The 57671-nt window shown below is 61.6% G+C and carries 45 protein-coding genes and 1 pseudogene (1 of these 46 cut by a window edge); 14 read left to right on the top strand and 32 right to left on the bottom strand.

Annotation, left to right across the window (positions count from 1 at the left end):
- Positions 1-293: 293 nt before the first annotated feature.
- Entirely contained in the window at positions 294-1496 is a 1203-nt protein-coding gene (locus AB4N84_RS24040) for an MFS transporter (protein ID WP_074751328.1), read from the top strand.
- A gap of 281 nt (positions 1497-1777) precedes the next feature.
- Here AB4N84_RS24040 and AB4N84_RS24035 read toward each other — a convergent pair whose 3' ends face one another.
- From AB4N84_RS24035 to AB4N84_RS24015, 5 genes are all read right to left on the bottom strand, one after another.
- Complete coding sequence (locus tag AB4N84_RS24035) at positions 1778-4027, bottom strand: xanthine dehydrogenase family protein molybdopterin-binding subunit (RefSeq protein WP_460043531.1); 2250 nt, start codon at positions 4025-4027, stop codon at positions 1778-1780.
- Complete coding sequence (locus AB4N84_RS24030; RefSeq protein WP_074750163.1) at positions 4024-4488, bottom strand: (2Fe-2S)-binding protein; 465 nt, start codon at positions 4486-4488, stop codon at positions 4024-4026. The genes AB4N84_RS24035 and AB4N84_RS24030 overlap by 4 nt, the downstream gene beginning before the upstream one ends.
- A complete protein-coding gene (locus AB4N84_RS24025) occupies positions 4485-5759 on the bottom strand; it encodes a c-type cytochrome (protein ID WP_460043530.1) in 1275 nt (424 codons plus the stop codon). The genes AB4N84_RS24030 and AB4N84_RS24025 overlap by 4 nt, the downstream gene beginning before the upstream one ends.
- 80 nt (positions 5760-5839) lie before the next feature.
- Positions 5840-6724, bottom strand: a complete 885-nt coding sequence (locus AB4N84_RS24020; protein WP_460043529.1) for a helix-turn-helix domain-containing protein — start codon at positions 6722-6724, stop codon at positions 5840-5842.
- A gap of 84 nt (positions 6725-6808) precedes the next feature.
- On the bottom strand, positions 6809-7756 hold the full coding sequence (locus tag AB4N84_RS24015; RefSeq protein ID WP_460047115.1) for an MBL fold metallo-hydrolase: 948 nt from the start codon (positions 7754-7756) through the stop codon (positions 6809-6811).
- A gap of 307 nt (positions 7757-8063) precedes the next feature.
- On the opposite strand from AB4N84_RS24015, the gene AB4N84_RS24010 reads away from it, so the two are divergent.
- Entirely contained in the window at positions 8064-9494 is a 1431-nt protein-coding gene (locus AB4N84_RS24010; protein WP_460043528.1) for a cyclic nucleotide-binding domain-containing protein, read from the top strand.
- Between the two features lie 216 nt (positions 9495-9710).
- On the opposite strand, the gene AB4N84_RS24005 is transcribed toward AB4N84_RS24010, so the two are convergent.
- From AB4N84_RS24005 to AB4N84_RS23995, 3 genes are all read right to left on the bottom strand, one after another.
- Positions 9711-10184, bottom strand: coding sequence for a Dps family protein (locus AB4N84_RS24005; protein WP_346831109.1), 474 nt, complete (start codon positions 10182-10184; stop codon positions 9711-9713).
- Positions 10185-10285: 101 nt separating this feature from the next.
- The gene (locus AB4N84_RS24000) at positions 10286-11782 is read right to left on the bottom strand and encodes a sigma-54-dependent transcriptional regulator (RefSeq protein WP_460043527.1); all 1497 of its coding nucleotides are present in this window, start codon (positions 11780-11782) and stop codon (positions 10286-10288) included.
- The gene (locus AB4N84_RS23995; RefSeq protein WP_460043526.1) at positions 11757-13226 is read right to left on the bottom strand and encodes a sensor histidine kinase; all 1470 of its coding nucleotides are present in this window, start codon (positions 13224-13226) and stop codon (positions 11757-11759) included. The genes AB4N84_RS24000 and AB4N84_RS23995 overlap by 26 nt, the downstream gene beginning before the upstream one ends.
- Positions 13227-13704: 478 nt before the next feature.
- On the opposite strand from AB4N84_RS23995, the gene AB4N84_RS23990 reads away from it, so the two are divergent.
- The 4 genes from AB4N84_RS23990 (at position 13705) to AB4N84_RS23975 (ending at position 19403) form a co-directional block, all read left to right on the top strand.
- Positions 13705-15063: a hypothetical protein gene (locus AB4N84_RS23990; RefSeq protein ID WP_460043524.1), complete on the top strand. Its 1359-nt coding sequence runs from the start codon at positions 13705-13707 to the stop codon at positions 15061-15063.
- A gap of 36 nt (positions 15064-15099) precedes the next feature.
- Positions 15100-17340 (top strand): Ig-like domain-containing protein, encoded by a 2241-nt coding sequence (locus tag AB4N84_RS23985; RefSeq protein WP_460043522.1) that lies wholly within the window; start codon positions 15100-15102, stop codon positions 17338-17340.
- A 79-nt stretch (positions 17341-17419) separates the two neighbouring features.
- Positions 17420-17914, top strand: a complete 495-nt coding sequence (locus tag AB4N84_RS23980) for a curlin (RefSeq protein ID WP_460043521.1) — start codon at positions 17420-17422, stop codon at positions 17912-17914.
- Positions 17915-17957: 43 nt separating this feature from the next.
- Positions 17958-19403 (top strand): curlin, encoded by a 1446-nt coding sequence (locus AB4N84_RS23975; protein ID WP_460043520.1) that lies wholly within the window; start codon positions 17958-17960, stop codon positions 19401-19403.
- A gap of 2561 nt (positions 19404-21964) precedes the next feature.
- Here AB4N84_RS23975 and AB4N84_RS23970 read toward each other — a convergent pair.
- The 20 genes and pseudogenes from AB4N84_RS23970 to AB4N84_RS23875 form a co-directional block, all read right to left on the bottom strand.
- Positions 21965-22846 (bottom strand): CsgG/HfaB family protein, encoded by an 882-nt coding sequence (locus tag AB4N84_RS23970; RefSeq protein ID WP_074750143.1) that lies wholly within the window; start codon positions 22844-22846, stop codon positions 21965-21967.
- 32 nt (positions 22847-22878) lie between these two features.
- Positions 22879-23292, bottom strand: coding sequence for a curli assembly protein CsgF (locus AB4N84_RS23965; RefSeq protein ID WP_460043518.1), 414 nt, complete (start codon positions 23290-23292; stop codon positions 22879-22881).
- Entirely contained in the window at positions 23289-23723 is a 435-nt protein-coding gene (gene csgE, locus AB4N84_RS23960) for a curli production assembly/transport protein CsgE (RefSeq protein ID WP_074750139.1), read from the bottom strand. The genes AB4N84_RS23965 and csgE overlap by 4 nt, the downstream gene beginning before the upstream one ends.
- The gene (locus AB4N84_RS23955; RefSeq protein WP_460043517.1) at positions 23720-24334 is read right to left on the bottom strand and encodes a type II secretion system protein; all 615 of its coding nucleotides are present in this window, start codon (positions 24332-24334) and stop codon (positions 23720-23722) included. The genes csgE and AB4N84_RS23955 overlap by 4 nt, the downstream gene beginning before the upstream one ends.
- Positions 24309-24683, bottom strand: a complete 375-nt coding sequence (locus AB4N84_RS23950; protein WP_074750135.1) for a type II secretion system protein — start codon at positions 24681-24683, stop codon at positions 24309-24311. The genes AB4N84_RS23955 and AB4N84_RS23950 overlap by 26 nt, the downstream gene beginning before the upstream one ends.
- A gap of 3 nt (positions 24684-24686) precedes the next feature.
- Positions 24687-25165: pseudogene (locus AB4N84_RS23945) on the bottom strand (type II secretion system protein).
- A 2-nt stretch (positions 25166-25167) separates the two neighbouring features.
- A complete protein-coding gene (locus AB4N84_RS23940) occupies positions 25168-27033 on the bottom strand; it encodes a secretin N-terminal domain-containing protein (RefSeq protein ID WP_460043516.1) in 1866 nt (621 codons plus the stop codon).
- On the bottom strand, positions 27030-27557 hold the full coding sequence (locus AB4N84_RS23935) for a hypothetical protein (RefSeq protein WP_460043515.1): 528 nt from the start codon (positions 27555-27557) through the stop codon (positions 27030-27032). The genes AB4N84_RS23940 and AB4N84_RS23935 overlap by 4 nt, the downstream gene beginning before the upstream one ends.
- Entirely contained in the window at positions 27557-28105 is a 549-nt protein-coding gene (locus AB4N84_RS23930) for a GspMb/PilO family protein (protein ID WP_460043514.1), read from the bottom strand. The genes AB4N84_RS23935 and AB4N84_RS23930 overlap by 1 nt, the downstream gene beginning before the upstream one ends.
- Positions 28092-28637, bottom strand: coding sequence for a PilN domain-containing protein (locus tag AB4N84_RS23925; protein ID WP_460043513.1), 546 nt, complete (start codon positions 28635-28637; stop codon positions 28092-28094). Before AB4N84_RS23925 ends, AB4N84_RS23930 begins: the two co-directional genes overlap by 14 nt.
- 1 nt (position 28638) lies before the next feature.
- Complete coding sequence (locus AB4N84_RS23920) at positions 28639-29442, bottom strand: hypothetical protein (RefSeq protein ID WP_460043511.1); 804 nt, start codon at positions 29440-29442, stop codon at positions 28639-28641.
- Entirely contained in the window at positions 29423-31138 is a 1716-nt protein-coding gene (locus AB4N84_RS23915; protein WP_460043510.1) for a GspE/PulE family protein, read from the bottom strand. Before AB4N84_RS23915 ends, AB4N84_RS23920 begins: the two co-directional genes overlap by 20 nt.
- Before the next feature lie 118 nt (positions 31139-31256).
- Positions 31257-31799 (bottom strand): response regulator, encoded by a 543-nt coding sequence (locus AB4N84_RS23910; RefSeq protein WP_074750121.1) that lies wholly within the window; start codon positions 31797-31799, stop codon positions 31257-31259.
- A 229-nt stretch (positions 31800-32028) separates the two neighbouring features.
- Complete coding sequence (locus AB4N84_RS23905; protein WP_460043508.1) at positions 32029-33000, bottom strand: peptidylprolyl isomerase; 972 nt, start codon at positions 32998-33000, stop codon at positions 32029-32031.
- Between the two features lie 14 nt (positions 33001-33014).
- Positions 33015-34595, bottom strand: a complete 1581-nt coding sequence (locus tag AB4N84_RS23900; protein WP_460043507.1) for an ABC transporter substrate-binding protein — start codon at positions 34593-34595, stop codon at positions 33015-33017.
- 10 nt (positions 34596-34605) lie between these two features.
- Positions 34606-35217: an SCO family protein gene (locus AB4N84_RS23895; RefSeq protein ID WP_460043506.1), complete on the bottom strand. Its 612-nt coding sequence runs from the start codon at positions 35215-35217 to the stop codon at positions 34606-34608.
- 47 nt (positions 35218-35264) lie between these two features.
- Positions 35265-35924, bottom strand: a complete 660-nt coding sequence (locus tag AB4N84_RS23890) for an SCO family protein (protein WP_460047114.1) — start codon at positions 35922-35924, stop codon at positions 35265-35267.
- A gap of 20 nt (positions 35925-35944) precedes the next feature.
- Positions 35945-37966: a cytochrome D1 domain-containing protein gene (locus AB4N84_RS23885; RefSeq protein ID WP_460043505.1), complete on the bottom strand. Its 2022-nt coding sequence runs from the start codon at positions 37964-37966 to the stop codon at positions 35945-35947.
- 106 nt (positions 37967-38072) lie between these two features.
- Positions 38073-43928, bottom strand: a complete 5856-nt coding sequence (gene mnxG, locus AB4N84_RS23880) for a manganese-oxidizing multicopper oxidase MnxG (protein ID WP_460043504.1) — start codon at positions 43926-43928, stop codon at positions 38073-38075.
- A gap of 267 nt (positions 43929-44195) precedes the next feature.
- Positions 44196-44843, bottom strand: a complete 648-nt coding sequence (locus AB4N84_RS23875) for a lytic transglycosylase domain-containing protein (RefSeq protein WP_460043503.1) — start codon at positions 44841-44843, stop codon at positions 44196-44198.
- Between the two features lie 208 nt (positions 44844-45051).
- On the opposite strand from AB4N84_RS23875, the gene gspG reads away from it, so the two are divergent.
- Together gspG and AB4N84_RS23865 are read left to right on the top strand one after the other, a co-directional pair.
- Positions 45052-45498 carry a type II secretion system major pseudopilin GspG gene (gspG, locus tag AB4N84_RS23870; protein WP_460043502.1) on the top strand — a complete coding sequence of 149 codons (447 nt, stop codon included), beginning with the start codon at positions 45052-45054 and terminating at the stop codon, positions 45496-45498.
- A gap of 5 nt (positions 45499-45503) precedes the next feature.
- Positions 45504-46694 (top strand): type II secretion system F family protein, encoded by a 1191-nt coding sequence (locus tag AB4N84_RS23865; protein WP_460043501.1) that lies wholly within the window; start codon positions 45504-45506, stop codon positions 46692-46694.
- 108 nt (positions 46695-46802) lie between these two features.
- On the opposite strand, the gene AB4N84_RS23860 is transcribed toward AB4N84_RS23865, so the two are convergent.
- Both AB4N84_RS23860 and AB4N84_RS23855 read right to left on the bottom strand, forming a co-directional pair.
- Positions 46803-47000, bottom strand: coding sequence for a YbdD/YjiX family protein (locus AB4N84_RS23860; RefSeq protein ID WP_074750103.1), 198 nt, complete (start codon positions 46998-47000; stop codon positions 46803-46805).
- On the bottom strand, positions 47000-49060 hold the full coding sequence (locus AB4N84_RS23855) for a carbon starvation CstA family protein (RefSeq protein ID WP_460043499.1): 2061 nt from the start codon (positions 49058-49060) through the stop codon (positions 47000-47002). The genes AB4N84_RS23860 and AB4N84_RS23855 overlap by 1 nt, the downstream gene beginning before the upstream one ends.
- 288 nt (positions 49061-49348) lie before the next feature.
- On the opposite strand from AB4N84_RS23855, the gene AB4N84_RS23850 reads away from it, so the two are divergent.
- Together AB4N84_RS23850 and AB4N84_RS23845 are read left to right on the top strand one after the other, a co-directional pair.
- Positions 49349-50707, top strand: coding sequence for a cache domain-containing protein (locus AB4N84_RS23850; protein WP_460043498.1), 1359 nt, complete (start codon positions 49349-49351; stop codon positions 50705-50707).
- A gap of 34 nt (positions 50708-50741) precedes the next feature.
- Positions 50742-51374 carry a response regulator gene (locus tag AB4N84_RS23845; RefSeq protein WP_074750097.1) on the top strand — a complete coding sequence of 211 codons (633 nt, stop codon included), beginning with the start codon at positions 50742-50744 and terminating at the stop codon, positions 51372-51374.
- Between the two features lie 34 nt (positions 51375-51408).
- Here AB4N84_RS23845 and AB4N84_RS23840 read toward each other — a convergent pair whose 3' ends face one another.
- Together AB4N84_RS23840 and AB4N84_RS23835 are read right to left on the bottom strand one after the other, a co-directional pair.
- Entirely contained in the window at positions 51409-52902 is a 1494-nt protein-coding gene (locus AB4N84_RS23840) for a sensor histidine kinase (protein WP_074750095.1), read from the bottom strand.
- Positions 52899-53627 (bottom strand): response regulator transcription factor, encoded by a 729-nt coding sequence (locus AB4N84_RS23835; RefSeq protein ID WP_074750093.1) that lies wholly within the window; start codon positions 53625-53627, stop codon positions 52899-52901. Before AB4N84_RS23835 ends, AB4N84_RS23840 begins: the two co-directional genes overlap by 4 nt.
- 186 nt (positions 53628-53813) lie before the next feature.
- On the opposite strand from AB4N84_RS23835, the gene msrB reads away from it, so the two are divergent.
- The 4 genes from msrB to AB4N84_RS23815 all read left to right on the top strand — a co-directional run.
- Positions 53814-54347 carry a peptide-methionine (R)-S-oxide reductase MsrB gene (gene msrB, locus AB4N84_RS23830; RefSeq protein ID WP_460043496.1) on the top strand — a complete coding sequence of 178 codons (534 nt, stop codon included), beginning with the start codon at positions 53814-53816 and terminating at the stop codon, positions 54345-54347.
- A gap of 66 nt (positions 54348-54413) precedes the next feature.
- Complete coding sequence (locus tag AB4N84_RS23825) at positions 54414-56237, top strand: cytochrome c biogenesis protein DipZ (RefSeq protein WP_460043494.1); 1824 nt, start codon at positions 54414-54416, stop codon at positions 56235-56237.
- Positions 56238-56264: 27 nt separating this feature from the next.
- Positions 56265-57002: a peptide-methionine (S)-S-oxide reductase MsrA gene (gene msrA, locus AB4N84_RS23820; RefSeq protein ID WP_460043493.1), complete on the top strand. Its 738-nt coding sequence runs from the start codon at positions 56265-56267 to the stop codon at positions 57000-57002.
- Between the two features lie 236 nt (positions 57003-57238).
- Positions 57239-57671: the 5' portion of a hypothetical protein gene (locus AB4N84_RS23815; protein WP_460043491.1), read on the top strand. 218 nt of this gene lie beyond the right edge of the window; only the first 433 of its 651 coding nucleotides appear in the window; its start codon is at positions 57239-57241; its stop codon lies beyond the right edge, outside the window.

The raw sequence follows: 57671 nt of genomic DNA, 5'->3' as shown, positions 1-57671 counted from the left end.
GCAGCTGATCCATTTTTAGTCAGCATTCATCTAATCAGTAAACGACAATGATCGATATTACCCGTAGGGGTAGTGACTACGAAGTAATTGATCTAACACCTGATCACCCGCCAAAAACGGTAGACCATTATTGGCCGATCATTAGTTGTTAATACAGCGATCTGTCGTTGCATAACGAGCAATACGGCTTTGCGCAGCCGTCCCATTCTCCAGTTTCAACGACTGCTTTAACGTCTCAGCCAATCGTCGATGACCGATCGACTCATCTCTCGCAACTGACTGAGCAGACAGACATGACCACTCCCCTGACCTCCACGCTCAAAGCACCCGCGCAAGGGCTGTCCCGCGCCATGGTGCTGCTTTTTGCTTTTTGCTGCGGCGCCATCGTCGCCAATCTTTACTACGCCCAGCCCATCGTTGAGCTGATTGCGCCGGACCTTGGCCTCTCGTCCAGCAATGCCAGTCTCATCGTGTCGCTGACCCAGATCGGGTATGCATTGGGCTTGCTGTTTCTGGTGCCGCTGTCCGACCTTGTCGAAAACCGCAAACTGATGATCGCCACCGCCGTGGTGGCCGGCGCCAGCCTGTTGGCGGCCGCGACGCTGCAACACGCCAACGGGTTCCTCCTGGTTTCGCTGGTCATCGGCTTCAGCTCGGTATCGGTGCAAATGCTGATTCCGCTGGCAGCCCACCTGGCGCCCGAGCAGTCTCGCGGCCAGGTCGTGGGCAACATCATGAGTGGCCTGTTATTGGGCATCCTGCTCGCCCGTCCGCTGTCGAGCCTGGTGGCCGACCATTTCGGCTGGCGCGCGGTGTTCCTGTACGCCGCCGGGGTGATGCTGGCGATCGTCGCCGTGCTGGCGCTGACCATCCCGAAACGGGTGCCTGACCACAAAGCGTCTTACGGTGAATTGTTGAAATCGCTGATGACTCTGATGCGTCGGCATGCGGTACTGCGCCAGCGGGCGCTGTATCAGGGGCTGCTGTTCGCGGCATTCAGCTTGTTCTGGACCGCAGTGCCGATGGAATTGGCGCGTCGTTTCGGCTTGTCGCAGACCCAGATCGCCGTATTCGCGCTGGTGGGTGCGATGGGCGCAATCGCCGCACCGATTGCGGGTCGGTTGGCCGACAAGGGCCTTACGCAACGGGCTTCGCTGGTGGCACTGGTGCTTGCCCCCGTCGCGTTTCTGTTGGGTCTCAAAGACCCGGGCTACAGTGTGATCGGCCTGGCGGTGACCGGCGTCTTGCTGGACTTTGCGGTGCAGATGAGCATGGTGCTGGGTCAACGGGCGATCTATGCGCTGGATCCGGCGAGCCGAGGGCGTTTGAACGCGTTGTACATGACGAGCATTTTTGTCGGTGGCGCAATCGGTTCGGCGCTGGCCAGCGGGCTGTATGAGCATCATGGTTGGCAGGGCGTGATCGCGCTGGGGACGGGGCTGCCGGTGCTGGCGCTGGTGGTGTTTTTGATCGTTGGTTTTAAGCAGCGGGCGTAGCAGCTGAATGGCGTCATCGCGAACTTCAACACCTCGGGGGCTTGTGCGTTCGGGGTGTTTTTTTGGGTGACGCTGGGTGGTGCGTGGATCGATTGGCTTGGTGGTGCAGACCTGCTTACCCGATCGTTCCCACGCTCCGCGTGGTAACGCAGCGACTGACGCTCTGCGTCAACGTGGACGCGGAGCGTCCTGGCAGGCATGCCCACGCGGAGCGTGGGTACGATCAATAAGGCGGAACAGTTTGGCCGTTAGGCCAAACCAAAACGGGCGTCAGGCAACGCTCACACCTGACGATGCCAGCCCCGTCGCGCCAGTGGCAAGTCCACCAATCGCCGCCCGACCGCCTGGCTCAACGCATTCCCCAGCGCCGCTGCCATCGGCCCCTGCACAATCTCCGCCGCGCCCAGAAACGGCTGGCCCGGCTGATCGATCAACGCCACCTCCACCTGACGCGGCAACGCCGGAAAGCGGATGATCGGGTATCCGCTCCAGTCATAACTGCGCACGCCCAGCGGGTCATAATCGACCTGCTCGTACAACGTCCAACTGGCTGATTGAACAATTCCACCCTCAACCTGATTGCGCAAACCATCCGGCGTCACAATCTGCCCGACGTCCACCGCTGTCACCACCCGGTCGATCACCACCTCACCCGTCTGCCGCTGGACATGCACCTGAACCGCAATCGCGCAGTAGCCCATGATGTTCTTGTAACGGGCGAAGGCAAAACCAATGCCGCTGCCGGGCCCCGGCGCTTTTTGCGGCCAGCCAAACGCTTTGGCCGTGTGTTCGATAACGGCTCGGGCGCGGGGGTCACTGAGGTTCTGCAAGCGAAACTGGACCGGATCGACATCCGCCTGTGCCGCTAACTCGTCCATCGCGCTTTCGATGCTGAAGACATTGATGTGCGCCCCCAGCGAACGCATCGCTGACGTCCGGAACGGCATCTGCGTGACGAACGTCATGTTGATCCGGCTGCTGGCAACGTCGTACAGCGGCACGACGTTTCGGTCACCGTCGCCTTCGGGCTGAGCGATGGGGACCGAAGGAGCCGGTGTGAAAGGTCGGGCCAGTAACCAGGAGGGCATCAAGCGCCCCGCATTGACGATTCGCTCATTGTGCGGCGTGGTCCACAGTTCAGTGTTCCAGTGTTGCAAGCGCCCGGAATCGTCCATCCCTACGTCCAGGTCGACACGCATCGCGGAGCTGTAGGGCTCCCAGAGGTTTTCCTGCTCGCGCATCCATTGCAGCCGCACCGGCTGGCCGGGCATCGCCATCGCGATCAGCGCCGCGTCGGCGGCGGCATCGTCAGCGCCGTTATGGCCATAACACCCTGATCCCTCGACATGGATGCAACGCACCTGCTGCACCGGCAGCCCGACCATTTCCGCGATACCCGCACGCAACGGGTAAACACCCTGGGTGTGCGTCCAGACAGTCAACACGCCGTCCTTGAACCAGGCAACCGAGCACGACGGGCCGATAGAGCCATGCATCAGGTATTGCTTGGTGACCCTGGTTTTCCAGCCGTGGGGCGCAGGGTCATCCGGCGTGCCTTTGCGGGTGATGGGGTAACGCCGAGAAGGCAGCTCGGTGAGCAATTGATGAATGTTTCCGGCGTCAGGCAACGGGTTGCCATCGGACCAACGCGCCACTTCATAACCTTTGCGCATGGCCTTGATGGCCTGCCATTCATCCTTGGCGACCACCGCCAGATAGCTGCCGTCGCGCACCAGCTTGAGCACGCCGTTCATGTGCTCAATGACCGCCTGATCAATCTTCAGCAACTGGCTGCCACGTCTGGGTGGACGGATGACCCGCGCATGCAGCATGCCGGGCAGGCGCATGTCCTGTACGTAGCTGGCGCCTCCACTGACTTTGCCCGGGATGTCGAGACGCGGCATTGATCGGCCGATCAACGTGAAATGTTCAGGCGGTTTCGGCGGCGAATCAACACTCGCATAGCGGTGCAGTTGCACGCCTGCTACGGCCTGAACATACGTCATGGATCGACCGTCACGCCCCAGCACGTTTCCGTCTCGGGTACTCAGGGCGTTGACCGGCTGTGCCCACTGCCGCGCAGCGGATTCCAGCAGCAACTGCCGAACCTGCGCGGCCGCGTTGAACAATGCCGTGCCGCTGTCGAACATCGTGTGGCTGCCCGCTGTGTAGCCTTCATTGGGTGTCAGCGCGGTGTCGGCCGTCAGAAACCGGATGGACTGCGGCGGAACCTCAAGGCGCTCGGCAGCGACCTGCAATAGCGCCGTCTTGACCCCCGTCCCCAGTTCGACCTTGCCGGTGTACACGGTAATGCCGTCCTGCTCGTCGATGCGAATCCACGCATCCAGAAACGGGTTGGTGCGCAGGCTGCCCGGTAAATCCGGCGCCAGCACCTGAGTCCCGAGTGTGTCGACTTCCGTGTCGGCAAACGCCCGACCGGCGCCGGGAACCATGGCAAAGCCGACCACCAGCGCGCCATTGATCAGGAAGGCACGGCGGCCCTGATCGACCTCCTCATGACGACTCTTCATGGTTTCACCCCGCTGGCGACCACGGCCTTGATCGCCGAGAAAATCCGCATGTGAGTCCCGCAGCGGCACAGGTTGGGCGCCATGTGTTCGCGTATCTGCTCATCAGAGGGGTGCGGCACCGTCTCGATCAAGGCTTGGGCGCGCATGATCATCCCGGCGATGCAGTAACCGCATTGCGCGGCCTGCGCGTCGATGAAGGCGGCCTGCAACGGTCCCGGCTTGTCGGCGCTACCGAGGCCTTCCACCGTTCGGACCGTTTTGCCCGACGCCGCAGCCGCCGGCACCAGGCAAGAAAACACCGGCTTGTCGCCGACCATTACCGTGCACGCACCGCACTGACCCAGGCCACAGCCGTATTTGGCACCGTTGAGCGCCAGGTGATTACGCAGGGCATATAACAGGGGCATGTCGGGATCGATGTCCAGCTGATGATCCTTGCCGTTGACGTTCAAGGTGATCATTTCGGCTCCCCCTCATGACGAATCGTGGTGACGGTTTTTTCAAGGTCGGCCCAGGGTTTTGCGGCACACGCCTGACCGCGCAGGTAACCGGCCAGTGCGGCGATATGGGTGTCGTCGAGGGCGTCGGCGAACGGCGGCATGTAATGACTGGGCGCGCGGGTCGACAACGGAATGCCTTCGAGGATCGTCTTGATCAGGTTGCGCGGACTGTCCGACGTTGCCGCAGACACCACGCTCAGGCCTGGCCGACCGTCAATCGTGCGCATCGGCGCGCCGCCGCCGTGGCAACCCGCACAGGCGCCTGCGAACAGCGCCGCGCCCTCGCGTTGATCGGGTTTGATCGGTTCAGGGGATGCCGCAACGCAACTCGACGCCGGCGGGGTTATGTCGGCCTTCAGGCTGAGGATGTACTCAGCCACGGCTTCGGCATCCTCCTGCGGCAGCTGCGCCATGCTCAGGCTGACCGGCAGCATCGGCCCGGCGGCACCTCCATGGCCCTGCGCGACTTCACCGCGCAGGTAAGCGACCAGTTGCTCCGGCGTCCACGGATTGGCCGCCTGCGTCATGCCGGTCAGGGCCGGCGCGTGCCAGCCATCCACCAGGCCACCTCCCAGATGCTCGCTGGATTTTTCGCCGCCGATGAAGTTGAGTGGCGTATGACAAGACGAACAATGCCCTGCGCCCTCGACCAGATACCGGCCCCGGTTCCAACGTTCCGACTGGCCTGCGACCGGCACCAACGGGTCGTCGCGAAGGAACAACAGGTTCCAGAACGTCACCAGCGGCCGGAAGTTCATCGGGAACATCATGTGGTTTTCCGGCGCACGGGCCTGCACCGGGTCAACGCTCATCAGGTACGCGTATGCATCGCTGATGTCGGCGTCCGACATCCGGCTGTAATGCACGTACGGGAACGCCGGGTAAAGGAAATGCCCGTCACGGGAGACGCCTTTGCGCATCGCACGGACAAAGGCTTCTTCCGGCCAATTGCCGATGCCGGTGTCCCGGTCAGGGGTGATGTTGGTGGTGTAGAGCGTGCCGAAGGGCGTCACCAGTGGCAGCCCGCCCGCCATGTAGGCACCGCCGGGACGCGTGTGACAGACGGCACAGTCGCCCTGCTCCACCACCCTGGCACCCCGTTCTATCTTCGTGGCATCCGCCGTCACCGGCGTGTCGAGCGGCTGGATGGATGGGCGCCACATCATCGCGGCGCACACGATGACGCCGATCAATGCGATCAGCAGCACTGCCCAGAGCGTCATTCGCTTCATGGTCGGGCCTTCCTCGGATTCACGGCTTGTTGAGCAGAAAATCTATCGGTCGGCTCGCGGCTCGGCTTGTACCGCTGTGCTCATTCCTGTGCCTGACTCAAGAAAAACCCCATTGCTCGTTGCCGATTGCGCCAGGCGCTGGGGGTTTCACCGGTCAGACGCGTAAACACCCGGGTCAAGTGCGGCTGATCGGCAAAACCGCAGTCCTGGGCGATCTGCGCCATGGGGATAGGCGGCACGGCGCGCAATAATTCCCTCGCTCGCTCGACGCGCATTTTCAGCAGCCAGGCATGAGGCGCGATACCTGTGGCCTGTTTGAAGGCCCGGGAAAAGTGGCTGCGGGTCAATGCGCATTCCTGGGCAATGCGCTCGACCGATAACTCGCCATCCAGTTGACTGGCGATCATGTCCTTGGCGATAGCCAACTGAACCGAAGTCAGTGCCGCGTGAGGCTTGCCGGACAGCGGTGCCACTCGCCCGTAACGGTCGATCGCATGGCTGCACATCGCCAATAAAAGATGATCGAGAAACAGCCGGTTAGCCGTCTCGGGTTGCTGTAAGGCGGGCAACATCGCCTGGGCCAAGTGATACAGCACGGCATCCTGGGCACCGCCCTGATCGTACCGAAAGACGCCCATTTTCTTGGCGCCACGCTCGGCCTGCAGCTCGTCCAGTGTCTGGCGGGAGATCGTCAGTCGAAGGTTGTCGTAAGGCGAGCGGTGCTGGCAGCGAAGCTCGTTACCCATGAAGGGCAAGGACACGCTGCCCGCACGATAGCCGCCTGAATAATTAAGGCGTCGACCGTGCCACAAGCGATGGGCGGCGAAATCCTGCAGTTGGACGATGATCGAGAAGGCATCGAGACAGGGTATATCGATGACTTTTTCAGGATCGGGCGTCATCTGACGGATGCGCACGGCGGTGAATCTGTCGTGGCTCAGCTGTGTGATCAGGGGCGCATTCAAGGATGCCTCCTCGTCTGGAATCCTGTTTGATAGGGTCAGCCAACCGACCACTCCCTGTATATGGACGGCTGGCTTGCGGCAATGTTAGTCCACCAGCGGCACGTGCGCTGCACGCTGGTACGGACCGTACTCAACGGGCACCCACTGGAAATGCTTGCCAACGGTTTCGATGTGGCCGGTGCCAGGGAACGGCAGATGGGCGGCCGCGACCCAGACTTTGCGCTTGGCCGCATCGCTGAACACGGCATCGCGACTGGCGATCGCGTTTTTGCTGTTTTCATCGAAGGCGATGCTGACCTCCGGGTGTTCGAACTGCACAGCGAGGTTATGCACCAGGTCGCCGATGAACACGATGCTTTGTCCGTTAGAGGTGAACTGATAGGTCGTGCTGCCTGGCGTGTGCCCCGCCTCCAGCGTGGTATGCACTTCAGCGACCGGCGACTGACCCGGATTAAAGGTTTTGAAGCGGCCGGCCGCGACGTAAGGTGCTGTCGAATCCTGGGCGATCTTGAAATACGCCTTGGCTTGTTCCGGCACGCGGTTCAGTGCGGTGGGGTCCAGCCAGTAATCGGCTTCGGGCTTGGCGGCATAGACCGTGGCATTGGCAAATACCGGCTGCTTGTTGGCGTCGACCAGGCCGCACACGTGATCCAGGTGCAGGTGCGTCAGCAGGATGGTATCGACCTGATCCGGCTGATACCCGGCGGCCTTGATGTTCTGCGGCAGCATGCCGGCGGTTTCGCCGATGCACTGCCCGGCGCCGGTGTCGACCAGGATCAGGTTTTTCCCCGTGTTGATCAGAAAGGCATTGAACGCGGTCTGTACACCGGGGGTTTCGATGGCATGCCGGGCCAGGAGCGCACGAATCTCTTCGGGCTTCATGCCTTTGAGCAATTTGGGTGACAGGTCGTTGTAGCCATCGAACAGCGCGGTGACTTCGTAATCGCCCACGGCAAGGCGGAAGTAACCCGGCACCTGGGTTTTCTGCTGGGCAGGGGGTTGAGCAGCGGCAAACGGGATGGACAAGGCCATACCCAGTCCCGCAATGATGGCCAGAGGAAACAGGGAAGCGCGCATGGGAAGCCTCAATCGATGTGTGTAGAGGCGCTCGATGGTGAGGCTCGCGTCCGCCGCGCGATTGAAGCAATGTGCTTGTTTTCCGACCGCGCCGCGCGCTCGGCCCTCCTTGCGCCCGCATGAACGCGTTTGAAGGACGTCAAGCTGACCACAGACTTTCGGCGGTGCCCCAAGCACCATCGGTTATAGACATCCCGCCACCTCTGTCCCTACCATCCGCGCGTGCCACAGCGACCTGCAACTTTCTAGCGGATATCCCTCAATGTCTACAGCCGTCCCCCATTACTCGCTCGCCTGGAGCCTGCTTCTGCTGTTGGCCGACGTGATCGCCTGGCATCTCCTCGCCGAGCGCAACCGCCTGGCGCGGATTGCCACCCGCCTGGTGGGATTCGTGGCCTACAGCCTGGTGATCATCAATGCCGGCGTCAGCCCGTTGGAAGCGCCGGCCTGGCCGGACGACAGCGCGCTTCAGTTCGGCGCGACGGCGCTGGCGATTGTCTGGTGGATGTACGCGGCCCGTACATTGACCGTGTTGCTGGGGCTGTTGCTGACCGGGCGCGTCGGCCACAGCGGGCGACTGTTGCAGGAGGTCATCGGCGCCGTGATCTTCCTGATCGCCATCGTTGCGGCCGCCGGTTATGTGTTGCAGTTGCCGGTGAAGGGGTTGCTCGCGACCTCTGGCGCCATGGCGATCATCGTCGGCCTCGCGTTGCAGAGCACGTTAAGCGACGTGTTCTCCGGGATCATCCTCAACACCACCAAGCCCTATCAGGTGGATGACTCGATCGCCATCGACGGCATGGAAGGCAAGGTCATGGACATTGACTGGCGCGCCACGCACCTGCTGACCGGGGTCGGCACGATGGTGGTGATTCCCAACTCGGTGGCGGCCAAGGCGAAAATCGTGAATTTGAGCCGACCGGTCAATATTCATGGGGTATCGATCAACATCATGATGTCGCCCCACATCCGCCCGCGTCGGGTACTCGATGCGCTTGAGCGTGCGTTGCAAGGTTGCAGCGCGCTGTTACCGACACCCCGCCCCCGCGCGGTTGTCAAAGACACCAGCCCTACGACCATTGAATACTCCGTCACCGGTTTCATCAGCGACCTGGCGAACAAAAGCGACGTGCGCAATTTGCTGTTCGACCTGGCGTATCGTCACCTGGAAGCTGCCGGTATTGCCTGGCAGTCGGAAACCACGGCCGAAGCCGTGTCGCGACCAAGGGCCTTACTGGACGAAGTGAAGGTCTTCCGCACCAGCACAGCCGATGAGAAAGCGCAGTTGGCGCAGACCATGGTGGCGCGCGAATACGCGACCGGACAGACCATCGTCGAACTGGGGGACATCACCGACGGGCTGTTGGTCATCGCCACCGGCGTGGTCTCCGCCAACGTTCCGGATGGCAGCAACATGGTTGAAGTCGGGCGCATGGGACCGGGTGAAGTGATGGGCGAACAGAGCGTGCTCACCGACACGCCGTCGGAGGCCCGCTTCATCGCCCTCACCTCCTGTGTCGTCTACCGCATCGACAAAGCCGCCACCCGCCAATGCATGGAACACCGCGCCGACATCACCACCGCGCTGAACAAACTCCAGGCCATTCGTCAGCAAAGCACCCAGCATGTGCTGCTGCGCAAACCGGTTGCGATCAAGAAAAACAATTTCCTGGGCTGGTTGCAGAAGCGTTGATCAACAGGTTCGATGCCTGCTCCAGGTTTCGTCTGCGCTGCGATACCTGTGGGAGACGTCCGAGGTTACGAGGGTATGGGCCGCAATTCGGACGAATGCGGCGTGTCAGCCGAATTGATGTTGCAGACCCACCGAATTCGCCAGCAAGCTGGCCCACCGATCTGAGGTGCACCACAGATCCGGTAGGCGCGGGGGCCGGTTGAAGCGCTTCTCAGATCATTCGTCTTCCAGCAGCGAGCGCAACATCCAGGCGGCTTTTTCGTGCACCTGCATACGCTGGGTCAGCAGGTCGGCCGTGGGTTCGTCGCTGACTTTCTCCAGCAGCGGGAACAGTCCGCGCGCGGTTCGGGTCACGGCTTCCTGGCCTTCCACGAGCTGTTTGATCATGTCGGTTGCAGCGGGCACACCCGGTTCTTCCTTGATCGACGACAGGCGTGCGTAGGTGGAGTAAGTGCCAGGGGCCGGAAAGCCCAGCGCCCGGATCCGTTCGGCAATGGCGTCAACGGCGGTGGCGAGTTCCGTGTATTGCTCTTCGAACAGCAGGTGCAGAGTACGGAACATCGGACCTGTGACGTTCCAGTGGAAGTTGTGGGTTTTGAGGTACAGCACGTAGGTGTCGGAGATCAGCCGCGACAACCCCTCGACGATCTCTGCGCGATCCTGTTCGTTGATGCCGATTTCAATAGCCATGTGTTGCTCCCTAATGGTCTGTTTTCTCGTGATGGGACCATTGTAGGGAGCCGTTCACCGGGCCGGAAATCAGCCGTGGCAATCGCGGCCATCGACAATCGCTATGACTGCGTGCGGTCTGGCCGGGTGAGTCCGAGCTTGTCGATGCGGTAACGCAGCATGTCGCGGGTCAGCCCCAGCAGACGTGCCGATTTGGTGACGTTCCAGTCGGTCTTGTCGAGCACCTTGCGCACCATTTCGTTTTCCACTTCAGGCAAGTTCATGTTGCCCATGCCCTCGTCTGCCGAGGGCGAGTGAGGGTGCGGTTGATAGGGTGACTGCGACTGCGTCTGACCTTGCAGATGCGAGTGTGCCGGAGGAGTGAACTGCTGCATGAACCCGTGAGGCGTCATCGGCTCATCCATCAGGCTCATGCATAACCCCAACTGATGAGGGGCGATGCAGCTGTTCTGGGTCAGCAGGACGGTCTGCTCCAGCATGTTGCGCAGTTCGCGGACGTTCCCCGGCCAGCTGTAACTGCGCAGCAGGTTTTCGGACTCGACGCTGAAATACAGGTCTGTCTTGCCATAGCGCTTGCCGTGCAACTGCAGGAAATGCCGCGCCAGGCGGATGACATCGTCGCCCCGTGCCTGCAGGCGTGGCACCTTGATGGAGATGATGCGCAGGCGGAAAAACAGATCACGGCGGAATTTACCCTGCTGCACCATCTGTTCGAGGTTGCAGTTCGTCGCGCTGATGATCCGCAGGTCCACCTTGCGCTCCTTCACCGACCCGATCCTGCGCACCGTCCGGTCTTCGAGCAATTTGAGCAACTTGGCCTGCAGCAACAGGTCCATTTCCCCCACTTCGTCGAGGAACAGCGTGCCGCCGTCCGCGGCTTCCACCAGGCCCGTGCGGCGGTCCTTGGCGTCGGTAAAGGCGCCTTTCTCATGACCGAACAGCTCGGCTTCGATCAAATGCGCCGGAATCGACGCACAGTTGAACTCCACGAACGGTCCTTTGGCACGAGGCCCGTCGAAATGCAGGGCCCGGGCAATCAGCTCCTTGCCGGTGCCGGTGTCGCCCTCGACGAGCACCGGTGGCAGGTCGCTGCTGGTCATGCGCCGCTCGGCGTCGAGCAACTGGGTGACCACGCCCTTGACGTGCATCATGGCCGGTGAGTCGCCGATCAAGGCTTGCAGGCCGGAATGCTTGGCGTCCCGGTCCTGATAGAAGGACAGCGTTCGCTCCAGACGCTCTGCCGCCAGCGCCTTGTCCAGCAGCAGCTTCAGTTCAGGCAGCGCGACCGGTTTGGTCAGGTAATGAAACGCGCCCTCTTTCATCGCCGTGACCGCGTCTTCGATGTTGCCGTAGCCGGTCATCATGATGAGTTTGAGGTCTGGCGCGCTTTCTTTGAGCGCATTGATCAACTCATGGCCGCTCATGCCCGGCAAGGAGTTGTCGGTCAGCACGACGTCAGGGCGCCAGTTCTGCAGCAGTTTCAGCGCGTCTTCGGCCGAATGACACACCCTGGCCTCGAAATCCCTGCGTTCCAGATAGGTCTGAATGTTGCTGGCCAGGAGCTCGTCATCTTCAACCACCAGTATGCTGTGTTCCATCGAGTCTCCCTCCTGCCGCAATTTTGAAGGTCAGTTTCACACGGGTGCCTTCCTGTTCACGGCTGGTCAACGAGACCTTGCCGGAAAACCGCTCCATGATCCGCTTGACCAGAACCAGCCCTACACCGAGCCCTCCCTGCTTGGTCGTAAAGAACGGTTTGAACACCATCGCCTCTTGCTGCCGGGACATGCCCTTGCCATTGTCAGAAACGGTCAGGTAAACCCGGCCTCTGGCCGGCTCGGAAACGACGTCGATCTTCAACTTGCCGTCCGTGGTCATGGCTTCCAGTGCGTTGGCCATCAAGCTATTCAGGATCTGTGCCAACAAGATTCGCTGACTGATGACCAGAGGGACTTCGACCGGATTGAACGCCACGTCGATATTGGCGCGACGAATCTGCTGCTCGTACGACTGCAGCACATCCTGCATGCACGACACCACATCCACCGCCTCGGACTCGCCGCTGATGGGGCGCAGCGAGAGCAGCAGTTCGCGCACCCATTTCGACATGCGGTCCACTTGGTTAATGATGTCGTTAATGTTCTTCTGCGCGGCCGGATCGACCACTTCCAGCGCCAGCTCGGCGCTGGACCGGATCGTCGCCAGCGGATTGCGCAGGCTGTGCGCCACAGCCGAAGACATCTCGCCCAAGGCGGCGAATTTCTCGCTGTTGATCAGCTGCCGTTGCTGGAACTCCAGAAGCCGGGATGCCCGACGTACGATCCAGAACAGGCCCAGATAAATAAGCAGGCCGCCGATACCGGTCGAGACCCAGATCACTACATAACCGCGCTGGATGCTGGCGATCAGATCCTTGGGCTCCTTATAGATCTCGACGATCGCCAACACGTCTTTCTCTTCGGCATCGAACAACGGAACGTAATTCTCGATGAACAGGTAATCCGGCGGGTTCAGGAACTTCTGTTCGTTCTGATGGTGCTGAGTTTCATGATGCGCGCTGCCCGTGCGCTGCCGAGAGCGGAATGCAGCCTCCAAGTCGTCATTGCCCAGAATGGCCTTGCCGATCAGTGCAGGGTTGGTTGACCAGATAATGACCCTGTCCTGAGCGTAGACGTTGACCAACAAGGCATCGGGCAGCGACGAAATATGGTCAAGGAATTCGTCACGCGATCGGCGGCGAAGCTCTTGATCGACATCGGCAAGCGGTAAATCACGTCGGATGTCCAGCAGTTCGGCCATGGTTCGGCTATAGGGAATCTGGGCGTGACGGATTTCGGCGGAGGCAATGGCGTGGACGAATTGTGAGGTCAGCAGTGAGTCTCGCTGGACCGCTTCGCTGACGACGAAACGGGTGGAAATCAGCCCTAATCCAATGGCTACCGAGGCGATGACCAACAAGCTGACAATTGAAAACCAGCGCAGCAGGTTAAAGCGAGGCCGTGGTTTTTTTTCGAGTTCTTTGATGCTGGCTTGAGTCAGCATTTCAGTGCGCCCTATAGATCCCATGACAGCCGTCCTGGTCACTTTTTAAAGTCGGTATAGCGTAAGGCGTTGCTTTGCGATAGCTGATTTTTAGCGGCTTCCATGGCAATTGATATCATCATGACAGCATTTCGAATGACCGTTCGGCGCTTAGTCCCTGATAGCCAAGGCACTTTTCAAAAAAGCACTGAACTTTTTTTAATACTCGCCGTCCGTCCGACTTTCTTAACAGCTTTCCCGGGGCTCTTCCCCAGCGGTTCCCCAACAGTGGGGAGAGCGCCCCACTCCCCGTAGTGTTTCACCTGCGCAACGCTGCGTCCCACTCTCGGGACCTGAACCGCCCGCCCCTCTAGATCAAGGCTTGCAGGCGACTTTCAGCATTCTGGTACAGATGTTGCGCTGCCCCTCCCAGCCTCCTGGAACCGACGCCTTCGTCCGACTCACGCCAGAGGCAGGTTCATTGCGAGAGGGAAGACAAATGCCCAGCAAATTGACCCCCGCCGTAACGTTGCTGTCATTGATCGCAGCGATTCACGGTTCCGCCCAGGCCGCGTTGTTCGCGGTCGATCAGGGCCCCTACAGTCCGCAAAACGGTAACTTCGCCCAGTGGTATCAGGACACGCATGGAAGAACGATGGACTTGTGTCTTAGCAAGGCATTGAGCTCTCGCGTTCCCTCCGTGCCGGGCACTCCATCGTACATGTGCGTACTCAACCCCAATCCCGGAATATTCGACGATACCCAGCCGGTGGTATTCCCCAGCAACTTCCCCGATGAAGCGTTCTGGTTTACGGCAGATGCAGCGATCACCGACGTGGCAACCGGGATTGATCTGGGATACGTCGCTGCAGTGGAAGCAGCGTTCTCAGCTGAAGACCCTGTCGAAGGGGATCAAGTCAGCTTTGCCCGAATACGCATCCGGGTCGATGTGCCGGTCGCCGGTACTTACACCGTCACTCACCCGTACGGCGTGGATGTCTTCAACATCGACACCCCGGGGCGTCGCGCCATCAACATGACCCGCGACATCGGCATCGGCGAACCAAAAACTTACACCGGCGCACTGGGCGGTGACATCGGCCCGTTCCTGCGCAGCGTCAACGGTCCGTACACCGAGACCAACCCCGTGACCGGGGGGCAGGAAAGCTTCGTAGGCGACCCCAACCTCAATGAGGCGGTAACCGGCAGTCCATTCAACACCAACTTTGTCCGCGTGGAAGGCCCCAACGGCATCGACGTGCGAACCACGGCATTTGCGATCTCCGGAAAACTCTCCACGGTCAATCGTCCTACGCCAATGATCGTCCAGCGCGCAACGTACTCGCGCAGGACTGGCGGCCCCGGCAACACCGGTGTAACGGCACAACAGGACGTGTTTGCCTTGGCCCCGCCACAACCGGGAACGGCTAAATTCGTCGACACTGCAAACAGCGACGTGGCCATGACCGAAGCCAACGGCACCGGCAGTTGGTACGGTCAGTCCACGGCCAACCCGACCTTGCCGGCCAACCTCAGTCTGACAGCTGATAACAGTGCCGCCATTCCTCAGAGCACTCCGACCACCCTGCCTCGCGCACTGGTGGACGTGGTGACCATCGAAAACGCCACTTACAGCATGTCCTCCGGTCAGATCAGCCTCGCCGCCAGCACCAGCGATGCCGCCTCACCCGGAACCCTGACCGCGGTCGGTAGTAGCGGCGGGACGATTGGCACCCTCAATGGTGACGGTCCCACAAAGACCTTGACGACCGGCGTTTCGCCGATTCCACCAGCCAAAGTGCAGGTGATTTCAGCCAATGGCGGCAGCGATACCGAAGAAGTGGTGATCGTTCCCTGATCGCTCCCACTTTTTGCACTCGAATCTGGAGGCAACATGAACAATTGGCCAAGTCTGATTTTCAGCGCCGTGGGTCTGATCGCAGCCAGTGAGGCAGCCTATGCTGGTCTCACAGCGGTTGACCCGGGACCTTACACCGCCGCCACCGGGCATTTCCCGCTGTGGTACAAGGACCAGAATGAATTGTCGCTGGAGCTGTGTCAGTCCAGAGCCGTCAGTGCCCGGGTCGCTCCGACGGTGCCACCTTCCTATATGTGTTTGCTCAACGCTTCGCCGGGCGTTTACGACGATGCGCTGCCCATGGTGTTCCCGGATAACTTCCCTGACGAAGCATTCTGGTTCACCGCCGAGACGGCCATCCCTGCTGTTGGCAACAGTGGGTATGAGCTGGAGGTCTATGTAGCAGCCCTTGAAGCTGCCTTTGCCGCCGAAGTACCACGCGAAGGCGACCAGCAAAGCTTCGCGAGGATTCGAATCCGCGCGGCGGTTCCCACCGCAGGCACCTACACCGTTACTCACCCTTATGGCGTGGATACCTTTGTCGTGCCTGCCGGCAGTACCGGTCGCAGGGCGATCAACATCACCCGCGATATCGGCATAGGCTCGCCAGGCAACTTCAACGGTGCCCTCAGTGGGGCCATCGGACCGTTCTTGCGCAGCCTGAACGGCCCATACACCGCGATTAACCCTGACACGGGAATCACCGAGACCTTCATCGGTGACCCTAATGTCGCCGAGCCCGTCACCGGCAGCCCGAACGGTACCAACTTCGTGCGCATCCAGGGCCCCGCAGGCACGATAGAGTCCAATCTGTTCAACGTCTCCGGCAAAGTGCTGGACGCTCGCGTGCAGACACCGGTGTCAGTCAACCGTAGCACTTACAGCCGCAATGCCTCGGGGACAAGGATCGAGCTGTTCGCCTCTTCACCTAACTCCTCAAGTCTGTGCTACCGCGAAACCCTGGCGTTAGTGCCGGGCACCCCGCCCTCCGCCTGCCAGTTCAATCTGCAGACCGACAACAACGGCCACTTCTTCAGTCAGCGCCCGGCGACCGCTGCGCTGCCACCGTTCGTTGTGTTGACCGCTAGCAGCCAGACCAACACCACCAAGCCGACCCCGGTCTCGGCCAAGCTGTTGGACGTGGTGAAAATCCGCACTGCCCGCTACTCGTGGGACAACCAAACACTGGTGCTGGAGGCCACGTCTAGCGACGAAACCTCTCCACCGGATCTGGTTGCTCAGGGTTACGGACGTCTGGCGAAATCCGGACTTGTCCAGCAATTGAGCGTCCCCGACCTCACCCAGCCACCGGCTTACGTGACCATCAAATCCGCTGCGGGAGGATCGGATACCGAGCCAGTCAGCGTCGTCGGCACCGCGCCCAACACCGGCGCCAATCAGCCTCCTGTGGTGGTCAACGACACCGGCAGCACTGGTTTCGGCGTCCCTGTGACGCTTTCTGTACTGACCAACGACAGCGACCCGGATGGCGACGTTCCGCTGACCATCAGCGACTTGACCCAACCGGCCAATGGCCTTGGCACCGTGGCCCTCAACGGCACCACCTCGATTGTCTACACACCGCCAGCGGTCGTGAACGCTCCCATCCAGGCGATATTCACCTATAAGGCCGTGGACAAAAAAGGCTTGAAATCGACCAGTGCGGGCACCGTGACTGTCAGCGTCACGCCTAACCGTCCACCGGTTGCCGGTGCCGACACAGGCGCAACGCTGGCGGGCGCTCCCCTGACCCTGAACGTGCTGGCCAACGACACCGATCCGGAAGGCAACACGCCGTTGAGCGTGACCAACCTGACTCAACCCGCCGTTAACCGCGGCACAGTGACCACCAACGGCACCAGCGTGGTGTACACCCCGCCAGCGACCGTCACCGCTCCGTTTACCGCGACATTCACCTATCAGGCGGCGGATTCGTTCGGGGCCCTGTCGACACCGGCCACCGTCAACGTGCAGGTCAGTGCGCCACCGGCCAATCAGGAAACCCTGACCATTACCACCGCAACGGTTCAGGTTCGTACCGGTAACCGATTCAGTTGGGATCTTTCCGGTACCAGCTCGGTGATAACCGGCAACACCATTACCGTCTCGGTCACGACGCCTACGGGCACAGTGGTTCTGGACAGTGTGGCGGTGCCTGTCACAGGGCGCTGGAGGGTTTCGGTGGTCAACGCGATTGCGCCGTCCGGAACCAATCCGACCGCAACAGCCCGTTCCGCGGTCGGGACCGTACGGACACTGCCGATCACCGTTCGTTGATGAAACCGGCCCGCCTGTGTGCAAACGCAGGCGGGCCAACGTCGCTGGCCGCACACGCGGCTTTAGACAGGAGAACACCATGTCAGCCCATCGTTGCCGTTTCCTGTATCGCGCCGCCCTGGTTGTGGCGTTGGGCATGGTTTGCCTGTCAGCGCAGGCGGACGAGTTCACGGGTGGCGACGAGCTGGGCGGTGGTTCTGAACTGGGCGATGCGCCGATCAACTTTCCCGGAAGTTCGATCATCGGACAGCACGCGACGATCCTGCAGCAAGGCTCGTCGAACATCGCCAGCCTGTCGCAAAGCGGCAGCTCGTTGTTGGGCAACATCGTTCAGGTCGGCAGTGCGCAAGAAGCCTACATCCTGCAACAGGGCTCCAATCTTTCGGCGTCCATCAACCAGCAGGGTTATGGCAACCAGGCGGACATCACGCAGACCGGTTCGAACAATCAGGCAGCAATCACGCAGAACGGCGCCAACAACAGCGCCAGCATCAAACAGGCCGGCACAGGGCTGCAGAGCAGCATCAGTCAGTCTGGAAATGGCCAGAGCGTAGAGGTTCGTCAGCTGCATTGACGCGCTCGACACCTCGGCAACCAACCATCAGGAGGTCTACATCATGCTTTTTAAACTCACCCCTGTCGCTGCGGCTGTTCTGGTCATGCTTACCGGACATGCCATGGCGGCCAACAGCCTGTCCACCCAGTACCAGAACGGTACGGGCAACACCGCCGACGTGCAGCAGATAACGGCGGCCCAAGCCAGCGTCCAGCAGGTGCAGATCGGTGACGGCAACGACACCGCCGCCTTCCAGCAGGACACCAATTCACAGATCGATCAGTTGCAAAACGGCAACCAGAACGGCGCTTATGGCGAGCAGCTTCAGGAAGTAGCTAGCAAAATCACCCAGCGCCAGGCCGATCAGCGCAACAACACCCATGCCAGTCAATCATTGGGCAGCGGCAACCAGATCACGACACAACAGTCGGGCAACAACAATATGGTCTTTGCCTATCAGGACAGCCAGATTGGCAGCACCATCACCACGGATCAGGCCGGCAGCGCGAACGACATCGCCGCCGAGCAACTGTTCGGTGGCAGCGGTAACAACTCGCAAATTATCCAGCGAGGCGATGGCAACCAGGCGTACAGCGAACAGGTGGAGCACTACAACGGACAGATCCAGATCAATCAGGATGGCGCGGGCAACTACGCATATGCCGACCAACGCAACGGACTTGGCGGCTCCATCACGGTAGATCAACTGGGCGAGTTCAACACTGCCCAGATGTTTCAGGAAGCCCAGACCAACAGTCACTCGAGCGTCAACCAGACCGGTACCTTCAACGAGGGAGTGGTCGATCAGGTCCAAGGCGCCAACAACCTTGGCGCCATCATCCAGTGGGGGGACCGCAATGCTGCCAGTGTCACGCAGTACTTCGTCAGCAGCAGCAACACCAACGTATCCCAGAATGGTCAGGATAACCTTCACTACAGTTCCCAAGCTGGCGCTGGCCACAACCTGACGGCCGTCGCCACCGGCTCGGGGAACAAGGTTTTCGCCAGCGAGTTCGAACTCACCAGACCCGGCGGGCAGTTCGGCACCGGTCAGACGGCGTTCCTGAACCAGAACGGTCAGCAAAACAGCATCAACCTGACACAGAAAGGCGTCGGCAACCTCAGCAACCTGAAACAGGACGGCGCGCGTAACGATGCGAAGGTGACCCAGAACGACAACTACAACGAGCTGTATTTCGAGCAGAACGGCAGCGACAACATTCTGATTGCCGATCAGCGCGGCGATGGTAACTACGCGACGGGCAACAGCTTCGGGAACGGCAACACGACCGATATCACGCAGTCGGGCAGCGACAACCGTTCGTACACCTATCAGGATGGCGACGCGAACATTGCGACGGTCAAGCAGGCTGACAGCTACAACACGGCGTATGTGAGTCAAACCGGTAATGGGAACACCGCGAACGTGAACCAGAGCGCTACCAATCAGGCGGCGAGTGTGACTCAGGTGGGTTCTGCGAACGTGGCAAGCGTGCGTCAGCAATAGTGGGTTCAGCTGGATTTCGAAGCCGCCGAAAGGCGGCTTTTTGTTTGGTCTCGGTCTGCTGGGCGGACGCCGAAATCTGTAGGAGCAATCGGAGGTTACGACGGTCGCGAATGCGGTCTTCCTGACTGGATTGGGATTGGGATTGGGATTGGGATTGGATTGGATTGGATTGGATTGGATTGGATTGGATTGGGTTGGGTTGGGTTGGGTTGGGTTGGGTGAATATCCATTATTTGCGGTAGGGGCAAATGGTTGGGTTCTGCCTAACCGTAAAGGCAGAAGCGTTACGCCATCATCCTGGCTCCTCCCACAGATCTGAGCTGCACCACCGATCCAGTAGACGCAGAGCGTCAAAACCTGCATGCCCACGCGGAGCGTGGGTACGATCAATATTTCGTCTGCGCTGCGATACCCGTGGGAGACGTCCGAGGTTACGAGGGTATGGGCCGCACTTCGGACGAATTCGGTGGGTCAGCTACAGCGACGGTGAATGACAACCCGCATTCGTCAGCAAGCTGACTCCCACCGATCTGAGGCGGACCGTGTGGGTACTATCAGATCTCCCGAACTTCACGTCTCAGTGTAGGAGCGCGCTTGCTCTGGGCCGCACTCGGACGATCTGCCGGGAACCGGCAGCAAGACCGGTGCATGCGGGGTAGCAGGTAGATTCGAGTCGCCTGGTTTTGCTACCGCTGCGCGGTAGATCGCGGGCAAGCGCGCTCCTACAGGGACCGCGTCAGCGGACGATCTCCCGGGAACCGGCAGCAAGACCTGTGCATGCGGGGTGTCAGGCATCATCGAGTCGTCTGATTTTGCTACCGCTACGCGGTAGATCGCAGGGCAAGCCGCGCTCCTACAGGAACCCCTTCAACCTGATGGTTCTGATCTGAAGCCAACGCTCTTCGGTTTTTTCATTCGGCATCCATCTCCCGAACTCCACGTCTCAGTGTAGGAGCGCGCTTGCCCGCGATCTGCCGGGAACCGGCAGCAAGACCGGTGCATACAGGGTGTCAGGCATCATCGAGTCGTCTGATTTTGCTACCGCTGCGCGGTAGATCGCGGGGCAAGCCGCGCTCCTACAGGAACCCCTTCAACCTGATGGTTCTGATCTGAAGCCAACGCTCTTCGGTTTTTTCATTCGGCATCCATCTCCCGAACTCCACGTCTCAGTGTAGGAGCGCGCTTGCTCTGGGCCGCACTCGGACGATCTCCCGGGAACCGGCAGCAAGACCTGTGCATGCGGGGTGTCAGGCATCATCGAGTCGTCTGATTTTGCTACCGCTACGCGGTAGATCGCGGGGCAAGCCGCGCTCCTACAGGAACCCCTTCAACCTGATGGTTCTGATCTGAAGCCAACGCTCTTCGGTTTTTTCATTCGGCATCCATCTCCCGAACTCCACGTCTCAGTGTAGGAGCGCGCTTGCCCGCGATCTGCCGGGAACCGGCAGCAAGACCGGTGCATACAGGGTGTCAGGCATCATCGAGTCGTCTGATTTTGCTACCGCTACGCGGTAGATCGCGGGGCAAGCCGCGCTCCTACAGGAACCCCTTCAACCTGATGGTTCTGATCTGAAGCCAACGCTCTTCGGTTTTTTCATTCGGCATCCATCTCCCGAACTTCACGTCTCAGTGTAGGAGCACGCTTGCTCTGGGCCGCACTCGGACGATCTGCCGGGAACCGGCAGCAAGACCGGTGCATACGGGGTGCCAGGCATCATCGAGTCGTCTGATTTTGCTACCGCTACGCGGTAGATCGCGGGGCAAGCCGCGCTCCTACAGGAACCCCTTCAACCTGATGGTTCTGATCTGAAGCCAACGCTCTTCGGTTTTTTTATTCGGCATCCATCTCCCGAACTCCACGTCTCAGTGTAGGAGCGCGCTTGCCCGCGATCTGCCGGGAACCGGCAGCAAGACCGGTGCATACGGGGTGCCAGGCATCATCGAGTCGTCTGATTTTGCTACCGCTGCGCGGTAGATCGCGGGGCAAGCCGCGCTCCTACAGGAACCCCTTCAACCTGATGGTTCTGATCTGAAGCCAACGCTCTTCGGTTTTTTCATTCGGCATCCATCTCCCGAACTTCACGTCTCAGTGTAGGAGCACGCTTGCTCTGGGCCGCACTCGGACGATCTGCCGGGAACCGGCAGCAAGACCGGTGCATGCGGGGTAGCAGGTAGATTCGAGTCGCCTGGTTTTGCTACCGCTGCGCGGTAGATCGCGGGCAAGCGCGCTCCTACAGGGACCGCGTCAACCTGGTGTTTCTGTTACTGGTCTGGAGCTAACGCTTTTTGCACATTTCACTCGGGCAGCCATCTCCCGAACTCCACGTCTCAGTGTAGGAGCGTGGCTCGTCCCGCGATCTGCCGGGGACCGGCAGCAAGACCTGTGCATGCGGAGTGTCAGGCAGAATCGAGTCGCCTGATTTTGCTACCGCTGCGCGGTAGATCGCGGGCAAGCGCGCTCCTACAGGGACCGCGTCAACGGACGATCTGCCGGGAACCGGCAGCAAGACCGGTGCATGCGGGATGTTTCGCACCTATCCAATTCACCGAGCGAAGCGCCCTCACTGCCCTTCTTCCGCAGGCTTGTTCTGGCTCAAATACCGGTCCAGTGTCTCATTCGGCTCGCTGGTATCCCCGGCGATCTGCCACATGTGCCGCTCGATCCCCTGCGCCACCAGGTGTCCCACCGCCGCTTCAATCGCCGACAGCACACACAACTGCGCTGGCTCGTTGGTGGTGTAGCCCGCCTCCAGTTCAAGCAGCTTCTTGAACTCCACGAACTTGAACACCCCGGCGTTGTAACTGGTCGAGTAAATGGTCTTGCTGGTCATCACATTCGCCAGCACCTGACCGCTGCGCACGTCGACGGCGCGCAGGTTGATGGTCACCTGATCCACCCGGTACTCCTGAGAGGCACCGATACCCAGATAACGCGCGCCCTCCCCGCCGCTGCGCACATTGGTGTCGTACGCCACGATTCCGCCTTCTAGCATCAGGTTCGCCGCTTGCAAGGGCGGCAGTTCGTTGGGCAGTTGCACGTTCACCGGCGCACCGTTCGGTCCCACCACGGCAGGCGGTTTTTTCTGCGAGGCGCGGATGATCTTGCGTTCGGTCAACAGGTTCTGCAGCCCTTCGCGCTCAAGCACCACGAACCAGCCGCTGGCCTGCATGGCATCCATCAGCATGCTGGCGGCTCCCTGGGTGACGCTGGTGGAGAACGAACTGGCCGGCGTGGGTTTGTACTGCCCGGTCTGGTCACGAAAGCCATAGACCACCGCCACTAGGCGCCCTTTGGGCCGCGGCATGGACAACAGGTCGTAATAAGTCGACGCGCGCGGCGTCAGGGTCGGGGTTTCCTTCGCCTGTTCGGCCGGCATCGGCTCGCGGACGGCGCAGCCTTGAAGGGCTGCGACCAGCATCAGAACGGTGATGCACTTTTTCATGGTCTTTCGCTCCTTTGGAACTTCAGCACCCGTCAGTTGGAGGTGAGTCCGTTGACGTTTACTTCCGAGATTTCGCCCGTGACCCGATCGGTGATCTGGATGCTCAAGGAGCCCGAATCGTCGATGACGTTGACGATAAAGGCATCCGTGGTCAGGCTGCCGCTGTTGCCGTTACGGATATTCGTGAGTACCTGGGACAGCAAGCTTGATTGCAGCTGCTGGCTGAACCGCTCCAGTGCCGTCGTCCCTGCGGTGGTCGATCTCTTCAGGTCCGGGTCCTTATAGTCGTTCTGCGCCTGGGCTTCGTTGAGCAACGTGGGGCCGTTGAGCGGGTTGCCTCCGAAATTCGGGTTCACCGGTGTGTACACCAGTTCGGTGGCCTGACTCAGCACGCTGAATCCAGTCAGGAACAGGCAGGTCGAGACGGCCGTTATTGTTCTGTTCATAGTTCGTCCTTCCCCAGATCAATGTTGTCCTGCAATTGGACTTGCAGCTTGCGTTGAACCACCGCCGCGCGAACGTCGTCGGCGGCTTGCACTGCCAGTTCGCGGGTTTCGGTGGCGTTGGGTGCGATAAAGCGGCGGTACACGATGCGCTGGTCGTACTCGACCCAGATCAGGCTGCCCCAGCGCGGGTCGGGACGTTCACGCACCACGAGGTTGAAATCCAGGCGGCTGGTGGCGCGCAGGCGGTCGGTAAACGCGTTGTAGAAGTTATGGCCGACCAGCGAAATGCAGTCGTCGACGATGAACCCCATCATCTCGTCTTCCTCGTCGGCATGCCCGACGGCAGCCGCCAGGCCGCCGATCAGCAATGCGGCGCACAACCCGATCTCTTTCAGACACAACCCTTTGAGGTGAAGGCCGACTGCGTTCATTGGCTGCCCCCTCCCAACGGTGTGCCCAGGGACGTTCCCAGCGACACACCCGGTCCGTTGCTCGGCGGTGCGCCCACGGTGCCAGGTGCCCCTGCCGGGCGATTGTTCGAGGATTCCAGGAAGGCTTTTTCAGCCACAAAACGCCAGTCGGCATAGCTGGTCATGTCTTCGAATTCCTGCCACTGCGGCGGGAAGTTCGCGGTTTTCAGCGGGGTCTGGCTGGACAGGCTGTAGACACCGGTGATGCGGCCGTCGATAGACTTGGTCAGGCCCCAGTCGTCGCTGCCTGTCATGGGGTCCGGGTACAGGCGACGGATGTGCCGTTGAACCGACGGAAACCGATGGTCTTCGAGGAGTTCATCCAGCGTGGCCGGGTACTGAGACACGCCGGTTCCACTGCGGTAATAGCTGCGCAGCGCCTGGGCGTACTGGGTGCCGACCCAGATCAGTTGCACTTCGCGCTCACGGGCGCCAACGGTGGACCAGACCTGGCCGACGGCTGCCAGCGCCGTGCCCATCAGAACGATCAGCATCATCGCGCTCATGTAGGTGAAGCCTTGCTGGCCTCCCGCAAAAGCGAGCGACTTACCATTGACCGAAGAGACTGCCATCACGCGCCCTCCCGGTGGCCCCGCTCTTGATATCCGCCACCGTACCTGCGACACCTTCCGGTGGCGGGACGATGACCCACATGTCATTGCGCTCGGTGATCGGGTCGGTCGGCAGGCTGCGCAGGTAACGATGAGTGACCATGTCCTCCAGCGAGTCGGGATAATGGCCGGTGTCCCCGTAGTAGTGATCCAGCGCCTCGCGCATCACTGACAGGCTTTGGCGCAGCGCCGTTTCCCGGGAGTTTTCCAGGCTGGAAAAATAGCGCGGTACGGCGATGGTCATCAGCGTGGCGATGATGGCCATGACCACCAGCAACTCAATCAACGTAAACCCCTTGTGCTTTTTCATGGCTCACCACTCCGAATAGGCAATGCCGTTGAGGCCCTTGCCGCGTGTTTTGGAGTAAACGTCGAACACATCTTCACCATCGCGGGGGTTCTGCGCCGGGCTGTCGTAGGAACGCAGGCCCCAGTCGTCCTGCGCTTCACGCTTGGGTTTGCCAAACGGATCGCGCGGAATGCGGCGCAGGAAAAAATCTTCGCGCCCTTGGGGCTGCGCAAGTCCCGCACGCCCTCGACCAACACCTTGAGGTTGGCCGGATACCCGTTGCTGGCCACCGACTTCTCGATCCTTCCCGAGTCGGCCGCACGCTTGTAGGCGTCCAGCGCATCGCGAATCTGGTACAAGGCGGTGCGCAGTTCCTGCTCCTTGCCACGGCGAATCACGGTTTCGGTCAATGGCGCGGCGATGCTCGCCAGCAGACCGACGATGGCCAGGGTCACGACCATCTCGATCAGGGTGAAACCGCGGGTGGCGCGCTGGCGGTTCATGCTCAAGGTCTCTCTGCAGCAGCGGCAGGTGCCGCCGACGGCACGGCGGCCAGAGGCGCCGACCGGCCGTTGATTTCCACGGTCACCGGCGCCATGTCCGGGTTGACCGAATTCATGCGCATGCTGGTTTCGGTGCCGGAGTCGAATTCCATGTCGCTCGGCGCCTGATACGGCAGGTTGCGCACGATGCGCGGCGTGATCGACAGCACCAGCTCGGACTTGCCGACGGTGTCCTTGTTGCTGCCGAACAAGCGGCCGAAGCCCGGGATGTCACCCAAACCGGGGATTTTGTTGCCGGTGGAGCTGTTGTCGTTACGCACCAGGCCGGCGAGGATCTGGGTTTCGCCGTCGTGCAGGCGCAGCGTGGTCTGTGCGTTACGGGTGTCGACCTGGACCGGAATCGTGCCTTGGCGGGTCGGTTCCAGCGGCGTGGCGTTACTCACTTCCAGCGCGATCTTGATCGCCACCTCGTTGTCCAGGTGCACGATGGGCGTCACTTCCAGCTTAAGACCGACGTCCAGGTACGTGATGCTTTCAGTGATCACCGGACCTTGTGTCGATGGCACAGAGGTAGCGCTGATGATCGGCACGCGTTGACCGATGTGAATTCGAGCCTGTTCGCGGTTGCTGACGCGAATGGTCGGGCTGGCCAGGGTGTTCACGTCGTTGTCTTGGGCGTTGATTTTCAGTTGCGGCGAGGGCGAGATCGAGATCCGCCCGGAGTTGATGCCCTTGAGCTGGTTGAGCACGCTGACGGCGGTGCCGTCGCTGTTGATCACCCCAAAAGTGTTCGGCCATTGCAGGCCCAGGTCGAGGATGCGCTGACGGGCGACCTCCATCACTTCCACTTCCAACACCACCTCAGGGTTGGATTGGTCCTGGGAGAAAAACAGTTTCTCGGCCATGCGAATGGCATCCGGCGTGTCACGCATGGTCAGGGTGTTGAGGCGCTCGTCGATGAACACATCGCGGGTCTTGAGCATGGTCTTGACCATGTTCAGCGCCGTATTGGCGTCGGTGTTGGTCAGGTAAAAGGTGCGCATCACCAGTTCCTGATAGTCCTTCACCTTCTGCGGCGAGTCGGGGTAGATCAGCAGCGTGTTGTCGTTCACCACTTTCTGGTGCAGCTGGTTCTGTTGCAGCAGCAGATCGATGGCGTCCTCGATGCGCACTTCACGCACGAAGATCGTGGCTTTCAAGTCCGCACGCATGTCTTTGTCGAAAATGAAGTTCAACCCGGCGACCTGGGACAGCACCTCGAAGATCACCTTGAGGTTGGCGTCGCGAAACTCCAGGGTCACCGGTTTTTCCAGGCGGGTCTTGAGCTGCGGATTGGACACGGTGTTGCGGGTGCGCATCAGTTCAACGTTGCGCATCAGCTCCATCGCCCCTTCGTGCCGTGGGTCCAGCGCCAGCACCTGGCGTGCTTCGTGTTCAGCGCCGGTCAAGTCGCCGCGACGCAGGCTGGTTTGCCCCTTGATCAGCATGTCGTTGATGTTGCGCATCTGCTCCAGCAGGTACAGCGCGTCACGGGCGCGGCCGTTGCTGGGTTCGATGGCGATCACCCGGGAGTAGTCGATCGCCGCGCTATTGAAATCCCGTTGTGAGCGCTCGGAGTCCGCCTTGGTCAGCAGCGTTTTAACCACCCGGGCCTTGCCTGATGTCAGGGCGATGCGCAGGGTCGCATCCCGGGGATTGGCATTGACGGCCTGTTGCAACTTGGCCAGGCCTTCTTCATAACGTCCCTCCTCGATCAGATCCTGACCGATGGCCCGATTCATGTCCGATGTGCAGGAAGCCAGCATCAGCCCCAGCGCCAAGGTGAAGCCCAGCAACAACGCGTTCAACGACAACCGCAGCGGACTCATGGTGCACTCCCCACAGACAAAGTCTGCGCAAACTTCAACGGCAGATAGACGAGGCTCATTTCAGTGGCCGAGATGCGGTCGACTTTGTAGACGTCATCGATCACATCTCCGGCCCTGACCACATAGAGCCGTTCTCCGTTCTGCAGGAAAACCTGCAACTGCTGGCTGTCCGCAAGCTTGCCAATGAACTGGAACGGAAGGGGCGGTGCAGTGGGCACCGTTGGGGCGGCGGGTACGCTGTTGAGCGCGGCCTGCTGTTCGGCAGTCACCACTGGGGCGACGTACCAGCTCTGGGCAGCGAACAAATCTAGTTGCGGCACTTTCGCCACACTTGATTTGGCGTCACCACTTTTGTCGGAACCGCCCTTCGCGGTGGCGACGGCATCCCGATGTTTACTCGCCACCGGCGCGGCAGCGCTGCTCAGGTCCTGCGCCTGTTCGCCGAAAAACTGCTCGGGCACCCAGGCAATCAGCCCGCAGATGCCGAAGAACGCCAGCCAGCCTGCTACGCGACGAGTGTTCATCACGACCTCGACAGGTAAAGGGTCATGCGGATACGCCCGGTCAACTCGGTGTCGGCGATGCGTTTACGCTGAAGGTCCACATCCTCGATCACCACCGCCGGCAGCTCGGTCAGCAACGCGTGGAGGAAGCGGCGCAATTGCGGGTAGCTGCCCCTTACCGGAAGCAGAATCTGATAACGCGCCAGTTGGGTTTTAGGGTCGATGCCCAGCGAGTACTCGCCGCGCGCCAGGTTGATTTTTTCCTTGCCGGCCATGGCGTAGATACGGTCGATGGCCGACGTGGCGTCCAGCTGGGTCGGCAGCGCGCGATGGAATTCGTCCAGTTGCTGCTGGGGCACTACGGGCAGTACGGCAGTGCCGTTGGCGACTTTCTCCAGAAATTCGCTGGCCTTCTGGCTGTTCTGACGCAGGCCGTCCAGTGACTGCCAGTCCGGCAGCAGGCTGAACACCCCATACGCCAAGACCAGCACCACCAGCGCCGCACCGCCCAGCCCCGGCCAACCGGCCCGCTGAACATGTTCACGCAGAATCAGGCTAGGGACGGACATCGCTCACCTCCCAGGTGGCCAGCAGGTTGAAGACGATCTGTTTTTGTGGCGAGTTGGCGACGATCTCGTGGTTGACCAGCGAGACATCGCTCAACTCAGGGCTGTCTTCCAGCTGCCGGTGAAAGGTCAGCATCGCTTCCAGATCCCGCGCTTCGGCGGTGATCCTGACCTGACCCTTGCGTGCGTCGGGGCTTAGGCTGAGCAGCGCGATGTCCTTGCCGCGCAGGGTTTCCATTGCAGCAAACAGACGTTCCCAAGGACGGCGCAATTGCGTGGAAATCTGCTTCATCTCCTGCAGACGCACCTCTTGTTCACGCTGTTGCGCCGGGGACAGACCGGCGACAGGGCCGCTGTGCACCTGCAATTTCTTTTGCGCATGGCCCAGTTGGCCTTGCTGCTCGTGAATCTCCTGACCGATGACGTGCGCACCGGCCGCCACCGACACCCCCAGCACCAGACCGATGGCCAGAAGGCTCCAGCCCAGCGCGCTGCCACGACGTTGCGGCTGAAATTCCAGATCCAGGGCGCGCATGTCAGTTCACCGCTCTGGACATGATGTGCAGGGGATCCTGGGTGTCGGCCTGATCGGCGGGCAACTCAAGGGTCTGGACGCCCAGAATCAGCGGTGCATCGGTGTGACGGGCCGGCGCATGCACGAACAGGTCGACAGGTTTGTCACCGTTCAGGCCGTGCAATTCGCTCTCGCGGGCGATCATCGAGGCCAGTGCGGCATCGCTGTCGGCGATGCGCAGCGAACGCACGGCGGACCAGCGCCCTTCCCTGGCCAGCAACAAGGTGCTGCGACCCGGCTCGGCGACCACGAACAGGAAGTCACGATCACCGAAGCTCTTGTGAAAGCGGTTGAACGCCGTCATTACGTAGGGTTGCACCGACACCAAGCGCAAGCCGAGTGTTTTGACGACGTCGCGCAGACGGCTCAGCAAGGCCTCTGGCAAGCCGACGGCGATGCGCGCCAGCCCGGCGTTTTCTGGCGACAGACTCAGCGTCCACGCTTCGGCCGACTTGCCAAAGGTGTCGTCGAAATACGCGCTGGCGTAGGCGCGCAGCTCATCGGGCGTGGTGATGTGGTCGCTCCAGGGAATCAGCCCGAAACGGCTGTAGTGGCTGGACAACAGAACACTCAACCGGGCGCGGCCCTTGACGTGCTCGGTGAGTAACCGTTGCAGCGTGTCCAGCGCCAGCGTGGCGGTCGATTGGCGGTCGGCGATGAACCCTGCGCTGCCCAGCCAGGTTTTGCCGCGCGCATCGCAGCGGGACAGGCCGACGCCATTGGCGCCGATCACGGCGACGTAGTGTTCACGAAATGAAAGTGACACGATTGATCTCCTCCAGCGTGGTCCGGCCATCGCGCACCAGTTCCAGTGCCGAGCCGCGCAACAGGCGCAGGCCACGGCTGCAGGCGTACTGCTTGATCTGGGAGATGGGTTTGCGCTCAACGATCATCTGGCGAATTTCGTCGTCCAGGTGCAGCAGTTCGGCGATGGCCGTCCGGCCGCGATAGCCGGTGCCACGGCAGCGGCCACAACCGCCGCCGTGTACGAAACGGTAATGGCCGCTGTCCTCAGCACTCAGGCCAGATGCCCGCAACTCGCTCTCGTCCGGAACGACCGGCGTCGCGCAGCCAGTGCACACCAGACGAATCAGGCGTTGGGCAACCACCGCGTTGAGGGCGGAGACGAAGCTGTAAGGGTCGACTTCCATTTGGGTGAAGCGGCCAATCACGTCGAACACGTTGTTGGCGTGAATGGTGGTGAACACCAGGTGCCCGGTCAGGGCCGATTGCACGGCAATCTGTGCGGTGTCGGGGTCGCGGATCTCACCGACCATGATCTTGTCCGGGTCGTGTCGCAGGATCGAACGCAGGCCGCGGGCAAACGTCAGGCCTTTTTTCTCGTTGACCGGAATCTGCAGAACACCCGGGAGTTGGTATTCCACCGGGTCTTCGATGGTGATGATCTTGTCCACGCCGTGGTTGATCTCGGTGATCATCGCGTACAGCGTGGTGGTCTTGCCGCTGCCGGTGGGGCCGGTCACCAGCACCATCCCGTAAGGTTCGGCGGCCAGCCGACGCAGGCTGCGCAACGTGGCCTCTTCAAACCCCAGAGCTTCGAGGCTGACGCCACTGACCCGATCCGCCAGGTCCTGTTTGTCCAGCACCCGCAGCACGGCGTCTTCACCGAAAATGCTGGGCATGATGGAGATCCGGAAGTCGATCTGCCGACCACTGATGCCGATCTTGAAACGACCGTCCTGAGGCACGCGTTTCTCGCCGATGTCCAGCTCGGCCATGACCTTGATGCGGGAAATCACCTGATCGGCGAACTCGGCGCCCTGCACTTTGCTGATGTTGTTCAGTACGCCGTCGATGCGGTACTTGATCACCAGACCGTTGCCGGTCACGCCCAGATGAATGTCGCTGGCGTGCATTTTCAACGCGTCGTAGAGGGTCGAGTTGACCAGCTTGACCACCGCGCTCGCGTCTTCGCTGATGCTGGTCAGCGACAGGCTTTCCAGATTGTCGTATTCGTGCTGTTCGTCGCCGTGGCTGCCCAATGCGGCGACCGCATGGAAGCCTTCTTCCTGACGGGCAAGGTATGCGCCGAGGTCGTCGGCGTGACACAGATACAGCGCGGCGCCTTGCAGGCACTCATCGATCCATGCCAGCCGCGCGTCGTCGAAGGGGTCGGCAAACACGCCGATCAGCGTGTCGTCGTGACGCAACATGACGAACTCGCGTTTCAGCGCCTGGGCCAGGCTGACTTGATCGAACTCGGGGGTGCATTTGAACAGGCTGGAAGCGTCCAGCACCGGGTAATGCAGGGTGGCGCCAAGGGCGCGAATGAAAGCGGCAGGTTCCAGGGCAGAGAGGGCTTCAAGTGCTTCGATCGGACGTTCGCTTTCAGCGACGGCGCGTTCTCTGGCGGCTGTCAGAAGGCTGCCCGGGAAACGTGTGGGTGACTCGACTGGCTGCGCCAGTGGCGGTCTTTCGACTGCGAGCGTAAGACTTTCCATCGAATGCACTCCCGGACCCCAAAAAAGGAACCACACATTCGACGCGCCCGACCCTCCCTGGCCGGTGTGCCGTTTCCGGAGCGCTCAAGAACAAGGTTCCCGAGGCGTCCGGACCCGGCTAGAGTTTGCCCTCCCCATCGAGGACCGCTTTGTCACCGTCAGGCGACGCGGTCTGCTTGTTGCCGCGACGGTCCGAGTTAACCCAGGTACCGTCGTACAACTGCAACGGGAATGCCTCTGCCGGGCTGTGCCGCCGTTCGATGAACCCGGCCGCCGGTGGCGACTTGCTCGTCGAACGTCGCTCAGTACCCAACAAGTCACAGACAGCTCGGGCCAGTTCGGCCAGCGGAAACGGCTTGAAGAGAATGTGGCTGACACCCAGATCAGTGGCCCGACCGCAGACTTCGCTGGTCGGATGGCCGGTGATCAGAATGAAGTAACAATCCCTCTGTTTGCGTACCGCATCGAGTACCTGAAACCCTTCCATATCGGGTAGGCGAAAATCGAGGACAACCACGTCCGGTGCGAAACCTTGTGCAAGGTCGATGGCACCCGCGCCATCGTTCGCGACCCGGACATCCAGGCTCTTGGCCTCCAGATACGACTGGAGGTTCTGCGCCAGGATCTGCTCGTCCTCTACAACCAACACTTTGTTTAACAAGGTGGACTCCTGAAATCGGGACAGGTCCTGTGGCCCGGTCTGGGGATTCCCGCCTTGTATTGGTACAAGAGCACTGTTCATGCCAGACCCTCCACTTGAAATTCTCTTCGCCCATGCCACTGATTTACTTCAATAAAAAACCAACACCATGGGCACAACCTCAACCCCACTGCTGGGGGCAGTCGCCATCGAGAACCGGATTTGCCCCCACATTCGGGGAAAACCCGGGTCATCGCTCTGCCACCCGTTCTATCCTGCTTGCCGCGCGCAATCGTTGCAGTGCAGCGGCGGTCGCTTGCGCCTGTCGTTGCTGATCCAATGCCTGACGCGCCATCGCCAGTCCTTGACCGTCGTCGATGGCGGTGTCCGAGACTGTGTTCTCAACTTTGATCAAATGCCAGCCATAAAGAGTCCGTACCGGCTGACTGACGGTGCCGGGCGTCAGACTAAAGGCAGCATCGGCGAACTCCGACACCATGCTTTCACGAGAAAAATAGCCCAGATCGCCGCCCTCGGCTGACCGGCTGTCCTGTGAGTAGCGTTGAGCGAGGGCAGCAAAGTCCTCGCCGCCGACGATCCGGGCCCGTAACTGGAGGGCTTGCTGGTACACGGCGTCGACTTTTGCCGAATCGGCGTTGGCCTCGAGGGGCAGCAGAATGTGCCGGGCGTGGATGCGCGGCGAAAGTTGCCGGTAGAAGGCTTCGACGTCGGCATCACGGGCAGGCGCCACCTGGCTCAGCTCAGACAGCATGCGCTGGCTGGTCAACTCCCGCCGCAGGTATTCGGTGAATGACGGGGTGTCAAACCCGGCTTCCTCCAGTCGCCGATTGAAGATGTCATCGGAGGTGAACTCGTTACGCAGGGCGGATAAGTTGTCCTGCACACTCTTTTCGTCGACGCGCACGCCGCGCTTGCCCGCTTCCTGCCACAGCAGTTCCTTATCGATCAGGTCATCAAGCGCCGCGCTGCGCAGACGGTTGTAGGCCACGGGATTGCGAATGGAGCCGACCATCCGTCCCTGGGCCTGCAGGTAATCGGCTAAGTAGTGCTCCAGCTGCATCTGCCCGATCTCCACGCCGTTGACCCGCGCCACCGCCAGTTGCCCGAACGTGGGTTCTGCCACCGCCTCGGTGCGGCCCACCATGAGCAGCAGACCGGGCATTACGAACGCCAACACGAATAAAATCAGCTTGAGCTTCATGGCTAAATCTCACTTCAGTTAGCAGCATTGACCCTGGCGTATGGGCTGACCAGGTCAAAACGTTGTTGCTGCACATCCACCGTCACGACATGGGCGCCCGACATGCCCAGCCGACGCCCCGGACCAAACCCCAACAGTGGGGTAAGCCCGGTGTTCACGTCATGCAACCCTTCCAGCGCCTTGATCAGTTGCTCGCGCGCCGGATGCCGACCGATCTGTCGCAGTGCCTCGGCGACCAGCAGCACCGAGCAATACGCGTCCACCTGCAACACCGCGTACTGTCCTTTCAGCCCGCTTCGTGCGCGTACGCTGGCAAGGGCCGCCTTGCCCTGCTCCGTCCAGTCGCCCGGAATGAACGGATACGCCAAAAACAGGCGGCGGGAAAAAGACGGGGGGACTTGCCAGACGTCCGCCGGGACCTGGGCCGAGGCCGCAAACAGATACGGCGGCACTGCCGGACCTTGCCGTGAAGCGTGCAGCGCCTGCGCCATTGGCACGAAGTCCGCGGAGCGTCCGAGGAAGAACAACGCGTTGGCAGCGGCCAGCGATGCGTCGACCGTGACGGGTTGATCCAGTGAATAGGCCCGCAGGCCGACATCGCTCCAGCCCTGCCCGTTGAGGTGCTGCTTGAGGGTTTCGGCCTGATGCAGCCCCAGCGGGTTGTCCTGATACACGATCAACGTCTTCTGCGCTGCCAGTGCCAGTGTGTCCTGCGCGTACCCGGACAAGGCCCGCAGTTGCTCGGAAACGCCGGGCAACGGTTCGAAGATCATCGGACTGTCGCTTTCCCCACCCAGCAACGAGACCGATCCCACCAACGGGACCCGGGCCTGCTCGAGCAGCTCACCGATGCGACCGTCCAGCGCCGGAGCAAGGGGCGCAATCAATGCGAACACACCGTCTTCACCGGTCAGCGTCTTCAAGGCTGCCTCGGCAGTTTGCGCGTCAGGGCCAGGGTCGACGATCTGCAGGGCCAGTTGCCGACCATGAATGCCGCCCGCCTCGTTGATCGCGGCCAACGCGCCGTTCAGCACGGCGGCCATTGTCTCGCCCAATGGGGCCAGCGCGCCCTGACTTGGGAGCAAGGTGCCCAGCCGCAAAGTCGAGCCTTGTATGCCGGGGTCGCCGTCCTCTTCGAGGCGTTTGAGGTAGGCCACAAGATTGAGTTGATCCTGACTGGACATCACAAAACGCGGCATCGCGCTGTCCAGTGCGTTGCCACCTGGATCGATGCCTTCGATGATGGCGTGGGAGACGGCGCTTTCGCTGTACGGCGGGTGGCTGCGCCCTGCTCTGACGTGCTGGCCGTAGGGCGTACTCAATCGCCGCCAAGTGATGTCCGGCGGACGCACGCCGCCCTCCGGTCGCCCACGGCCATCGGCGCCATGGCAGCCTGCACACGGAACGGTTGACGCGGGCACGGTGGCGCCGGAAACACCGATGCGCGCCGACACCTGCGCCCCGCTGTCGGAAATGCCTTCGCGGTACAGGCGTTTTCCAGCCGCCTGCGCCGGGCTCAGGTCGATCGCGTGAGCCGCGCTCGTCAGGCTCCCCAGCAGGCTCAGCGTCAGGCTGAAAATCGCCAGCGACTTCATGGTCGACTCCTTAACGTCCGGCCACAGGCAAGGTCAGGAACTGCAAGCGTTGGGCAATGGCGTCCACCGGCGCATCCGGACGGATCTTTGCCCAGCGTTTGTTCGCCACGTCCCCTACGATCAATTGCGTGGAATGTTGTTCAGGGCTCGGGATCACCTGCCCCAAACGCCCCAACACCAGATTCATCTGCTCCTGCGTACCGGTCAAAAAGCGCCAGTTGGGACTGTCGACCCCGTGTTTGGCCGCGAATGCCTTGAGCACGTCAGGCGTGTCGTTTGTCGGGTCGCTGGTCAGGGTGATGAAATACACCTGACGCGCCACCTCATCGCCCATCGCGGCCCGGACATCCTTGAGCTTGCGGGTGATCAGCGGACAGGCATCCTGGCAGTGGGTGAATACCACGTTGAGCAGCACCAGCCGGTTCTTAAGCTCGTCGCTGTAGAAACGCACGGTGTTGCCGTCCTGATCCTTCAAGGGCGTGTCGGTGAAATATTCCTGCGCGTCGTGAGTGCCGCTGGACGGCGGCGCGACTTGCACGGGCGACACCTTGGCCAAGGTCGGAGCTTCGTGGGCTTCATGGGCCATTACGGCGGGCACAACCGACAGTAAGGCCGCCCCCATCAGCCATCCTCTGGTCGACCGACGGCCAGCATCAAACGGTATCCACCTCATGGCTGCTCTCCCATCACGTACACCCCGTGACGACCGCTTTTGGACGCACGGTCGCCGCGCAACTGTTCCACCCGTTCAACCAGCAGGTCTGGGTCGGTAAAGCCGTAGAACCGCGTCCAGTGGCTGCTGCGCCCGTCGCCGACCATGATCAGCGGCGGGTGGTTCTGCGGGTCGGCTGTCCATGTCCCCAGGCCCTTGAGCGTTGCGTCGATGGCCTGCGGGGTGCCGGTCAACCAGGCCCAGCCCGGCCCGTGCTGGAATCGGTTGGCATACGTGAGCAAACGCGGAGCGGTGTCGCGCAGCGGATCGACCGTGATCGAGACGATCTGCACCTCGGTGCCGACTTTCGCACCCAACTGCTGTTGCACCCGGGACATGATCGAGGAGATCACCGGGCACACCGTGGTGCAGGTCGTGTAAATGAAGCCCATCACCACGATCCGGTCGCTGACCAGATCGTGCTTGAGGCTGACCGGCTCGCCGTTCTGATTGGTCAGCTTGACGTCGGCAAAATGCACCACCGCGCTGTCCTGTTTCACGGCGCCCTGGTGTTGCGAATGGTCAGCGCCACCTTGCGCCTGGTGTTGCGCGTGATCGTCCCCTCCATGCGCCTGCGCCACTGGAGGGAATCCTTGAGCCATCAGCATGGCCAACATCGTTACTGCAATGGCATTTTTCATGGCGTCATCCTGTCGGAAACAGCAGGGCTTTGGTTGCTCAGGTGGACCGGCGAGGTGTCGACCGGCATCACCCGCAAACTGGCGTAGGATTGCTCGTTGGCGCGGATACCCAAGGATTCGGAGCGGGCGTGCAGGTAATACGCGCCGGTCTCGCTCAGGTCGGCCTGTGCTTCATAGATCCCCTCGCCGATTTCCACTGCCAGCACTTCGCGTGGCCGGGAGCTCGGTGCAAGGAAGTAACGCAAGTACACGTCTTTGGCGCCGGTCATGGGTGTATTGTCGCGGCCCTGAACCAGACGAATGCGGATTGGCACCAGCTTGCCCACCGGTTCGAAACGGCGTTCCAGCAGGAAGGTCACGCGCGGGATCGCCAGGCGTTTTTCCAGCGCCGGGTTCACCTCGACCTGCGCGGTGAAACAGTGAATGACCTGGGGCTGGTTAAGCATGAACGCCACGTCGAAATGACCTGCACTTGGCAGGCGCACCCGTGAGCTGTAGACCCCGGGTTCAACCTCGCGAAGGCTGCGATCAACCACCCGGACGGCACGCGCCGCGTTGCCCCGGTTGGGGTAACCGGACATCGGCGCGTTCATGCCTTCGGCGTAGAAGTAAGTGGTGTTGTCCACGGGATTGACCACGAACACCGCGTCGTTGTCCCGCGCCGGGCTCAGCCCGGCTGCCAGCGGCAAATCGCCCGCCAGGCGGGGTGCGGCGGGCCCGGCCTCGAACGATTGCAGGATCGGCTTGCGGTCCTTGCCCAGGCTGGACAGGTTGACCATGGTCACCCGGGGCGACGCCAACCCACGGATGTAAGCGTAGTTTTGCGTCACGGTGATCTGAAACGGCTCGGGCGACACCTCCAGGTCATGCACGACACTGTCGCTGGAGGCATCGATCACCAGCGCATGGCTGGTGAGGGTGTTGAGTACGAAGCCATAGCGACCGTCTTCGCTGAAACTCATCGGGCCCAACCCTTGCTGCGAGGCAATGACCTTGCGCACCTCCAGGCTGCGCGCATCGATCACGGTCACCGAGCCGTCCTGACCATCGGCGACATACACCGCCTCAGACAACGGCGAATAGGCGACCGACAGCGGATGAGCACCGGTTTTCAGGGTTTTGCTGCGCGTGAGCGTCGCGACGTCAAAGACATCCACGGTGCCGGCGTCCCGGCTGCTGACGAAGGCAAATCGTGAATCCTTGCTGAAAGCGATCTCATGATGACCGGCACCGGTCGCCAGGAAACTCATGACCTTCATTGACTGCGTATCGATCACGGTCACACCACTGGCGCCCTCGCTGGCCGCGTTATTGCCCACCCACAGGTATCGCTCGTCGGGCTGCAGCGCCACACGCAACGGGTTCTCGCCCGCTGGAATGTTCAGCAGCACCTGGAATTTTTCAGCGTCGATGACCGCGACCTCACCGGCGGCGGGCATCGACACGAACACCCGCTTGTCATCGTTGGTGGACGTCCAGTCCATACCGGGCTGCTTGAGCGCGATACGGCTCATGGTGCTGGTGATCCCGCCCACCGAGACCGTGGGGTCGATCACCGTCGCGCTGGCGTCCTTGTTCAACACCATCAGAAAGTAACTGTTGAGGTCCAGCAGAGGCCGCGCGCCAATCGTGCTTTTCAGGTACAGCCCGACCCGCGACTTGCATTGCGCATCGTGGGAGCCGGGCTTTTGCTCGGCCACCGCCGGGTCAAGCCAGGCCCCCGGTGCGACGCCCGGCAACGGTTGGCCCGTGGCGGTGTCCGTCACGCTGAAGCGCACGTCGGCAAACATGCCCTCCATGAGCGGGCCGCTGTTCAGCGGCCGCGCTTCGAACTTGACGGTCACACCGTTTTTCACCCACTGCTGCTTGTCGCTGGCCAGGCCGGGGATCGCCTGAGGGCTCTCACTTTCACCCAGAGCCTGGTTGGCCTCCTTGAGCGGCTCACCGGTGTGCCCCATGACCACCAGAGCCATCGCCAGCGCGCCGCCGGCAAAACCACCTCTGATCCATCCATTCACGCTGCACCCCCTGTGGAGCGGGCGCCAGTGCGCCGCTCCGATGAGTTGTGTCTGACCCGCGCCGATTGTTCTTGTACGCGCGGGCGGCTGGTTCGCAAGCCGGGCGCTAGGGCGCCGCAGCGGGTTCTGGATCGTTGGTCACCCGGAGAATGCCCCACAGCCCCGACGCGTTGCCGAACCCGGCATAGTCACGGAACAGGTAATCTCCCGGCACGGCGTTCGCGCCCCCGGCACTCGGGAACATGAGGCTGAAGTGCGCGGCGGGCAGGAGGCTCTCCTGTGCGCCGATGTACAACGACATCGGGTTGTAGGCGAACCGCACCGAGCCCACGCCCGACGCCCCCATCGGGTAGCCGCCGGTGTCGGACTTCTCGGCCTGGAACGGATGCATCGCCCAGACGTGACCGTCCAGCTGGAAGGTCGTGCCGCGACTGCCGCCGCCCGGCACCGTAAGGTGCGTACGGAACGGCTGCCCCGGTTTGACGTACAGGACCGGTGTTTGCGGATCGCCGCCGACCAATGCATTGCTGTAGGCCATGTGCGCATTCGGGACATCGGCAAACCCGTGGCCGTCGGCGTGGCCGAACGGTGCATCCGGGGACAGCCCAAACCGGTACCACAGCGGCTCGGTCCGATAGTTGATGGCCATGCCGGAGTTGTCCTGCGGATCCGCCGGCACGCCATTGCCTTCGGCGGCCAGGTTCTCCACAGGCCGTCCATTGCCCCAGCGCATGTTCAGCGACTTCTGCATGACCAGCATGAAGTCCCGGTAGGCGGTCTGCCCGCTGACGCTGACCGTGGCATTGGCACGGGATTTGGTGTCCTCGGTCCAGGTCGCACCCAGCGGCATGATTGCCATGGCGCCTGCCAGCCCTTTCTGCGGTTGCTTGATCATGTCCGCCGACGTCAGGTTGAAGCCACCGAACTCGATGGGCGTGGTGTTGATGTTGTCCACCGCGCGCCCCAGTTGCGACACCGGTTTGCCTTCACGCTCCAGATGCCCCGCGTAGTACTGATAGGTGCGGGTTGGCCAGGCGCCCGATGTGCCTGCCCGAGGTGCAATGGTTTGCACGGGGTTGAGGCCGACGTTGAAGCCGTCCGACTTGGTGACGTCGTAAGCCAGCAACTGCGTGTGCATGCCCACATGGCTCGATGGACGCATCAGGTTGTTATTGAAGGTCGTCGAACCCTGCGCACTGTTGCGATCACGTTTGACGGTACCGGCCATGACGGCGTAGTTCGGCAGGTCGGGCATCGCCGTTGGCAGCCGGTTTTCCAGGGTCACGTTGATGCAGTCACCCGCACCGGCTCGCAACATCAGCGGCTCGATCGGTACGCCGGCCTTGAGCTTGCCCGTGATCGGGTCGAGATCGGCCTTGCGCACGTACAGGATCGCGGTCGGATCGTGCAGCGGCCCGGCATGACCGCCGATGGTGAAGGTCACGCCGTCCTCAGGGTCCGTGACCGTTGCCTGTGGAATGGTTACCGCACGCTTGTTGTAGACCAGCGTACCGCCCGCCGGATTGAGCGGCGCGCCGACGTGCTGGCCCTGCCCTGCGGCGTCGCCGAGGGTCAGGTTCAGCGGATTGCCGAGGATGTCGTTGGCCAGTGCGACCACCACTTCGAAGTTGCGCTGTACCGTCGGACGTGTGCCGATACCATTGGCATTGGTGGTGTAGCGTGGGCAGATACCGTCGAACGCCACGGTGTTGCGCGCAATGACCGGTTTGGGGTTGTTCGGCAACGCGAACAGGTCACTGCGCTGTGACCCGTAGTTGCGCATGATGCCCCACATGCCGTTCCAGTAGCCTTCAAGCGAAGCGTCCATCGAATACAGGTAGTCGCCGGTGTCGCTGGCCGCGCTGGAGATCGTCGCGACCGGTGCGTTGAAGCCCATCTGCTCGGAGATGCCGACCATCTGCGACGATTTCCACCCCGAGTTGGAGCTGTTGCCGAACCCACTGCCCGAATGCAGCCACTTCACGCCGTGCAGGGTCACGTTGTGTTCTTCCTCGTGACCACCGGCGTGCAGACGCAAGCGCACATTGTCACCGGTGTACGTACGCAGCATTGGCGTAAACGGATCGCCCGGCATGTCGCCGCCACGGTTGATGTGCGGCGGGAACTGCGTGATGCCGCCGGTAGGGCCGGTCGCCGAGGTAATCGCACTCGGTGCCAGGTTCAGCGCAGGAATCGCCCTGTCGGTGCGGGTCTGCAAGGCGTACGCCAGGTCCCCGGCCAGACCATTGGCCTGCATGCCCGGCTTTCCATCCGGGGCCGTGCGGTTCGGGTCATAGACCCTCAGCCCCACAGGCTCGTGACGGTAGTTGACGACGAAGATGCCAGGGTCGTCCACGGAAATGGCCTGCGGGCAGGGCCGGGTCGGACAGCCTTCCAGCTCGCCGCTGCCAACTTCCAGCACCGAATCCAGCAGATTGGCCGCTGCCTTGCGTCCTGGCGGATTGATCGCGTAGCGGAAGCTGTTGGCAGTGGCAGGGTAAGCGTTGCCGTTCGGCACGCCGTTTGGCCCTGCCCCGACATACACCCCGGCTTCATAGGCATGCACAAAGTCGCTGTACTCGAGGAAGAACTCACGGAAGCTGTCGTTCTTGCCATCGCCATCCAGGTCGCCGGTGGAAATCACCGCTTGCCACGACGTCGGACCGCCGTCCTGCCGCGCACCGCTGTACAGAAGTTCGCCTGTCTCGGCATGGAACCAGGTGGAACCGGCCGGTTCGGCCAGCACCGTGGCGTACAGACCCAACTGCTGGTGGGTCGATGGGCCGAGGTGGTCGTGGGTAAAGATGGTGCCCAGGCCTCGGTCGATACCCCGGGTGTTGACCACCGGGTCGGCGAACCAGCGCTGCATGGCGGTGCGGGCGCCCATCCAGTCCGCCCGGCCGTACTGCCCGAAATACGGGTGCGCCTTGGCTTTCGGACATGCCGGGGTGCCATCGCGGGCGTCCGCTTCGGTGCAGTTGTTAAAGGCACGAATGGCATGCACCCGTTCCACCACCGTCGCCGGTGAAAGCAGCCCGTCTTCGTAGTTCCAGCCGTTGGCCGAACCGTCGGCGGCCGTCAGGTCCCATTTAGGCAGGTGAATGTGCTGGCCGATCACGTCGGTCGGCGTGCGCACCTGATAATCGTCCAACTCGTAGTAATTGGGGATCAGGTTGGTCTGCTGATACATCACGCAATCAAAGGTGTTGATGCGCATCACCAGCGGTTCCGGCGGACGTTGCTTGTTGATGACCGGCCACACGTCCTCCCAGAGCGCCAGGATGCGCGCTTGCGGGAAGTGATAGCCGACCTTGTTGTACACCGCGTCGAATTGCAGGTTCGCCGCTTTATAGATACGCGGGTGATCGGCGCTGTACTGCGAAGAACCGGTGAACGACATGCCGTTGCCCGTCTCGCCGCTGTTGAACATGCCGTTGCCCGCCATCGACGTCAGGCGCTTGCCCCGATCGTCCATGCAGGGTTCGTAGAAAGGCGCGCCCGCCACCGGCAAGGCGCCATTGGTGCGAAATGCCTTGGCGACCACTTGCTTGCCAGGCAGCAAGGCGAAGCTGGGGTGATCCGGTTTGGAATGGAACAGCATGGCGGCCTGCTCCACGTCCGTGCCCTCTTCCGGCATGAACACGGCCTTGGCCTTGTGAACCACCTTCGAGAGGTCGGTCGCGGTGGTCACCGTTTCGGCTTCCCCGCCCGCCGCGACGCCATCGAGCGCGTGGCGTGGCAAGCCGCCGTCCCAGCCGGCCGATTGCAATGGATCGAGATTGGCCCACAGGGCATTGCCGCTGTCGCGCAGGGCCTGGGCCTTGGCGCTGTCGAGCATGTCCAGGGGTGGGGTCGGTGGGCGTTGTCCTACGGTGCTTTCCATGCCGCCGATCCAGAACGGATATCCCGGGTTTTTCAATGAACCGTCGGCGTTGCGGTTGGCTTCGCTGCGGTCGACCAGCGCCACCGAGCCAATGACTGCCTGACCGCCCTCACCCGAGTGACTGGCGTCGCCGCCGCCCTGATCATCATCGTCATCGTCATTGTCATTGTCATCATCATTGGCGGCCACCAGCTCACCGAGCTTGGGCACCACAGCGACCTTGCCAGGCATGGGGGCCATCGCCTTGCCCGGCAGCGGTACGATGGCGGGTATTGGTGTGCCCGCTACGATTTCACCGTCCGGCAATGCGCGGGCACCCGCAGCCGGTTTACCGCTGCGCAGGGCAAACGGAGTGGTGTGGAACCCGTCGTTACTGGCCTGAGACACCTCAAGCCGGGTTCCTTCTTCGAATACGTCATGGATGCGCCACATGGTCCACATGCCTTGGGCAAAGTGCGGATAGAAGTGACAGTGATAAATTGCATCGCCCGACACCCGGTTGCGGTTGCCCGAACCGCCATTGGCGATTTCATAGGTATAGCCGACGCCCGGACCGATGCCTTGGGCATCCATGTAATCGGAGTTGTCGTCGTTGGGGTTGAACAGCCACTGATGCCCATGCAAGTGGAAGATGTGCTGTTCCTTGCCGTTGTGCGTGTTGCGGATCTTCACCAGATCGCCGATGTAGCTGTGGTTCACGTTCGACGGCTCGGAGGGATACAGCGCCATGCTCGCCTTGATGCCCGTCGCATCCCTGGGTGGCACCTGGCCGGGCAGGATCTGTTCAAGGCCGACGTTGGCCGGTACGTCCACCAGCATGCCGATGTCCCCCACGGTGTGGGAGCTGAGGAAGAACTCCTCATACGCGCATGACAGGCAGTCATGCATCGGCCCGACGCCCAGACGGTTGGCGATCACTTCGGCGCCGATACCGCCTGATCCGTAGTTGATCATGAACGCGTCGCGGGTCGGTTCGAGCATGTGCCCGAACACAGGGTCGGCAAAATAGCCGGGAAACGCCTGAGTCACGGCGGACTCATCGTTGAACACGGCGGCAAAGTCCCGAAACGGTTCCAGTCGGTTGGGCAACGCCGGGTTGCGCTTGCCGATGCTTTCCAGCGGATAGGTGGAAGGCGGGAAGCTGCCGTCAGGGTTGGGCCCCATGACAACGGCGTCCGTTTCACTGTTGATGATCTCGTTGCCGTTGACCATGTTGATGATCGGCAGACCGGCCTTGCCTTCGGTGATCCAAGGCTGACGCTGCGGGTAGCGGGCTTCGTAGTCGACGATGGGCTGACCGGTTGGCGCGCGGCCGACACTGGCCAGGCGCATCTCCTCTTCACTCAGGGTGTTGCGGTACATGCGGCCACCCTTGGGCACCACAACGACCTGGGCAAACAAGCCGTTGGCCATGTTGCCGGACGTACCCTCTCCCCCAAAAGTCGCTGCCTGGCTGTTGGCGTTGAACGCGCCCTCACGCTCGGCGTACAAGGTGTAGGAGCGTGTTGCACCGGGTGCCAACAGGAAATTGCCGTTGCGTCCGACGTTGGACGACATGTCGGCAATGCTGTTGACCGCCTGCATGCCGTTGACCGAGAAGCCGACATAGCGCTCGCTGACTTGGTCGTTCACCACGAATTCGCCCGGCATGTTGGCAGCCGGTGCCTGGGCGTCGTCTTCACCTTCCGGCAACTCCGGCCCTTCCATCTCGCTGTTCGGGTTGGCTTGCAGCGCCAAAAGGTTCTGCAAGGTGACGGTCAGACAGTCCCCCGCCGCCACCCGCAGCACCATCGGCCGCGGACGCTTGTCGGGGCGCAACGTCACCTTGCCGGGCACTGCAGCACCGCCCTGACTGAGCAGGACGTTGTGTTCGTCGACCACGTCACCCCGCAGTGCGTAGATCATGCCATTGGCGTTTTGTGCGCCGAGCCGGTTGTACATCAGCGGTTGATCGAGTGCCACGACATTGGCGACCAGATTGCGCTCACACCGGATGGCGGCTTCGACGGTGTCCTCGATGGCGAACAAGGCGCCGATCGACAGACAGAGATTGAGCAGACGAGATGGATTGGGTTTCATCGTGACGGGTCCTCCGCAACGGAAAATCTCACCTAACGGCGCATAACAGCCCTGAGCAACGTCCATGCCACAAAATGAATGCTTTTAATTCAACGAGTTAGTGAATAGCGGTGTAAAGAATGGGGAAATGACAACGGTGTCGAACAACGCCCAGTCCCCGGAAGTGGGGCAATTCCCCAACGTGTTTTCCGCCTGAACCCCCCGACTCCCACCCGCCAGCCCCACCCCGTTGAATCCACGTTCGCGGTGGCCCGCAATCATCGGCCCTCAATTGGCCAGAGCGGTCGACGCATCCCCCAACAGCCGGTGGTAATCGCGCAGTACATCGGGGACGTAACGCTGGGTTTCGGCGAAGGGCGGGATCACATTGCCGCGTTTGCTCACGGCTGCCGGGCCTGCGTTATAGGCGGCCACGGCGAGCGACACGTCGTTGCCGAACATCACCATCAATTGCTTGAGATAACGTGCGCCGCCCTGGATGTTCGAGCTCGGGTCCCAGACATTGGTGACCCCCATTTCCCGGGCCGTGTCGGGCATCAACTGCATCAGCCCCGCCGCCCCTTTCACCGAGCGTGCCGAGGGGTTGTAGCCGGACTCGATGCGGATCACCGCGTGCAGCAACGCTTCGGGCAGATCATTGCTGGCTGCGGCCTGCGACACTTCCTGGGCATAGGGACGTTGACTGGCCGTCATGCTTTTTTCGTCGGTCCCGGCCAAGGCGGCGCCGGCAGGTTGAAACGGGGGTTGCGACACGGGTTCGTGGAACACGCTCTGAATATTGCGACCGGCTCGCTTGACGTTGGAAATGATGATGTTGCCGTCGGGTCCCTTCGAGATGTACACGTCGGCCTGAGCGGCCAGCGGCAGTATGCACAGCGTCAGCAATACGCCTCTGAACGTACGTTCAAAGTCCATCCGTGCCTCCTCTGGCACGCTCGCTAAAACTGGGGGTTATTCCCCACTCGCGGTGCCATGCAGGGGGTCAACGCAAAGGCTGTGCCGAACTGGCGTCCCCCGCAAACGCCCGGTCCAGAAGGCTGCACGCAAAAGCTCAAGGCCGCGACTGTCGGCGCGCACGGCAATTGCATAAGCCCTCAGCACAACCCAGTTTGCGGAGGTTTCCATGGGGCTTTTCACCCGCTGTGCGCCGTCTTCTTCCCCACGTTTTCAGCGCGGCTTCACCCTGCTCGAATTGCTGGTGGTCCTGGTGGTTCTGGGTCTGCTGGCCGGCATCGTGGCACCCAAATACTTCAGCCAGCTGGGTCGCTCCCAGGCCAAAGTCGCCCGTGCCCAAATAGAAGGCCTGTCCAAGGCGCTGGACCTCTACCGGCTGGAAGTGGGTCATTACCCCTCTTCCGAACAAGGTTTGCAGGCGCTGGTCGCGGCCCCGCCCGAAGAGACGCGCTGGACGGGCCCCTATCTGCAGAAAAACGTGCCGCAGGACCCCTGGGGCCGCAACTACGTCTATCGCTATCCCGGTGAAAACGGTGAGTACGACCTGCTGTCCATGGGCAAGGACGGTCAGCCCGGTGGCGAAGGCGAAGACGCCGAAGTCACCAGTTGGCAGTGACGGCCATGAAATTCCTGATCAAGGCCGTGGGTAAACGCGGCGAAGTCCTGTCCCTGGCGATGGACGCCGACAACTCGATCGATGCGCAAAGCCTGGCGGAAGCGCAAGGCATGCGCGTGCTCAATGTCCGCGCCCAATCGCGCTGGGTGATTCGAGGCTTTCGCAAACCCGAACACTTCAACCTGGTGCTGTTCAGCCAGGAGCTGACCACCCTGCTCAACGCAGGCCTGCCACTGATCGATGCGCTGGAAAGCCTGGCGGAAAAAGAAACCGCGCCTCAGGCCCGCAAGACCCTCTGCGGGCTGGTGCGTCTGTTGTATGAAGGCAAGTCGTTCTCCCAGGCGCTGACCCAATTCCCGGCCGTGTTCCCCACGCTGTACGTGGCGCTGGTGCAATCCAGCGAGAAAACCGGCGCGGTGGGCGAGGCGCTGGGGCGTTACGTGTCGTACCGCAAACGCATGGACGAAGTGCGCCAGCGCATCGTCAGCGCCTCGGTCTATCCGATGCTGTTGCTGATTGTCGGCGGCGCGGTGGTGCTGTTCCTGATGGGCTATGTGGTCCCGCGCTTCAGCCTGGTGTTCGAAGGACTGGGCTCCAACCTGCCCTGGCTGTCGCGGGTGCTCATGGAAACGGGGATGTTCCTGCACGCCCACCAGATGGACTTCGCCATCGGTTTCGTGGCGTTCGTGCTGGGCTCGGTGGTGCTGGTCCGCCAGCGCCGTTTTCGTCTGGGGTTCAACCGGGCCATCGAGCGGATACCCACGGTCTATCAGCGAGTGTTCATGTACGAGCTTGCGCGGTTCTATCGTTCGCTGGGCATTCTGCTGCAAGGCGGGATTCCGATCCTCACGGCCATGGGCATGGTCCGTAACCTGCTGGGCAGCGCGTCACAGCTGCGTCTGGATGCCGCCAGCGAGCGTATCCGCGAAGGCCAGGCGCTGTCGGTCGCGCTGGAGCAGAACAGCCTCTCCACGCCGGTGTCGCTGCGCATGCTTCGCGCGGGCGAGCAGTCCGGCAACCTCGGACAGATGATGGAACGCACCGCCGACTTCTACGACGAAGAGATCAGCCGCTGGATCGAGTGGTTCGTGCGCCTGTTCGAACCCCTGCTGATGACCTTCATCGGGCTGTTGATCGGTTTGATCGTGATCCTGATGTACATCCCGATCTTCGAGTTGGCGTCGAGCATTCATTGAATGGGCTGCCACGCCTAAAGACTGGAGGAGCCCCGCTCTGCGTGAGCAAAAAAAAACGCCACGGCGAACCGTGGCGTTTTTATCTTTCAACGACTGCCGTTCAACGGATCAGCAGCACTTGGGACCGGCCTTGCCGCCGTAACGGGCGTCCTGACGTTCGCGGAAGAACGCTTCGTAGGACATCACCGCCTGGTCCGGGTGAGTCTTCTGCATGTGCTCGACGTAGTTATCGTAGTCGGGCATGCCCACCATCAGGCGGGCCGCCTGCCCGAGGTATTTGCCGAGGCGACTCAGGTCATTGAACATCAGCGTACTTCCGGCATCGCCTGGAACGGTGCTTCCTTGTCACTGCGCTCCTTCTTGACCCATGCCGCGCGGCCGACTTTCACCGCATAGAACAGGATGCTCAGGACCACGAACAGGAACAGTGTGGTCAGCGCCGCGTTGGTGTACGCGTTGAAGATCACATGCTGCATCTGATCAACGGTCTTGGCCGGGGCCAGAATCTGACCCGCGTCAGCCGCCGTGCTGTATTTCTTCGCCAGCGCCAGGAAGCCTACCGCCGGGCTTGGGTCGAACAGCTTGATGAAGCCTGCGGTCACGGTGCAGATCAGCAGCCAGGACGCGGGCAGGATGGTGACCCACACGTACTGCTGACGCTTCATCTTGATCAGGACCACGGTTGCCAGCATCAGCGCGATACCCGCCAGCATCTGGTTGGAGATACCGAACAGCGGCCACAAGGTGTTGATACCGCCCAGTGGATCGATTACGCCCTGATACAGCAGGTAACCCCACAGCGCCACGCAACCGCCGGTGCCAATCGCGTTGGCGGTCCAGGACTCGGTGCGTTTGAGCGCAGGGACGAAGCTGCCCAGCAAATCTTGCAGCATGAAGCGACCGGCACGGGTACCGGCGTCAACGGCCGTCAGAATGAACAGCGCTTCGAACAGGATCGCGAAGTGGTACCAGAACGCCATGGTGTTTTGACCTGGCAGCACCTGGTGCAGGATCTGCGCGATGCCGACTGCCAACGTGGGTGCGCCACCGGCTCGGGCCAGCACGGTGTTTTCACCGATGTCTTTGGCCACTGCAGTCAGTGCTTCAGGCGTGATCGCGAAGCCCCAGCCGGTGATGGTCTGAGCCACGGTAACCACGTCACCGCCGACCACCGCTGCCGGGCTGTTCATGGCGAAGTACACGCCCGGGTCGATGACCGAGGCAGCCACCATGGCCATGATCGCGACGAAGGATTCCATCAACATGCCGCCGTAACCGATGTAACGGGCGTTCTTCTCGTTATCCAGCAGCTTTGGCGTGGTGCCCGAGGAGATCAGTGCGTGGAAACCCGACACGGCACCGCAAGCAATGGTGATGAACAGGAACGGGAACAGAGCGCCTTTCCAGACCGGACCGGTGCCGTCGGTGAACTGGGTCAGGGCCGGCATTTTCAGCTCGGGCGCAAGAATCAGAATGCCGATCGCCAGGGCGACGATGGTGCCGATTTTCAGGAAGGTCGACAGGTAGTCACGGGGCGCCAGCAGCAGCCAGACCGGCAGCATCGCCGCCACAAAGCCGTAACCGACCAGCATCCAGGTGATCTGCACGCCGGTGAAGGTGAAGGCATGGGCCCATTCCGGGCTTGCTGCGATCTGACCACCGGCCCAGATCGACAGCAGCAACAGCACCACGCCAATGATCGAAATCTCGCCGATGCGACCTGGACGGATGTAGCGCATGTACACGCCCATGAACATCGCGATCGGGATGGTCGCCAGCACGGTGAACATGCCCCATGGGCTCTCGGCCAGCGCTTTAACCACGATCAGCGCCAGCACCGCGAGGATGATGATCATGATCAGGAAGCAGCCGAACAAGGCGATGGTGCCGGGAATACGGCCCATTTCCTCACGGACCATGTCGCCCAGCGAGCGGCCGTTACGGCGAGTGGACAGGAACAGGATCATGAAGTCCTGAACCGCACCGGCCAGTACCACACCGGCGATCAGCCAGAGCGTGCCGGGCAGGTAACCCATTTGCGCAGCCAGCACCGGGCCGACCAGCGGACCTGCGCCGGCGATGGCGGCGAAGTGGTGACCGAACAGAATGTGTTTGTTGGTGGGAACGTAATCCAGGCCGTCATTGTTGATCACCGCAGGCGTGGCCCGGGTCGGATCAAGTTGCATGACGTGATTGGCGATGAACAGGCTGTAGTAGCGGTACGCAACCAGATAGATGGCAACGGCAGCAACGACAATCCAGAGAGCGTTGATGGCTTCGCCGCGGCGCAGCGCGACGACACCCAAGGCGCATGCCCCAAGGGCAGCGACGGCGAACCAACCCAGATGTTTGGTCAGTCGGGTCATTGTGGGTCTCCTGCCGAAGCTCATGGCTTGCGGCGTAATTGTTATTGTGTGCACCGGGATAACGGAGCGTCGCCACTATCCCCGCTGCTGTCACCCAGATAAATTCGTATTACTACGGGATCAACTGCGTAGAACTACGCAGACGCTCCTACAGTTTCCTGACGCTGCGTTCGGTGCGGCAGGCTGCTGTGAGAGCGAATTCATTCGCGAAAGATGTTCCAGGCAGCGCAGATGTTCGTGCTGTAATGCGCCCTACAACAACACACCCGCCCGCCGGACATCACCACCATGCAACTCAAACACAAGATCGTCGCCCTTGGCATTCTGCCGCTGATCCTGGCCGTGTCGGTGATCTGCGCATTGGTCATCGTGCAGAATCAGCGCCTGGGCGAGCAGCAAGCGCAGTTGATCGAAGACAGCATCCTGGCCAGCAAGCGCGCCGAACTGAAAAACTACGTAGAGATGGCGATGAGCGCCCTGGCACCGATCTACGACAGCGGGCGCAACGACGAGCAGACCAAACAGCAGGTGCTCGAAGAACTGTCCAAACTGAGCTTCGGCATCGACGGCTATTTCTTCGTGTACGACCAGAGCGGCCGCAACCTGATGCACCCGCGCCAGGCGGCGCTGGTGGGCAAGGACCTGTGGAACATGACCGACCCACAAGGGTTGCTGGTGATCCGCGCGTTGCTGCAAAGCGCGGAATCCGGCGATGGCTTCCAGCACTACGCCTGGGAAAAACCCTCCACCGGTCAGGTCACCGGCAAACTTGCCCATGTGGTCATGCTCAAGCGCTGGGGCTGGATGCTGGGCACCGGCATCTACGTGGAAGACGTCGAACGCGCCACGCAGCAGGCCCGACAGGAAGTGGCGCGCGGCATCTATGCCACCATGCTCGACATCGGCGCCGTGGCCCTGATTGCAGTGCTCCTGGTCTTTGTCTGTGGCGTCACGCTCAACGCCAGCGAACACCGCCTCGCCGACCGCAAGCTGCAAATGCTCAACCAGCGCATCATGAATTTGCAGGAAGAAGAGCGCTCCCGGTTGTCGCGAGAGCTGCATGACGGCATCAGTCAGGTTCTGGTGTCGATCAAGTTCCAGTTCGAACTGGCCGGTCTGCAACTGGAGGGCAATGACCAGCGAGGCCTGGACACCCTGCGTCAGGGCACCGAGCGTCTTGGCGAGGCCATCGGTGAAATCCGCACCATTTCCCACGACCTGCGCCCTTCCCTGCTCGACACCCTGGGCCTTGCCGCCGCCGTCACGCAACTGGTGGCCGAATTCGAGCAACAGACCGGGCTGACGATTCATTACACCCACCACCTGAGCAACCTGAAACTCGCCGAGGGTGCGCCGGTGGCGCTGTTCCGGATTCTTCAGGAGGCGCTGACCAACATCGAGCGCCACGCCCATGCGCAGAACGTGTACATCGACCTGCAAGGCACCCGCAAACAGGTGCAGTTGACCGTTCGCGACGACGGCGTCGGCTTTCGGGTCGATGTCGCCCACCTGCCAGAGATACAGGGCGGCATCGGATTGCGTAATATTCGCGAGCGCGTCGAACACTTCCACGGCCAACTCAACCTGTATTCGGCGCCGGGCCACAGTGAATTGACCGTGACCATGCCCGTGAGCGTCGCCGCATGAACACTTTCTTCAGAACAGGAACCCCATCGCGATCATGAGCGCCAGCCAGACCATCCGCATTGCCCTGGTCGATGACCATTCTCTGGTTCGCGATGGTGTGCGCGCGCTGCTGTCGACCCGTCCCCTGTTCGAGGTGGTGGGCGAAGCCGAGAACGCCGCCCAGGCCTTGACGATGTGCGAGTCGCTCAAGCCGGACATCCTGCTGGTGGACATCGGCCTGCAGGACATGAACGGGCTGGAGCTGACGCAACTGATCCGCCAGCGCTGCCCGGCGATCAAGATTCTGATCCTGAGCATGTATGACAATCAGGAATACGTCGCGACCTCGATCCGGGCGGGCGCCAGCGGTTACGTGCTGAAGAACGCCCCGTCCAGGGAAATCGTCGCGGCCATCGAGGCGATTGCCACCGGCGGCACGTTTTACAGCGCCGAGGTGACGCTCAAGCTGGTGTCGAAAAAATCCGAGGAGAACGAGCTGACGCCCCGTGAAGTGCAGGTGCTCGTGGGATTGGCCAAAGGGCTGGACAACAAGACCCTCGCCCGGGACCTGGCGATCAGCGTCAGGACCGTGGAAACCCACCGCCTGAGCATCCGCCGCAAGCTGAAAGTCGACAAGCCGGCGGGGTTGGTGAAATACGCGATGGAGCACGGGTTGCTGCTGCCGTGATCAGTGATGACATCCTTCCATTCACCGGTAATCGTCACCCCTGCGGCAACGCCTTCTCTGCCGTGTCCTGATCCACTGGCAGCGCGAACCTGAAGGTCGCTCCCTGCCCCGGCACATCGATCAACTCAATCCTGTGCCCGTGCAGTTGCAGGATCTGGTGAACGATCCTCAACCCCAGCCCGCCGTCGCGCCGGGCGCCGCCAATGTTGAACGGCCGCAGAAACAGGCCTTCCCGTAGCTCGGCGGCGATGCCGGGGCCGCTGTCGCTGACGGTGACTTCGACGACTCGCCCCTTAGGCAGCAGCGATACGCGGATTTCTCCGCCGTGGGGCGTATGGCGCAGGGCGTTGTCCAGCAGGTTGGTCATGACCCGTTCGATGAGTCCCAGGTCGGCATGCACGCCAGGGATGGACGGCGCGAGCACGGGGGTTAACGTCACGGCCTTGGCTTCCGCGCTCAGTTCGAATTTCTGAAAGATGTCCTGCACCAGGTCCGTCAGCGAGAAACGCTCGACCACCGGGACCACGAACCCATGCTCCAGTCGCACCAGTTCCAGCAACGACTGGGCGAGTCCACCGACCTTGCGGCTCTGGTCCAGCGCGATCCCCAGGTAACGTCGACGCTCCTCGGGACTCAGGCTGGCGTCCTTGACCGACAGCACTTCCAGATAGCCGTGCAACGACGCCAAGGGCGTGCGCAGGTCGTGAGAAATGTTGGCGACCAGCTCGCGCCGGTCCTGACTCTGCCGGGTCAATGTCTGCCATTGCTCGCTCAACCGGTTCTGCATCTGTTTGAACGTCGCATCGAGCACCGCAATCTCGTCATGGCCCTGACGCGGGGGCTCCATTGACGCATTGGGCAGCGCCACAGGTGCGGCATTGATGTCGAAACGTCCCACCGAATCGGTCAGCCGTCGCAAGGGCCGCGTGATCAAGCCGAAGGCCGCGAGCCCCGCAAAGAGGCACAGCAATGCAATCAGACCGATGGACCACAGGGCCGTGTTCAACGCCTCGCTGGTGGCGCCCCGCTCGGCAAACCGGTCGTGGGCCTCACCCAGCAGCACGACGTACAAAAACCCTGACGGCTTGCCCATCACCATCAGCGGTGCTGCGCTGAACACCTTGCGCGCGTCCACGCTGCGCGGATCATCGCCCAGAATCGGCAGCGGCGCCCCGCTGAGCAATTGCCGCACCGGCGCCAGATCGACGCGATCACGCAGGATGCGGTCTTTGGGCGCGGCGTCACCGACGATCTTGCCGTCCATGTCCAGCAGGTAAACCTCGACGCTGGGGTTGACCAGCATCAACTGACTGAACAGCTCGCGCACCGCGTCCGGCTTGAGGCCGTTGGCGTCCATCAACTGCGTGTCGCGGGCGATGTGCTGGGCAAGGTCACGGGACAGGCCCTGAACCACTTCCAGCTCGTGCATTTTGTTGGAGCGCACCTGCAACCACACCGAGGTGCCGCAACAGATCAGCAACAACAGCGCGAAGACCAATGACAGCCGCTGGGTCAGGGTCATCTTCATGACGCGTCTCCCGACGACTCACCGGGTGCCACGAACTTGTAACCGCGTCCCCACACCGTGAGGATCCGCAACGGTTGGGCCGGATCGGCTTCGATCTTGGCGCGCAGGCGGTTGATGTGGGTGTTGACGGTGTGCTCGTAGCCTTCGTGGTTGTAGCCCCACACCGAGTTGAGCAGGTCAAGCCTGGAGAACACCTTGCCGGGTTGGCGAGCGAAGAAATACAACAGGTCGAACTCGCGCGGGGTCAGGTCCAGCACACGGCCTTCCAAGGATGCCTCACGGGTCAGCGGATCGATAAACAACCCGGCGCTCGACAGGCTGCCGGCGTCCATCTTCAGGTTGCGCGCCATGGCATCAACCCGACGCAACAGGGCCTTGACCCGGGCCACCAGTTCCATCATCGAGAACGGTTTGGCCAGGTAATCATCGGCGCCCAGCTCCAGGCCGAGAATCCGGTGCATTTCGCTGGAGCGGGCGCTGGTGATGATGATCGGCGTGTAGCGGGTCATGGCGCGGGCGCGGCGGCAGATCTCCAGGCCATCCACGCCCGGCAGCATCAGGTCCAGGATCAACGCATCCCAGCCGCCTTGCTCCAGCAGGCGCAGGCCTTTTTCGCCGTCGGCACTGTGCACCACGTCAAAATGCTCATCCCGCAGATGCAGGCAAATCAGGTCGGCGATATGGCTATCGTCCTCGACCACCAGAATGCGTTTGGGCTGATCCATTGAAAGCAAACCTTACGGGCGCATCGTTTGCGCAATGACGCCATTGTGCCGATTTTGTCGGCGGGCAGTTATCACGAATTGTTTAACTCTCGGTGAGGATTCCGGGAACAGCGCGTGCGTAGCCTTGGCTCCATCGCATCAACGACCCGATCCGAAAGCGGAACGGGCTGTGCCGAGGAGATCATCATGCTTTCAAGAAGACAGTTCATGGTGCTGAGCAGCAGCGCCGGGGTCGCCGCCATTGCGCTGGGCGTCCTGCCCAAGTTTGCCGACGGCGAAACCATGACGCCACATAGCGCGTTAATGGAAGACCAGCCCATCGGCAGTTTCGAAGTCAGCCACACCGACGCTGAATGGCACGCGCTGCTGAGCGACGAACAGTTTCAGGTGCTGCGCCGGGAAGCCACCGAGCGTCCCTACAGCAGCCCCCTGAACGACGAGCACCGCACCGGCACGTTTGCCTGCGCCGGTTGCCAGTTGCAGCTGTTTTCCTCGACCACCAAGTTCGACAGCCATACCGGCTGGCCCAGTTTCTGGCAGCCGCTGGACAACGCCACCGCCATCCGCACCGACACCTCGTTCGGCGTGCTGCGCAAGGAGGTCCACTGCCGCCGCTGCGGCGGACACCTGGGCCACGTCTTCACCGACGGCCCGAAACCCACCGGCCTGCGGTATTGCATGAACGGGCTGGCGATGAGTTTTGCCGAGCAGCAAAGCTGACGCGCGACACGCTCCCACAGGGTATTCGGCATTTTCTCGAACTGATATTTGAACGGACACACTCCTATGCTCCTGATCATCCTTGCCTACCTCGGTGGCGTGCTGACCATCGTCAGCCCTTGCATTCTGCCGGTGCTGCCGTTTGTTTTTGCCCGCACCGGCCAACCGTTCGTGCGCAGTGGCCTGCCCTTGCTGGTGGGCATGGCGGTGACCTTTGCGCTGGTGGCGACACTGGCGGCGGTCGGCGGTGGCTGGGTCGTGCAGCTCAATCAGTGGGGACGCGGTCTGGCGCTGATTTTCGTCGCGCTGTTCGGCCTTACGCTGCTGCTGCCCAAGCTCGCCGAGCGCCTGACCCGGCCGTTGGTGGCCGCTGGCAGTCGCTTGTCTGAAAACGCGGGGGTGGACGCCAGACCCAGCCCATGGGCGTCGTTCATGATCGGTGTCGCCACCGGGCTGCTCTGGGCACCGTGCGCCGGGCCGATCCTCGGTCTGGTGTTGACCGGCGCGGCGCTGCAAGGCGCCAGCGTTGGCACCACCTTGCTGCTGCTGGCCTATGCCGCAGGCGCTGCCACGTCCCTGGCCCTCGCGTTGTTGCTGGGCGGCAAGGTGTTCACAGCAATGAAACGCTCACTGGGTGCCGGTGAATGGATTCGTCGCGGGCTGGGCGCCGCCATGCTGGCGGGCGTAGCCGCCATTGCGCTGGGCCTCGATACCGGCATTCTGGCCCGCGTGTCGACCGCATCGACCGGCGGCCTGGAACAGTCACTGGTCGGCCGCCTCACCGGGCACACCCAGCCCGACAGCAATGTGATGCAGGGCGGCGCGATGATGGCGCAAAACATCCCCGGTCGCGACGAGGGGGGCGCGAGCATGCAGGCTTCAGGGGCGATGATGATGGCCGCTAAAAACGCCACGTCGAGTCTGCCGATCGAAGGTCAACTGCCGTCGCTCGAGGGTGCCGTGCAGTGGCTGAACTCTGCCCCGCTGACCGCCGAACAACTGAAAGGCAAAGTGGTGCTGGTGGATTTCTGGACCTACTCCTGCATCAACTGCCTGCGCACCCTGCCCTACGTCAAAGCCTGGGCCGACAAATACCGTGACCAGGGTCTGGTGGTGATCGGCGTTCATGCCCCTGAGTTCGCGTTCGAACGCGACGTGAAGAACGTCACCAAAGCCATGGCCGATCTGGGTATCCACTACCCGGTGGCGATCGACAACGACTATAAAATCTGGCGCGCCTTCAATAACCAGTACTGGCCTGCCCACTACTTTGCCGACGCCAAGGGCCAGATCCGCTACCACCACTTCGGTGAAGGCGCCTACGACGAATCCGAACGCGTGATTCAGGAGCTGCTGCGCGAAGCGGGCAACAACCAGATCACCACCGACCTGATCGATGCCAACGGCAACGGAGTGCAGCAGGCCGCAGACATGGGCGAAGTCAAATCGCCGGAGACCTACCTGGGGTTCGAACGCGCCGAAAACTTCGTCTCGCCGGGCGGCGCCAAAGCGGATCGCGCGGCCCGCTACAGCACACCGGACACCCTGGCACTCAATCACTGGGGCCTGGACGGTCAGTGGAGCATCGGTGCCGAACGCGCCAGCCTGACCGCGCCGAACGGCAAGATCGTCTACCGCTTCCACGCCCGTGATCTGCATCTGGTGCTGGGCCCTGGCAGCGACGGCAAGCCGGTACGGTTTAACGTCATGATCGACGGCCAGATGCCCGGTGCATCACACGGCTCCGACGTCGCGCCGGACGGCAGCGGCACCGTAACCGAACAGCGGTTGTACCAACTCGTGCGTCAATCCGGCGATGTCGCCGACCACACCTTCACCATCGAATTCAGCGATCCGGGCGTGTCCGCTTACGCCTTCACCTTCGGTTGATTCCATCCCGTTTCAGGAGTGTCAGACATGAAAAAGCTCAGTGTTTCCGGTTTTACCGCTGCCTTGCCTGCCTGGCGCCGCAACGGCCTTCGGTTGTTCGCCGGGGCCGTGCTGCTGCAAACCGCGGCCTGCTCGTTCGCCGGTGCGGAAGATGCCGTAAGCATCGCGCCGCCGCAGAAGGACGAAATGATCAACACCTCGCACAGCGAAACTGCGGTGCTCGCGGGCGGCTGCTTCTGGGGTGTCCAGGGCGTGTTCCAGCATGTGCAAGGGGTGAAAAAAGTCGTCTCCGGTTATGCCGGCGGCAAGGCCGATACCGCGCAATACGAGCGCGTCAGTGAGGGTGACACCGGGCACGCCGAATCGGTGGAAGTGACCTTCGACCCAACCCAGGTGAGCTACGGCAAACTGCTGCAGATCTTTTTCTCGGTCGCCCACAACCCGACCGAACTGAACCGTCAGGGCCCGGACCACGGCACTCAATACCGGTCGGCGATTTTCCCCGAGACACCGGAACAGCAGGCCGTGGCCCAGGCGTACATCGCCCAACTCGATGCCGCCAAGTCATTCAACGCGCCGATTGTCACCAAAATCGAGCAGTACAACGGGTTTTATCCGGCCGAGGATTATCACCAGAACTTCCTGACCACCCACCCGACCTACCCCTACATCGTGGTCAATGATCTGCCTAAAGTGGGTCAGTTGAAGCAGCTGTTCGCCGATCGGTACAGCGAGCAGCCGGTGTTGTTGAAAACCGGGCAGTAGCGCGTGCCGCTGGTTTGATTCCGGGCGGCATCGACGGCTCACAGGCGGTTGAACAAACCAAAGTATGACCGCCAAAAACCTACGTATCAGCCCATGGTACCTAGGTACAAGTGACCTGGGCCGTCGGCAGGAATACCTTTAAGTCATTCCTGTCGCCCAGGCCGATCTCTCTCCAAGCTGTGGGAAACAGACCGTAACGGACAGGCCCGTCGAAGCACACTGTGAGGAGATTCATCATGTTTGCCGAACTCGATCCACGGCCCGGGCTGAACGCCGAATTCGCCGCCGATGCCCACGGTTTGTTCACCACCCTGCACGGTCACGAGCGTGAGGCGTTTGTGCAACTGCTTGACGAACACCTGCGCACGACCGAGCAGGTGGGAGGTTTCGCCCGGGAAGTGCGCTGGCGTTTGCGCAAGCTGAATTACCGCGCCATCAAGGAATTGTTCAAGGGCCTCGATCAATCGACCCAGCAATTCATGATGTTCCTGCGGGCAAAAATTCATGGGTTCAACGGCACGCCGGGGCAGGACTTGCTGCCTGCACTGTCCTTGTCCGATGCCGAACAGGCCCCGGGGTTTCGTGAGTGCTTCAAGGAAATCCATCAGTTATCCCAGCACCTGGCCGCACTGGCTGCTCGTTCGCAGCACTTCATGGACAAAGCGGTGG

It is taken from the genome of Pseudomonas sp. S2_H01 (genome assembly GCF_054668305.1).
This window is presented reverse-complemented; position numbering and strand designations above follow the sequence as displayed.

Coding starts and splice junctions, on each gene's coding strand:
- AB4N84_RS24040 (WP_074751328.1), top strand. CDS start 294: ATGACCACTCCCCTGACCTCCACGCTCAAAGCACCCGCGCAAGGGCTG.
- AB4N84_RS24035 (WP_460043531.1), bottom strand. CDS start 4,027: ATGAAGAGTCGTCATGAGGAGGTCGATCAGGGCCGCCGTGCCTTCCTG.
- AB4N84_RS24030 (WP_074750163.1), bottom strand. CDS start 4,488: ATGATCACCTTGAACGTCAACGGCAAGGATCATCAGCTGGACATCGAT.
- AB4N84_RS24025 (WP_460043530.1), bottom strand. CDS start 5,759: ATGAAGCGAATGACGCTCTGGGCAGTGCTGCTGATCGCATTGATCGGC.
- AB4N84_RS24015 (WP_460047115.1), bottom strand. CDS start 7,756: ATGGCCTTGTCCATCCCGTTTGCCGCTGCTCAACCCCCTGCCCAGCAG.
- AB4N84_RS24010 (WP_460043528.1), top strand. CDS start 8,064: ATGTCTACAGCCGTCCCCCATTACTCGCTCGCCTGGAGCCTGCTTCTG.
- AB4N84_RS24005 (WP_346831109.1), bottom strand. CDS start 10,184: ATGGCTATTGAAATCGGCATCAACGAACAGGATCGCGCAGAGATCGTC.
- AB4N84_RS24000 (WP_460043527.1), bottom strand. CDS start 11,782: ATGGAACACAGCATACTGGTGGTTGAAGATGACGAGCTCCTGGCCAGC.
- AB4N84_RS23995 (WP_460043526.1), bottom strand. CDS start 13,226: ATGCTGACTCAAGCCAGCATCAAAGAACTCGAAAAAAAACCACGGCCT.
- AB4N84_RS23990 (WP_460043524.1), top strand. CDS start 13,705: ATGCCCAGCAAATTGACCCCCGCCGTAACGTTGCTGTCATTGATCGCA.
- AB4N84_RS23985 (WP_460043522.1), top strand. CDS start 15,100: ATGAACAATTGGCCAAGTCTGATTTTCAGCGCCGTGGGTCTGATCGCA.
- AB4N84_RS23980 (WP_460043521.1), top strand. CDS start 17,420: ATGTCAGCCCATCGTTGCCGTTTCCTGTATCGCGCCGCCCTGGTTGTG.
- AB4N84_RS23975 (WP_460043520.1), top strand. CDS start 17,958: ATGCTTTTTAAACTCACCCCTGTCGCTGCGGCTGTTCTGGTCATGCTT.
- AB4N84_RS23970 (WP_074750143.1), bottom strand. CDS start 22,846: ATGAAAAAGTGCATCACCGTTCTGATGCTGGTCGCAGCCCTTCAAGGC.
- AB4N84_RS23965 (WP_460043518.1), bottom strand. CDS start 23,292: ATGAACAGAACAATAACGGCCGTCTCGACCTGCCTGTTCCTGACTGGA.
- csgE (WP_074750139.1), bottom strand. CDS start 23,723: ATGAACGCAGTCGGCCTTCACCTCAAAGGGTTGTGTCTGAAAGAGATC.
- AB4N84_RS23955 (WP_460043517.1), bottom strand. CDS start 24,334: ATGGCAGTCTCTTCGGTCAATGGTAAGTCGCTCGCTTTTGCGGGAGGC.
- AB4N84_RS23950 (WP_074750135.1), bottom strand. CDS start 24,683: ATGAAAAAGCACAAGGGGTTTACGTTGATTGAGTTGCTGGTGGTCATG.
- AB4N84_RS23940 (WP_460043516.1), bottom strand. CDS start 27,033: ATGAGTCCGCTGCGGTTGTCGTTGAACGCGTTGTTGCTGGGCTTCACC.
- AB4N84_RS23935 (WP_460043515.1), bottom strand. CDS start 27,557: ATGAACACTCGTCGCGTAGCAGGCTGGCTGGCGTTCTTCGGCATCTGC.
- AB4N84_RS23930 (WP_460043514.1), bottom strand. CDS start 28,105: ATGTCCGTCCCTAGCCTGATTCTGCGTGAACATGTTCAGCGGGCCGGT.
- AB4N84_RS23925 (WP_460043513.1), bottom strand. CDS start 28,637: ATGCGCGCCCTGGATCTGGAATTTCAGCCGCAACGTCGTGGCAGCGCG.
- AB4N84_RS23915 (WP_460043510.1), bottom strand. CDS start 31,138: ATGGAAAGTCTTACGCTCGCAGTCGAAAGACCGCCACTGGCGCAGCCA.
- AB4N84_RS23905 (WP_460043508.1), bottom strand. CDS start 33,000: ATGAAGCTCAAGCTGATTTTATTCGTGTTGGCGTTCGTAATGCCCGGT.
- AB4N84_RS23900 (WP_460043507.1), bottom strand. CDS start 34,595: ATGAAGTCGCTGGCGATTTTCAGCCTGACGCTGAGCCTGCTGGGGAGC.
- AB4N84_RS23895 (WP_460043506.1), bottom strand. CDS start 35,217: ATGGGGGCGGCCTTACTGTCGGTTGTGCCCGCCGTAATGGCCCATGAA.
- AB4N84_RS23890 (WP_460047114.1), bottom strand. CDS start 35,924: ATGTTGGCCATGCTGATGGCTCAAGGATTCCCTCCAGTGGCGCAGGCG.
- mnxG (WP_460043504.1), bottom strand. CDS start 43,928: ATGAAACCCAATCCATCTCGTCTGCTCAATCTCTGTCTGTCGATCGGC.
- AB4N84_RS23875 (WP_460043503.1), bottom strand. CDS start 44,843: ATGGACTTTGAACGTACGTTCAGAGGCGTATTGCTGACGCTGTGCATA.
- gspG (WP_460043502.1), top strand. CDS start 45,052: ATGGGGCTTTTCACCCGCTGTGCGCCGTCTTCTTCCCCACGTTTTCAG.
- AB4N84_RS23865 (WP_460043501.1), top strand. CDS start 45,504: ATGAAATTCCTGATCAAGGCCGTGGGTAAACGCGGCGAAGTCCTGTCC.
- AB4N84_RS23860 (WP_074750103.1), bottom strand. CDS start 47,000: ATGTTCAATGACCTGAGTCGCCTCGGCAAATACCTCGGGCAGGCGGCC.
- AB4N84_RS23855 (WP_460043499.1), bottom strand. CDS start 49,060: ATGACCCGACTGACCAAACATCTGGGTTGGTTCGCCGTCGCTGCCCTT.
- AB4N84_RS23850 (WP_460043498.1), top strand. CDS start 49,349: ATGCAACTCAAACACAAGATCGTCGCCCTTGGCATTCTGCCGCTGATC.
- AB4N84_RS23845 (WP_074750097.1), top strand. CDS start 50,742: ATGAGCGCCAGCCAGACCATCCGCATTGCCCTGGTCGATGACCATTCT.
- AB4N84_RS23840 (WP_074750095.1), bottom strand. CDS start 52,902: ATGAAGATGACCCTGACCCAGCGGCTGTCATTGGTCTTCGCGCTGTTG.
- AB4N84_RS23835 (WP_074750093.1), bottom strand. CDS start 53,627: ATGGATCAGCCCAAACGCATTCTGGTGGTCGAGGACGATAGCCATATC.
- msrB (WP_460043496.1), top strand. CDS start 53,814: ATGCTTTCAAGAAGACAGTTCATGGTGCTGAGCAGCAGCGCCGGGGTC.
- AB4N84_RS23825 (WP_460043494.1), top strand. CDS start 54,414: ATGCTCCTGATCATCCTTGCCTACCTCGGTGGCGTGCTGACCATCGTC.
- msrA (WP_460043493.1), top strand. CDS start 56,265: ATGAAAAAGCTCAGTGTTTCCGGTTTTACCGCTGCCTTGCCTGCCTGG.